56 protein-coding genes and 3 pseudogenes (2 of these 59 cut by a window edge) are annotated in these 57671 nt (G+C 36.9%); 35 read left to right on the top strand and 24 right to left on the bottom strand.

Going from position 1 to position 57671, the window contains the following annotated elements; genetic code table 11:
* Together F6K27_RS01610 and F6K27_RS01605 are read left to right on the top strand one after the other, a co-directional pair.
* Positions 1–1138 carry the end of a cation-translocating P-type ATPase gene (locus tag F6K27_RS01610; RefSeq protein ID WP_124146134.1) on the top strand. 1193 nt of this gene lie to the left of the window's left edge, so the window shows 1138 of its 2331 coding nt (coding positions 1194–2331); its start codon lies off the left edge, out of view; the stop codon is at positions 1136–1138.
* A gap of 328 nt (positions 1139–1466) precedes the next feature.
* Positions 1467–1589 carry a hypothetical protein gene (locus F6K27_RS01605; protein ID WP_287239355.1) on the top strand — a complete coding sequence of 41 codons (123 nt, stop codon included), beginning with the start codon at positions 1467–1469 and terminating at the stop codon, positions 1587–1589.
* A 132-nt stretch (positions 1590–1721) separates the two neighbouring features.
* Here the strand turns inward: F6K27_RS01605 and F6K27_RS01600 are convergent, their stop codons facing one another.
* Complete coding sequence (locus F6K27_RS01600; protein WP_124145465.1) at positions 1722–2060, bottom strand: hypothetical protein; 339 nt, start codon at positions 2058–2060, stop codon at positions 1722–1724.
* Between the two features lie 906 nt (positions 2061–2966).
* Between F6K27_RS01600 and tmk the strand changes: the two genes are divergently transcribed.
* The 5 genes from tmk to F6K27_RS01575 all read left to right on the top strand — a co-directional run bounded on the left by tmk (position 2967) and on the right by F6K27_RS01575 (position 7954).
* The gene (gene tmk, locus F6K27_RS01595) at positions 2967–3632 is read left to right on the top strand and encodes a dTMP kinase (RefSeq protein WP_124145466.1); all 666 of its coding nucleotides are present in this window, start codon (positions 2967–2969) and stop codon (positions 3630–3632) included.
* Positions 3633–3992: 360 nt separating this feature from the next.
* Complete coding sequence (locus F6K27_RS01590; RefSeq protein WP_287274653.1) at positions 3993–4595, top strand: glutathione S-transferase family protein; 603 nt, start codon at positions 3993–3995, stop codon at positions 4593–4595.
* 565 nt (positions 4596–5160) lie between these two features.
* Positions 5161–6636 carry a family 10 glycosylhydrolase gene (locus F6K27_RS01585; RefSeq protein WP_287274651.1) on the top strand — a complete coding sequence of 492 codons (1476 nt, stop codon included), beginning with the start codon at positions 5161–5163 and terminating at the stop codon, positions 6634–6636.
* A 239-nt stretch (positions 6637–6875) separates the two neighbouring features.
* Positions 6876–7835, top strand: coding sequence for a DNA polymerase III subunit delta' (locus F6K27_RS01580; protein WP_287274649.1), 960 nt, complete (start codon positions 6876–6878; stop codon positions 7833–7835).
* Complete coding sequence (locus F6K27_RS01575; protein ID WP_287274647.1) at positions 7832–7954, top strand: hypothetical protein; 123 nt, start codon at positions 7832–7834, stop codon at positions 7952–7954. Before F6K27_RS01580 ends, F6K27_RS01575 begins: the two co-directional genes overlap by 4 nt.
* A 221-nt stretch (positions 7955–8175) precedes the next feature.
* Here the strand turns inward: F6K27_RS01575 and F6K27_RS01570 are convergent, their stop codons facing one another.
* The 5 genes from F6K27_RS01570 to F6K27_RS01550 form a co-directional block, all read right to left on the bottom strand.
* Positions 8176–8415, bottom strand: coding sequence for a photosystem II protein, Psb35-related (locus F6K27_RS01570; protein ID WP_287274645.1), 240 nt, complete (start codon positions 8413–8415; stop codon positions 8176–8178).
* A 351-nt stretch (positions 8416–8766) separates the two neighbouring features.
* On the bottom strand, positions 8767–11637 hold the full coding sequence (locus tag F6K27_RS01565; protein WP_287274643.1) for a phospholipid carrier-dependent glycosyltransferase: 2871 nt from the start codon (positions 11635–11637) through the stop codon (positions 8767–8769).
* Positions 11638–11827: 190 nt separating this feature from the next.
* Positions 11828–12163: a XisI protein gene (locus F6K27_RS01560; RefSeq protein ID WP_202219599.1), complete on the bottom strand. Its 336-nt coding sequence runs from the start codon at positions 12161–12163 to the stop codon at positions 11828–11830.
* Positions 12133–12405 carry an element excision factor XisH family protein gene (locus F6K27_RS01555; protein ID WP_287274728.1) on the bottom strand — a complete coding sequence of 91 codons (273 nt, stop codon included), beginning with the start codon at positions 12403–12405 and terminating at the stop codon, positions 12133–12135. The genes F6K27_RS01560 and F6K27_RS01555 overlap by 31 nt, the downstream gene beginning before the upstream one ends.
* A 5-nt stretch (positions 12406–12410) precedes the next feature.
* Positions 12411–12626, bottom strand: coding sequence for an element excision factor XisH family protein (locus tag F6K27_RS01550; protein ID WP_124145472.1), 216 nt, complete (start codon positions 12624–12626; stop codon positions 12411–12413).
* 354 nt (positions 12627–12980) lie between these two features.
* Here F6K27_RS01550 and F6K27_RS01545 point away from each other — a divergent pair.
* From F6K27_RS01545 to F6K27_RS01520, 6 genes and pseudogenes are all read left to right on the top strand, one after another.
* Positions 12981–13154: pseudogene (locus F6K27_RS01545) on the top strand (UPF0175 family protein); the annotation flags it as partial.
* Positions 13155–13283: 129 nt separating this feature from the next.
* Entirely contained in the window at positions 13284–13811 is a 528-nt protein-coding gene (locus F6K27_RS01540; protein WP_287274638.1) for a DUF29 family protein, read from the top strand.
* Positions 13812–13847: 36 nt separating this feature from the next.
* Positions 13848–14375: a DUF29 family protein gene (locus F6K27_RS01535; protein WP_287274636.1), complete on the top strand. Its 528-nt coding sequence runs from the start codon at positions 13848–13850 to the stop codon at positions 14373–14375.
* 92 nt (positions 14376–14467) lie between these two features.
* Positions 14468–15943 (top strand): hypothetical protein, encoded by a 1476-nt coding sequence (locus tag F6K27_RS01530; RefSeq protein WP_287274634.1) that lies wholly within the window; start codon positions 14468–14470, stop codon positions 15941–15943.
* Positions 15944–16298: 355 nt separating this feature from the next.
* Entirely contained in the window at positions 16299–16952 is a 654-nt protein-coding gene (locus tag F6K27_RS01525; RefSeq protein ID WP_287274632.1) for a lectin-like protein, read from the top strand.
* 101 nt (positions 16953–17053) lie between these two features.
* Complete coding sequence (locus tag F6K27_RS01520; RefSeq protein WP_287274631.1) at positions 17054–17935, top strand: site-specific DNA-methyltransferase; 882 nt, start codon at positions 17054–17056, stop codon at positions 17933–17935.
* Here F6K27_RS01520 and F6K27_RS01515 read toward each other — a convergent pair.
* Together F6K27_RS01515 and F6K27_RS01510 are read right to left on the bottom strand one after the other, a co-directional pair.
* Positions 17932–18516, bottom strand: a complete 585-nt coding sequence (locus tag F6K27_RS01515; protein ID WP_287274630.1) for a restriction endonuclease — start codon at positions 18514–18516, stop codon at positions 17932–17934. The genes F6K27_RS01520 and F6K27_RS01515 overlap by 4 nt on opposite strands.
* Before the next feature lie 24 nt (positions 18517–18540).
* Positions 18541–18795: a helix-turn-helix domain-containing protein gene (locus F6K27_RS01510; protein ID WP_287274628.1), complete on the bottom strand. Its 255-nt coding sequence runs from the start codon at positions 18793–18795 to the stop codon at positions 18541–18543.
* 334 nt (positions 18796–19129) lie between these two features.
* Here F6K27_RS01510 and mnmG point away from each other — a divergent pair, with 334 nt between their 5' ends.
* The 3 genes from mnmG (at position 19130) to F6K27_RS01495 (ending at position 21676) form a co-directional block, all read left to right on the top strand.
* The gene (gene mnmG, locus F6K27_RS01505; RefSeq protein WP_287274627.1) at positions 19130–21034 is read left to right on the top strand and encodes a tRNA uridine-5-carboxymethylaminomethyl(34) synthesis enzyme MnmG; all 1905 of its coding nucleotides are present in this window, start codon (positions 19130–19132) and stop codon (positions 21032–21034) included.
* Between the two features lie 280 nt (positions 21035–21314).
* Positions 21315–21488, top strand: a complete 174-nt coding sequence (locus F6K27_RS01500; protein ID WP_287274625.1) for a DUF6888 family protein — start codon at positions 21315–21317, stop codon at positions 21486–21488.
* Positions 21485–21676: a DUF6887 family protein gene (locus F6K27_RS01495; RefSeq protein WP_287274623.1), complete on the top strand. Its 192-nt coding sequence runs from the start codon at positions 21485–21487 to the stop codon at positions 21674–21676. Before F6K27_RS01500 ends, F6K27_RS01495 begins: the two co-directional genes overlap by 4 nt.
* 91 nt (positions 21677–21767) lie before the next feature.
* On the opposite strand, the pseudogene F6K27_RS01490 reads toward F6K27_RS01495, so the two are convergent.
* Positions 21768–22214: pseudogene (locus F6K27_RS01490) on the bottom strand (DUF29 domain-containing protein).
* 206 nt (positions 22215–22420) lie between these two features.
* Between F6K27_RS01490 and F6K27_RS01485 the strand changes: the two are divergent.
* From F6K27_RS01485 to F6K27_RS01475, 3 genes are all read left to right on the top strand, one after another.
* Positions 22421–23203 carry a transposase gene (locus tag F6K27_RS01485; RefSeq protein ID WP_287274621.1) on the top strand — a complete coding sequence of 261 codons (783 nt, stop codon included), beginning with the start codon at positions 22421–22423 and terminating at the stop codon, positions 23201–23203.
* 686 nt (positions 23204–23889) lie between these two features.
* Entirely contained in the window at positions 23890–24165 is a 276-nt protein-coding gene (locus tag F6K27_RS01480; protein WP_287274619.1) for a type II toxin-antitoxin system ParD family antitoxin, read from the top strand.
* A complete protein-coding gene (locus tag F6K27_RS01475; RefSeq protein ID WP_287274617.1) occupies positions 24158–24463 on the top strand; it encodes a type II toxin-antitoxin system RelE/ParE family toxin in 306 nt (101 codons plus the stop codon). Before F6K27_RS01480 ends, F6K27_RS01475 begins: the two co-directional genes overlap by 8 nt.
* Before the next feature lie 127 nt (positions 24464–24590).
* On the opposite strand, the pseudogene F6K27_RS01470 reads toward F6K27_RS01475, so the two are convergent.
* Together F6K27_RS01470 and F6K27_RS01465 are read right to left on the bottom strand one after the other, a co-directional pair.
* Positions 24591–24926: pseudogene (locus tag F6K27_RS01470) on the bottom strand (DUF29 domain-containing protein); the annotation flags it as partial.
* Between the two features lie 178 nt (positions 24927–25104).
* Positions 25105–25326, bottom strand: a complete 222-nt coding sequence (locus tag F6K27_RS01465; RefSeq protein WP_287274615.1) for a hypothetical protein — start codon at positions 25324–25326, stop codon at positions 25105–25107.
* 222 nt (positions 25327–25548) lie between these two features.
* On the opposite strand from F6K27_RS01465, the gene F6K27_RS01460 reads away from it, so the two are divergent.
* The 3 genes from F6K27_RS01460 to F6K27_RS01450 all read left to right on the top strand — a co-directional run bounded on the left by F6K27_RS01460 (position 25549) and on the right by F6K27_RS01450 (position 28589).
* Positions 25549–25710: a hypothetical protein gene (locus F6K27_RS01460; protein ID WP_287274614.1), complete on the top strand. Its 162-nt coding sequence runs from the start codon at positions 25549–25551 to the stop codon at positions 25708–25710.
* 601 nt (positions 25711–26311) lie between these two features.
* A complete protein-coding gene (locus F6K27_RS01455; RefSeq protein ID WP_124145492.1) occupies positions 26312–27679 on the top strand; it encodes a hypothetical protein in 1368 nt (455 codons plus the stop codon).
* Positions 27680–28010: 331 nt separating this feature from the next.
* On the top strand, positions 28011–28589 hold the full coding sequence (locus F6K27_RS01450) for a TIGR04376 family protein (RefSeq protein ID WP_287274612.1): 579 nt from the start codon (positions 28011–28013) through the stop codon (positions 28587–28589).
* Positions 28590–28627: 38 nt separating this feature from the next.
* On the opposite strand, the gene F6K27_RS01445 is transcribed toward F6K27_RS01450, so the two are convergent.
* Both F6K27_RS01445 and F6K27_RS01440 read right to left on the bottom strand, forming a co-directional pair.
* Positions 28628–28963 carry a hypothetical protein gene (locus F6K27_RS01445; protein ID WP_124145494.1) on the bottom strand — a complete coding sequence of 112 codons (336 nt, stop codon included), beginning with the start codon at positions 28961–28963 and terminating at the stop codon, positions 28628–28630.
* 60 nt (positions 28964–29023) lie between these two features.
* Complete coding sequence (locus F6K27_RS01440) at positions 29024–30598, bottom strand: peptide ligase PGM1-related protein (RefSeq protein WP_287274727.1); 1575 nt, start codon at positions 30596–30598, stop codon at positions 29024–29026.
* A gap of 736 nt (positions 30599–31334) precedes the next feature.
* Here F6K27_RS01440 and F6K27_RS01435 point away from each other — a divergent pair.
* The 5 genes from F6K27_RS01435 to F6K27_RS01415 all read left to right on the top strand — a co-directional run bounded on the left by F6K27_RS01435 (position 31335) and on the right by F6K27_RS01415 (position 35269).
* Positions 31335–31520, top strand: coding sequence for a PCP reductase family protein (locus F6K27_RS01435; RefSeq protein WP_124154833.1), 186 nt, complete (start codon positions 31335–31337; stop codon positions 31518–31520).
* Between the two features lie 130 nt (positions 31521–31650).
* The gene (tpiA, locus tag F6K27_RS01430) at positions 31651–32376 is read left to right on the top strand and encodes a triose-phosphate isomerase (RefSeq protein WP_287274610.1); all 726 of its coding nucleotides are present in this window, start codon (positions 31651–31653) and stop codon (positions 32374–32376) included.
* A gap of 695 nt (positions 32377–33071) precedes the next feature.
* Positions 33072–33932 (top strand): dihydropteroate synthase, encoded by an 861-nt coding sequence (gene folP, locus F6K27_RS01425; protein WP_287274608.1) that lies wholly within the window; start codon positions 33072–33074, stop codon positions 33930–33932.
* Positions 33933–34107: 175 nt separating this feature from the next.
* Complete coding sequence (locus F6K27_RS01420; RefSeq protein WP_287274607.1) at positions 34108–35133, top strand: ABC transporter permease; 1026 nt, start codon at positions 34108–34110, stop codon at positions 35131–35133.
* Complete coding sequence (locus F6K27_RS01415) at positions 35102–35269, top strand: hypothetical protein (protein WP_161564580.1); 168 nt, start codon at positions 35102–35104, stop codon at positions 35267–35269. Before F6K27_RS01420 ends, F6K27_RS01415 begins: the two co-directional genes overlap by 32 nt.
* 360 nt (positions 35270–35629) lie before the next feature.
* On the opposite strand, the gene F6K27_RS01410 is transcribed toward F6K27_RS01415, so the two are convergent.
* The 3 genes from F6K27_RS01410 to F6K27_RS01400 form a co-directional block, all read right to left on the bottom strand.
* Entirely contained in the window at positions 35630–35773 is a 144-nt protein-coding gene (locus F6K27_RS01410) for a zinc ribbon domain-containing protein (protein ID WP_287284024.1), read from the bottom strand.
* A gap of 398 nt (positions 35774–36171) precedes the next feature.
* Entirely contained in the window at positions 36172–37593 is a 1422-nt protein-coding gene (gene gnd / locus F6K27_RS01405) for a decarboxylating NADP(+)-dependent phosphogluconate dehydrogenase (protein WP_287274605.1), read from the bottom strand.
* 1418 nt (positions 37594–39011) lie between these two features.
* Positions 39012–39137, bottom strand: a complete 126-nt coding sequence (locus F6K27_RS01400; RefSeq protein ID WP_287274603.1) for a hypothetical protein — start codon at positions 39135–39137, stop codon at positions 39012–39014.
* A gap of 17 nt (positions 39138–39154) precedes the next feature.
* On the opposite strand from F6K27_RS01400, the gene F6K27_RS01395 reads away from it, so the two are divergent.
* Entirely contained in the window at positions 39155–39589 is a 435-nt protein-coding gene (locus F6K27_RS01395; protein ID WP_287274601.1) for a hypothetical protein, read from the top strand.
* A 671-nt stretch (positions 39590–40260) separates the two neighbouring features.
* Entirely contained in the window at positions 40261–43947 is a 3687-nt protein-coding gene (locus tag F6K27_RS01390; RefSeq protein ID WP_287274600.1) for a peptidase, read from the top strand.
* A 379-nt stretch (positions 43948–44326) separates the two neighbouring features.
* On the opposite strand, the gene F6K27_RS01385 is transcribed toward F6K27_RS01390, so the two are convergent.
* From F6K27_RS01385 to F6K27_RS01375, 3 genes are all read right to left on the bottom strand, one after another.
* A complete protein-coding gene (locus F6K27_RS01385) occupies positions 44327–44611 on the bottom strand; it encodes a hypothetical protein (RefSeq protein WP_287274598.1) in 285 nt (94 codons plus the stop codon).
* A gap of 33 nt (positions 44612–44644) precedes the next feature.
* Positions 44645–45070, bottom strand: a complete 426-nt coding sequence (locus F6K27_RS01380) for a methyltransferase (protein WP_287274596.1) — start codon at positions 45068–45070, stop codon at positions 44645–44647.
* A gap of 115 nt (positions 45071–45185) precedes the next feature.
* Entirely contained in the window at positions 45186–45455 is a 270-nt protein-coding gene (locus tag F6K27_RS01375) for a hypothetical protein (protein WP_287274594.1), read from the bottom strand.
* 224 nt (positions 45456–45679) lie between these two features.
* On the opposite strand from F6K27_RS01375, the gene F6K27_RS01370 reads away from it, so the two are divergent.
* The 3 genes from F6K27_RS01370 (at position 45680) to F6K27_RS01360 (ending at position 50693) form a co-directional block, all read left to right on the top strand.
* Positions 45680–45832 (top strand): hypothetical protein, encoded by a 153-nt coding sequence (locus F6K27_RS01370; RefSeq protein WP_287274593.1) that lies wholly within the window; start codon positions 45680–45682, stop codon positions 45830–45832.
* An 81-nt stretch (positions 45833–45913) separates the two neighbouring features.
* On the top strand, positions 45914–46975 hold the full coding sequence (locus tag F6K27_RS01365) for an AAA-like domain-containing protein (protein WP_287274591.1): 1062 nt from the start codon (positions 45914–45916) through the stop codon (positions 46973–46975).
* A 94-nt stretch (positions 46976–47069) separates the two neighbouring features.
* Positions 47070–50693 carry an AAA-like domain-containing protein gene (locus F6K27_RS01360; protein ID WP_287284016.1) on the top strand — a complete coding sequence of 1208 codons (3624 nt, stop codon included), beginning with the start codon at positions 47070–47072 and terminating at the stop codon, positions 50691–50693.
* Between the two features lie 453 nt (positions 50694–51146).
* Here F6K27_RS01360 and F6K27_RS01355 read toward each other — a convergent pair whose 3' ends face one another.
* The 4 genes from F6K27_RS01355 to F6K27_RS01340 all read right to left on the bottom strand — a co-directional run bounded on the left by F6K27_RS01355 (position 51147) and on the right by F6K27_RS01340 (position 53168).
* Positions 51147–52028 carry a DUF4351 domain-containing protein gene (locus F6K27_RS01355; RefSeq protein WP_287274585.1) on the bottom strand — a complete coding sequence of 294 codons (882 nt, stop codon included), beginning with the start codon at positions 52026–52028 and terminating at the stop codon, positions 51147–51149.
* A gap of 152 nt (positions 52029–52180) precedes the next feature.
* The gene (locus F6K27_RS01350) at positions 52181–52417 is read right to left on the bottom strand and encodes a hypothetical protein (protein WP_287274584.1); all 237 of its coding nucleotides are present in this window, start codon (positions 52415–52417) and stop codon (positions 52181–52183) included.
* Between the two features lie 3 nt (positions 52418–52420).
* A complete protein-coding gene (locus F6K27_RS01345) occupies positions 52421–52867 on the bottom strand; it encodes an NUDIX hydrolase (RefSeq protein ID WP_287274582.1) in 447 nt (148 codons plus the stop codon).
* Positions 52854–53168: a hypothetical protein gene (locus tag F6K27_RS01340; RefSeq protein ID WP_287284013.1), complete on the bottom strand. Its 315-nt coding sequence runs from the start codon at positions 53166–53168 to the stop codon at positions 52854–52856. The genes F6K27_RS01345 and F6K27_RS01340 overlap by 14 nt, the downstream gene beginning before the upstream one ends.
* Positions 53169–54358: 1190 nt before the next feature.
* Here F6K27_RS01340 and folD point away from each other — a divergent pair.
* The 3 genes from folD to F6K27_RS01325 all read left to right on the top strand — a co-directional run bounded on the left by folD (position 54359) and on the right by F6K27_RS01325 (position 57404).
* Complete coding sequence (gene folD, locus F6K27_RS01335) at positions 54359–55222, top strand: bifunctional methylenetetrahydrofolate dehydrogenase/methenyltetrahydrofolate cyclohydrolase FolD (RefSeq protein ID WP_124143843.1); 864 nt, start codon at positions 54359–54361, stop codon at positions 55220–55222.
* A 775-nt stretch (positions 55223–55997) separates the two neighbouring features.
* Complete coding sequence (gene crtE, locus F6K27_RS01330) at positions 55998–56939, top strand: geranylgeranyl diphosphate synthase CrtE (protein ID WP_240038834.1); 942 nt, start codon at positions 55998–56000, stop codon at positions 56937–56939.
* A gap of 9 nt (positions 56940–56948) precedes the next feature.
* Positions 56949–57404 carry a divergent PAP2 family protein gene (locus F6K27_RS01325; RefSeq protein ID WP_124143844.1) on the top strand — a complete coding sequence of 152 codons (456 nt, stop codon included), beginning with the start codon at positions 56949–56951 and terminating at the stop codon, positions 57402–57404.
* Here the strand turns inward: F6K27_RS01325 and F6K27_RS01320 are convergent.
* Positions 57394–57671, bottom strand: the 3' end of a protein-coding gene (locus F6K27_RS01320; RefSeq protein WP_287276911.1) for a hypothetical protein. Its footprint extends 346 nt past the window's final position; only the last 278 of its 624 coding nucleotides appear in the window; its start codon lies beyond the right edge, outside the window — the gene reads right to left on this strand; it ends in the stop codon at positions 57394–57396. The two genes, F6K27_RS01325 and F6K27_RS01320, sit on opposite strands and share 11 nt — an antisense overlap.

Below are 57671 nucleotides of genomic sequence, written 5' to 3'. Positions count from 1 at the left end.
AGGGATGATGATGGCACATTCCACTTCTACTTCCCCACTATTATTAAGTTTAAAATTAACTATCGCCGTCTTAGTTATTGCTTGTCCTTGTGCATTAGGTTTAGCCACACCCACCGCAATATTAGTAGGTTCGGGTGTCGGTGCAGAAAGAGGTTTATTAATTAAAGGTGGGGATGTGCTGGAAAAAGTACATGAGTTAGATACTATTGTCTTTGACAAAACTGGAACATTAACCACAGGTCATCCCACCGTTACCGATATTATCGGAGATAACCCGCAATGGTTATTACAAGTTGCAGCGACTGTGGAAAGTGGTGCGAGTCATCCCTTGGCAAAAGCAATTTTACAAAAAGCTCAACAAGAGGGTGTCTCATTACTCACAGCAACAGACTTTCACACCGAAGCTGGTTTAGGAATCTCTGCTGTTGTAGATGGTAAACCTGCTTTAGTGGGAAATTTGGAATGGTTGAAAAGCCATGAAATTATTGTCAATGCTGAAAATATCCCCTCTTTAAATGGCAAAACCGCAGTTTATATTGCTGTGGATGGAATATTAGCTGGAGTTATCGGAGTTAGCGATGTGCTTCGGGATGACGCTAAAGCAACAGTGCAACGTTTACAAAGTATGGGTTTAAGAGTGATGTTATTAACAGGCGATCGCTCTTCTGTTGCCGAAACTATTGGCCAACAGTTAAATATAAATTCAAAAGATATTTTGGCAGAAGTGGCACCATCTGGAAAAGCAGAAGCGATCGCTTCTTTGCAGTCAAATGCGGGAAAAGTGGCAATGGTAGGAGATGGTATTAATGATGCTCCTGCTCTAGCTCAAGCAAATGTGGGTATTGGGATGCAAGCTGGTACAGATGTGGCAGTGGAAGCTGCTGATATTGTATTGATGCAGGATAAATTGATGGATGTGGTGCAGTCAATTAAACTCAGTCGTACTACTTTCAACAAAATTCGTCAAAATTTATTTTGGGCTTTTGCCTATAATATTGTGGGTATTCCTGTAGCTGCGGGGGTGTTGTTGCCGAGTTTTGGTATTATTCTCAACCCTGCTGCAGCGGGTGCTTTTATGGCATTTAGTTCCGTGAGTGTTGTGACAAACTCTTTATTACTGCGTAGCACATTTCGTTGAACAATAGTTAATTAGGAGTCAGATGGGGACCCACCCCTAACCCCTCCCAGGAGGGGAATTTGGGGAGATGGGGGGATGAAGAGTGTGGGAGAAATTAAAAAATATATATCCTCACCATTACCAAAAAATGAGGTCCAAAGTCTCCCCTTTTAAGGGGATGAAAAAAATATTCAATTCAGTATTTCAAGCCTCTGACTTTAGTCGGAGGTACTGATAACTGATAACTGATAACTGAAATGACCATGTAGGACTACCCAGAAGTGAAGAGAATTTAGGAAGGTTTGCGCTCTGGCACTCAGATCAAACATTTTTTGGTAGTGTTGCATTAATGGTAAGTGGAGATAAGGAACACTTAGAACGGGAGCAAGATGCTCCCACTGGTTATATCATCAGGACTTACGCACGGACACTAAATCGAGTGAGGGCGAATGCCATTCGCCCCTACATATGACGTTTTCAAGGTGAATTTGCGTAAGTCCCGATCGTGTCCGGATAATTAGTGATAAAAAATTTTCTCCTTTTCTTCCTGTTTCTTCTTCTTTCTTCCCTCCTGACTCCTGACTCCTGACTCCTGACTCCTCCATTAAATGCTGTCTATAAATTCCCAATTAGGATTTTCTATTATCGACTTACTTAACAAATCAAATTTTTGACGGCAATGATTATCTGATTTTAAAGGAATTTCTTCATTTCTAACAACTATATTTATGCGTGTTTTTTCAGTATTAGTTGCTATGGCAACATTGATTTCTATAGTAATAAGTTGAGAGAAAATTACTTGACCATGAACTTCACTAGCCATTAAATAATTGCCTCGAATATAGACAACTTCAAAACCACAATAACTCAGAATATCTGTCAAAATTAACTGTATATTTTCTACATCGACAGCTACAGTAAATAAACCAGTATAGCGAGCCATAAAAAACTCCAATAATAGAAAAATTATTTGAATTGAAGAAGGAAGAAGGAAGAAGGAAGAAGGAAGAAGGAAAAAGTGGATGAGGACTCAAACCCCAACAAGCTTGTAAACACCGCTTATGAAGTTCGAGGTATTATAGCGCTACGCGCAAATCAGAAGTCAGAAGTCAGAAGTCGGAACTCAGAAGTAATCCCTGACTGAGTTTGAGAATTTATCAATGTCCGCGCCCTATTTGCGTAGTGCTATAAAGCCAAAAGAAAAAGATAAAATATAAATTAATATTCTATATACTCCCTATAGGTAATAATATAATATTTTGTCTGTAAAAAAAACAGATCCTCTCGCTTCAACGGCAAATATCTCTATTTTTCCTGTTCTAGTTTTCATTTATTTATAAGTATTCAACAATACATTATAGAATAATTTAATTAATAGGAATCCTAAATAATTAGTAAGAATTTTGTAAGCATTCAGCCATCAGCTATTGCTTTTAGTTTGAGATAAAAGCTTTACTAATTGAGCCAGAATTTATACTTATATCATGTCCGGTTGAACAGTTATAAATAAACTACGGAGGAGTCAGGAGTCAGGAGTGAGGAGTTAGGAGGAAATAAAGAAGAAGAAAGAAGAGGAGAAGGAGAAAGTTTTTTGATCACTAATTATCCGGACATGATATTACTATAAAAGCTGGCTGAAACAGTCTATATTCATTTAAACCCCCTTATAAGAGCTGAGAGCTGACAGCTAATAGCTGAATGCTTAAAGAATTTTATTACTTCGATGTCTGCCATTTCTTATTCCCTAAAAGTCTAGGAACACAGCTAAAATAAAATTATTGCTATCAAGAAATTAGTAATTATTAGCAACTTCTAAAAAAGCAGTTAAAAATAGATAAATAAATGCAAAATGATAGGTAAATTCATTGTCTTTGAAGGTGTTGAAGGAGGGGGTAAAACCACTCAAATTCAACTGTTACAAAATTGGCTATTATATAAAAAACAATCAAACAAACTTTTATCAAAATTTATAGATTTAGAAGTAATTGTCACGCGAGAACCAGGAGGAACAAAATTAGGTCAAGCTTTACGAGTATTACTATTAAATACAGATATATCTGGAGAACAAATTCAAGAAAGAGCAGAATTGTTACTATATGCAGCAGATAGGTCTCAACATATTGAAAACTTGATTAAACCCTATTTAGAAAAAGGGGCTATAGTATTGTGCGATCGCTTTACTGATTCGACTATTGCTTATCAAGGATATGGTCGTGGTTTAGATTTAGATTTAATTCAAAAACTCAATCATATTGCTACAGGTGGCTTAAAAAGCGACTTAACTTTTTGGTTAGATATTGATGTTAAAATTGGTTTAACTAGAGCTAAAAATAGAGGGAAAATTGATAGGATGGAACAAGCAGATATTCAATTTCATAAAAGGGTACAAAAAGGCTATCAAGAATTAGCTAAAAGTAATCCTTCGATAGTACGAATAGATGCTAATCTAACCATAGATAAAGTTCAAGAACAAATTCAAGAAGTTATGAGGAAAAAATTAATAGAATGGACTTGAAGAAGGAAGAAGGAAGAAGGAAGAAGGAAGAAAAAATGGATGAGGACTCAAACCCCAACCAATTGTCAACACCGTGTAGACGGTGAGGTATTAAACTCATAAAGGGAAAGAGATTTTTTTAAGTATTGATCTTAAAATAGCGTTTCTCAAGTTACTGAGGCATGGTTGTTTTTCTTATTTTTTATCAAAATAATATAGGTCGCGCAACCCCGCCTTTTAAGGCTAAATATTTTTGGAAAGTTGCTCAAAATCCCCATTACAAAAATAACTTCTGACTTCTGACTTCTGACTTCTGACTTCCTTAATCCCTACTCCCTAAAAAAAAGGAATTTTTTACTTCACAATCATTGGAATTGCTATATGTTGAAATTATACGAATTTTCTACCTCTGGTAACTGCTATAAAATCCGTCTACTGTTAACTCAGTTAGAAATCCCTTTTGAAAGAATTGAAATTGATATTACAAAAGGAGAAAGTCGTACCCCAGAATTTTTACAAAAAAATCCTAATGGTAAAATACCTGTCTTAGAAATAGAACCAGGAAAATATTTATCTGAATCTAATGCAGTTCTTTTTTATCTCAGTGAAGGAACAAAATTTTTACCAACCGATAAATGGGAAAAAGCTCAAGTTATGCAGTGGTTATTTTTTGAACAATATAGCCATGAACCTTATATTGCCACCTCTCGTTATTGGATAAGTATTTTAGGAAAAGCAGAAGAATATCAAGCAGAAATTCAGCAAAAACAAGCAGGAGGTTATGCGGCTTTAAATGTCATGGAAAAACATTTAGAAAATTATCAATTTTTTGTAGGGGAGCAGTACAGTATTGCAGATATTTGTTTATTTGCTTATACTCATGTTGCTCATGAAGGAGGATTTGATTTAAACCAATTTCCAGCAATTCAAAATTGGATAGAAATAGTAAAAAATCAGCCCCTTTATCGTTCTATATTAAGGTAAGCATTTCCTACGGAATGCTGCGCAAACAGCAGTCAGCTATCAGCTATCAGCTTTAAGTCATATCTAATATATTTCCTACTACAAAATTGCTTATATTAATAACTCATACTTCTAGTTATAGTGCTTCAATTTATGAGTTAAAAATGTAGTAGAAGTTCAAAGAGAAATTCCTTAATTAAAAAGCTGAACTTGAGTGCATTTTACAGGAAAAGCTGAACACTGAATGCTATAGCTGAATGCTTACATATTAAGTTAAATATAAATTTCCGAAATTTTTCCATCAGAAGTTGTATGTATTTAGTAATAACGTAATTATTCTGGGAGATTAAATTAGATTGAGATTAACTAAATCAAAAAATCTAATCTAAATTGATTAAAATTTTATAGAATAATTAAGGTTTAAAGCCTCTCTTTTCAAGGAAAAACAAGCGGTCAAGGGATGGCAAGGTCTCCTCGCCATATCCAATCGACCAAGAGAGAAAAAATTTTCCTTTTATTCAATCCTCTCCGTAAAAGGAAGAGGTAATTATCAATTATCCATTATCAATTATCAATTATTGAACCTATGTCTAAAAAAAAGGATAATTCTTCTCGTCTTTTTGATTCAGGTTGTTTGGTAGAAATTCTAATTTTTTTGATGATTTTAGGTGGAAGTTACTGGTGGTTTATTCAGAGAAATCAGATCGATTTGTCTAAATTCGTATCTAATAATTCAGTGGTTTCTTGGCTCCAAGATAAATTTCCAAATCTACCTATTCCCACTGTAAAATCAGAAGAGAGATCAACCGAAAAAGAAACTTTTTTAAAATCAAAAGAAACTGACTCAACTCCAACCGAATCATCTCAATCATCTTCATCAGAAACCGTCAAAAATACACCAGATTTACTTAAAAGAGAATCACCATCACCTATTACTACCGAAGAAAAGATTGTTAATCCAGTTAAGCCTAATAATAATTCCCTTGAAAAAAAAACTTTTTTAAAATCAAAAGAAACTGACTCAACTCCAACCGAATCATCTCAATCATCTTCATCAGAAATCGTCAAAAATTCACCAAATTTACCTAAAATAGAATCACCATCACCTACTCCTGCCGAAAAAAAGATTGTTAATCCAGTTAAACCTAATAATAATTCCCTCAACGATAAAGTTTTAACTCCTTGGGAGAAAAAAGAAATTAGAGGAATTTACTTAAGTCGTTATTATATAACTAATAATGCGGATGAAAAAACAATTAGTGAAAGGGTTCGTTATTATAAAAAACAAGGATTTAATGCCATAATTCACGGAGTTTGGGGAAATGGTTGTACAATGTACAAAAGTAAAGTAATGCAACAAATACTAGGAGCAAATAGTTGTCCTAATAAATTTAACGAACAATGGTTAGTTTGGTTAATTGATGAAGCACATAAACAAGGAATAGAAGTTCATGCTTACTTTGAGAAAGGCATTAAAATTGATAAAAATAGTCCGATTTTTGACTTAGCAATTGCTAAAAAATGGATAGTTCCTGGAGTAGATAAAACCTACGATGGAATTGAGCATTATGTCTTAGATGTAGAAGTAGAAGAAGTAGCTAACTTTTTTACTAATATTTTAGTTGAATTTGTCAAAAAATATCCAAAAATCGATGCCGTTCAATGGGATGATTATCTCGGATATCATGCAGAATTGCCAGGAAAAGTAGACCGGACAGCGAAATTAACAAGTTTTACCAAACAGATGGTAACAGAAATGAAAAAAGCCAACAATTCAGTTAGTTTTGATCTTAGTCATCATAACCCTTATTGGGCGAAAAAATATTTTGCTGCAGACTGGGAAAAATGGTTAGTAGATCGAGTCTTTATTCAAGCTTATAATGAAGATAACTTTCAGGAAGAATTGAATTATGCCAAACAATATGACGGTATTGGTATTACCGATAAACAATTACACCGCCTTGACGAATTAGTTAATAATTCCAATATTAAGAGTGTGTTAGTTTTCCCACTTTCTGGAGAATCAGAAGAAACAGCAAACAGAGTTAAATCATCTTTTTAGATTTAATTTTAAAAATGGTATTCAACATATTCATTCTGACTCCTGTACGGACAATTTCCTAAAGTCATGCTCCGCAAACGCGTTTACGTTTACGAAGTATTCCGTAGAAAAGTATTCCGTAGGAAATTGCCCCTACGACTCCTGGATCCTTTTCATAGCATTCAGGAAAAACTTTCTTCTCCTCTTCCTCCTTGTTCCCTCCTGACTCCTGAGTTCTGACTCCTGACTCCTTCTTCATTGTGACTTCATTTACCTCAATTATCGGACAAAACCAAGCCATAGAATTATTAACTCAAGCAGTTGCTCGCCAACGTATTGCCCCTGCCTATTTATTTGTAGGCACTCCAGGAATAGGACGAGGTTTAACTGCCCAATGTTTTATTGAACTCCTATTCTCCAATAACCACTCCCCTGCTAACCCATCCCTAAAAAATCGCATTCACAAAAGAAACCATCCAGACCTATTATGGGTAGAACCCACCTATCTACACCAAGGAAAACTGCTCTCAGCAAAAGAAGCAACAGAAGCAGGAGTCAAACGCAAGTCACCACCTCAAATTCGTCTCGAACAGGTACGGGAAATTAGTGAATTTCTCGGTCGTCCCCCCCTAGAAACTGCAAGGTCAGTAGTAGTCTTGCAACAAGCTGAAACAATGAGAGAAAGTGCTGCAAATGGTTTGTTGAAAACTTTGGAAGAACCTGGCAAACGGGCAACTTTAATCTTAATTGCTCCGGGAGTTGATTCATTATTGCCCACCTTGGTGTCCCGATGTCAGCGCATTCCTTTTTATCGCTTGGCCAACGAGAATATGAAGCTCGTATTGGAAAAAGCTGGCCATGAAGAAATTTTGAGGCATAAAGAAGTGATGATGATGGCTCAAGGTAGTCCAGGAGAAGCGATCGCTGCTTGGCAACAACTACAAGAAATTCCTGCGGATATTTTGGAAACAGTCACTCAGGGTATTAAGACTATTCGTCAAGCACTAGAAGTAGGGCGAGATATTAGTAAAAATTTGGATATGGAGGCGCAGTTATGGTTGATAGATTATCTACAGCATAGTTATTGGGCCAAGCAACAGCAGCAGCTTGACAAAGTGGAATGTCTCAAACATCTGGAGGCAGCTAGAAAATATTTACTATCCTATGTCCAACCTAGATTAGTTTGGGAATGTACTTTCATGGCGATGTGTTCTTTTTGAAGAAGGAAGAAGGAAGAAGGAAGAAGGAAGAAGGAAGAAGGAAGAAGGAAGAGGGAAGAGGGAAGAGGGAAGAAGCAAAATTTGTAGGGTGCGTTAGACGGCTAAAATCTAGGCTGTGAAAGACATTTAACAATCCGTCGTAACGCACCGCACCATTTTAGATGTGTCAGTCCACTACCAATAGCGTTCATGCGTAAGTCCTAACTATGCAGGACTAACCTTTTGCTTATAAACAGCCTCTGAATCAAAAAAAATCACCCCAATATCTACTTGGGATGAAAATAGTTCAGTTAAGTTTCAAAGAGAGGAGTTAGCGAAAAATCAAATCATTAATCTTTACCTAAGCATTTGAACCATCAGCAAGGCGCTGGCTAGCATAGGCGTCCATACTATAGGCCGGAATTCGCTGATTGTAGTCCAATCTATTGCCTGTTAAAGATTCAGATAAATTTTCAAAAGACTTAGAACTCCAGTTGCGCTCGTGTATAGGCTTAGTTTGTTCGCCCAATAAATAAGCTTGGCTTCCAATTACTGCTGCAGCTACCCAACCGATAACGAATAGTGAGATTAAAATAACCATAATTTTTTTCCTTTTTTTCTTTACATTTATTTACCTTTATGTAAACAAATGTAACAATTTATTGCGGTAAGTGTCAAGCTGGGATAAATTACGGTATTGTGGGTAAAAAAATATAGAAATCCACACTTCTTGAGTCTTGACTTATGGCAAAAAATGAGGTACTCAGTACTTAGTACTGACGCTAAAGCTTAGATAGAGAAACGTTTTTCCCACTTTTCCCAACTCTCTACCTGGATATTTGAGATAACATCAAGTCCGTTTAATTCGGTATAAAAAAATGTTCTATCTCAGCGCCATTGCCAAATATTTCTCAATCTCCCACACTCCCCTACTCCCCCACTCCCCCACTCCCTATTTCAGATAACGCCACGCCTTGATTACATTCCCTTGCATCAAAGCAGTAACTCCATTTAAAGCTCTAATTTCTGGCTGAGTGGGGTCAAGCTCCAAAGCAGACTTCAAAGCTATTTCTGCGGGCCCGGGATTTAAGTTATATAGATAAACAAAAGCTAAATAAGCATAGGCAAAGGGGTTTTGAGAATCTAACTCAGTTACTCTAGTCAAAGCAGCGATCGCTCCATCCGCATCCTGTTGTAAAACTCTGGCCAAACTCAACCCATAAAGCAACTCTAAATTATTGGGGTCTTGCTGCAAACGATATGCTAAAGTTTTTTCTGCTTGTTTGGTATAGTCTTGGACTGGATCGTATTGGTTAACTCGCCCCACTTCCTCAAATACAGTTTCTAAACCTTTTATTCCCAGAGGCAACTTTTGTCCCCACATCCGTAACTGTGTCACTAAATCTAATTCTGGTGCTGGTAATATTTCGGCCTGGGAGTCCACTTCTACACGCACGGGAGGTTGTATAGGAATAGGATAAGTTTCCCCAGTTTTTCGGTTAAGGTAAGTCGCTTCTAATATGTAATTTCCCGATGAAATATTGGCAGGGGGTAACATTCCTATCCTTTCAATAATTTCAAACCCGACCTCAGACTTATTTGCTGGAGAAACACCAGGGTATAAACTCCCCATTCCAATAGCGCGATCGTGAATGAAACGAGACACATTATTGTCAGAAACTAATGGTTGAAGTAATGCTCGATCGATGTTTTCGTGGCGATAAGTTAACAACACTAAACCGGACTGTAATTCTTGCCAAGAACCAGACCATTTATAGGTAATAGGTATTGGCACTCCAGGTCGAATTTTTGGCGATAAAATTACATAGTCTAGTTTGATTTTTTCCTGTGGTTTAGTTAGAGGATGAACTTCTACAGGCAAAAACTGATTATGATAAAGATTTAAGTTGCTATTATCTGGCAACAACCAACTTTTTTGTAGTTGAAAATTAGGGTTTTTTTCGATGATATTAACAATAGCAGCTTGAGCTTTTTTAATTCTTTTTACCGAACCTTGGTCATTAGTTTTCGTGACAAACCAAGAGAGCGATCGCACATCTTGAGGTACTTGTTTTAAATTAGTTCCTACTTGCCTACCGTAAACCTGTAAATTTTGCAAAGCACCGTAATAATTTAAGTTATGTTGATTAATTTCTGGAGTGGAAGGTAAAACTCCTAAAGTTGACCGTAAATAGGGGTCAGTTTTGATAATTTCAGCAATTACTTTTTGATGAGGCCATTCTTTACCTAAATGTGCATAATAAACACCGCCAGGACTCAACCAGGCAGAAATTTTTCTGAAGAAAATTCCACCTACAGGCCAGAGATTTAACACCATTAAAATAATAGCTAAACCAATAGTAAACCACCGAATTTGTTTTCCTACTTTTCTCGGAAACTGCATTAAACCAAAGGCTAATAAAATTGATAAAACTGGCAATAATGGCAAAGTGTAGCGGAAATCTTTATTGATATTGAGGGAGCAAATTAGATATCCGCCAATTAAAAATATAGCTAACCATCGGCAAGAGTGAAGGTAATTTGATGAGAATTTATCCTGTTTTTTGAACGACCGAATAAAGTAAAAAAATAATCCGCCAATGGGAATAATTAACAGAGGCAAAGAAATATGATAAGGCAGCAGTTTCCAATAATAAAGCCAAGCATCCAAACTCAATAAATTTGGGTCACCTTCAGCTATAGCAGAATCTACAGTTGCCCGCTTACCAGCAGTTAACATTAATAGCCAATTTGTTCTCGCCCAAGGGTAAAAAACTGCCACAGATAAACACAGAGAAAAAATTAGTTGAATTAACTTTTGCCACTGCCGTTTTCTGAGAATATTTACCCCTATCGAAAGTAACGGAATGAAGAGAAAAAATATCGTAGTTTGTTTGACTAAAATTGCAGCACCAAAAGCCAAACCAAAAGCAGTCGCCCAAAGCCATTTTTTTAGAGTTGTAGTGCGGGCATCTTGCCCGCGACTGGTGTACCTCACTAATATGAAATACGCTGTATTTGCTATGGCAGATATTTTTGACAGTAATTTATCAAAAATAGACGTTTTTTCAGAATTAAAATTAAATTTTTCTTGGTCAATTTTTCCCGTTTTATTTTCCCTGTTGCCTGTTGCCTGTTCCCTGTTCCCTATAGCAGATATTTTTGACAGTAATTTATCAAAAATAGACGTTTTTTCAGAATTAAAATTAAAATTTTCTTGGTCAATTTTTCCCGTTTTATTTTCACTGTTGCCTGTTGCCTGTTGCCTGTTGCCTATTCCCCATTCCCTATTCCCTATTCCCTGTTCCCTATCCCAATACCAAAACGTTAAACAACAGAAACTTAAAGTCACCATTGCCGTGAGAGGATAGTCGAGTAAATACTGTAAACGATATCTATATAATCCTGGAAATAATATACATAAAACTGCTGCCCAAAAACCAACTTTTTGATTAAATAATTTTTTACCCAAACTATAAACTGAAGCTAGTAAAATAACACTAAAAAATAGATTTACTAATGTTGCTTGGTCAGCACCCCTACCAAAAATCACTTGAAATGGAACAGTAAGAATATAAGTCAACGGCGGAACTTTCGGCGAAAGCGCCCAAAAATGCTGCCACCATTCTCCAGAAAACAGATGCACATTTTGAAAAGCACGCCAGTAAGTCAGGGAACCCGTGAGATAGTCAGCTTGATCCCAAGCAGGTACAGATTTGTCAAAAGCAAACCAGAGGCGATCGCTCACCGCTCCCAATAACCATAGAATAGTTAGGGTAAGGATGTGATTAATTTTAGGTTCTTTTTTTTCTTGGGAAATCATAATTTCAGGTATCAGTTATCAGCAAAAATTGTAATGGACTGACACATCTAAAACGGTGTAATAGTAGGGGGCGGGTTTTAGCTAGAATTTTAATGCTTACTCTAAGGTTTATATAAACCACCCCTAATGTACACCCATTAGTTGTATCAGTCTACTACCGGAATTTGCACCAGCGAAAACGCTCTTCAAATTAACAAACTGCAAAATCGGTTATCTTACGTTTTTCGGGAGTATAAAATCCTAAAACAATTTTGTCTTTAGGAACCCCTTCTGCTAACAATTCTCCTGCTATACCATCTTCAATTCCGTCGCGATGAATCCAAATTTTATCATCTATAATTTCCAGATGAAGTATGCAACCATGAACCATTTTATGACCTTCTACTCCCACAATCATTAATAAATAATGGTTTTGTTCTCGGTCAAAAACCGTTTTTCTTTCTACTTCGCTATCAGAATAGCGCAATTTAGCGTATTCGCCGATTATTTTCTCGATTATTTGTTGATATTTACTGATGGTATCCATTCAATAATTACCCCCTCTAATTTGTGGAAAGCTACTAAATTTAAGCGTTGGTTTTCTAGCATTAGTTTGCCGATGGGTTCGCTAAATATACCCTCATAAGCTTCTTCATCTACTGCTAAGTAGAGGATTCTTTCTGGGTTTGTTTTTTTGAGTACATCATGGTAAACGATATACTGACCAACCGCATTTTCTAGATCGTTCATTGGGGAAGGACTTGCAAAACTTTTCAATTCTACTGCTATTTTTCCTAAAAAACAAGGTCTAAAGTTTCTCCTTTCAAGGGAATGAAAAAAATCAGCTTTAGTCTTTCAATCCCGATGCTGAGTGCCAGAGATACTGATAACTGATAACTGATAACTGAAATGGGACCCCACTTGATAACGTAAGGGTCATCAGTTATGCTCCAATTATCTTTGACTAAAGCATTAATTAAGTTGTTATGGTAAGCATCTCTAGCTGGCATAAATAAAGAAATACTGAGGGTAGTTTTTATATATAAACCGGGTTTATTGATGAGTTTCTGTTAGTTTTTTTTGGACTTTTTCCAAGTCTGCAACTGTCAGAGACATAGATAATTTCCTGTTACTATTTGAGACTGTTGCTGGTATTATACCAGAAAATTTCTTGAGAATAACACCATTTCAGTTATCAGTTACCAGTCATCATTTATGATATGATAAGTTAATAACTAGAGGAAATACTCATGCAGCAAATTCAGATTTTCTTACCAGACGAACTTGCCTCTTTCCTAAAGGAAAAATGGGGAAATTTAGAACGTAAGCTAATCGAAATAATTGTGGTATAAGCTTATCGCGAAGGTTCTATTAGTAGCGGTAAATTGCGAGAATTATTGGAATTTTCAACCCCTTTAGAAGCAGATAAATTTCTTAACTATAAAGGAGTTGATTTAGACTACAACGAAGAAGATTTCATCGCTGATCGCCAAACCCACAAACAACTAGAAAAAGAGGGAAAATCAAAGAGGTTATGATAGTTTTTTTCGGATACTTCGCCGATTTGTTATTTACTTCTGTTAGAGCTGTGTCTTTAATTTTTCCCATGCTACAAAATACTCCCATACTCCCCTTTTAACCACCAATAACTTACAGGAAAATAACTGATGACAACTCAAGAATTAATTGATTTAAGAACTTGCATTATGGAAGGTAGAAATCACGATGCTTTAGCAATTATTGACGAACTGGATGCCATGAGTAAAAAAGACATCATTAGAAAAATCAAATCCTATTTAATTGTGATGTTAATTCACTTAATAAAAAATCAGGTGGAAGGACGTTTAACTAATTCCTGGGCAGCGTCCGTCCGCAATGCAATTATTGAAATTCAAGACTTAAATTTGAAGCCAAATCAAACTTCTTATTTTATCAAAGAAAATGAATGGGAGGAGATGTTAGAAAATGCTATAGAACGTGCTATTCGTGATGCAAGCACGGAGGTAGAAAATGGCGCTTACAGTCCATTTAAACTGGAGGAAATGGTAGATAAAAATTCTGTAATCGCAACTGCTAAGAGTTTTTTAGCCTTAACTTACAGTTGTTCTGCTAAAGATTTGTTAGCTGTTATTGACGATAATTTAGCATTATTACCAGGTGGGGAAGATTGGAAGTTTGGCAGAAGAAATAAGTAGCATCTTTAATTGTTAATTTTAGGAGAAAAATAACTAATGACAACTCAAGAGTTAATTGATTTAAGGACTTGCATTATGGAAGGTAGAAATCACGATGCCTTAGCAATTATTGACGAACTGGATGCCATGAGTAAAAAAGACACACTTTTCAAGATAGATTCTTATTTAACTGTGGTATTAATTCACTTAATAAAAAATCAGGTAGAAGGGCGATTCACTAATTCCTGGGCTGCATCAATTCGGGCTTCAATTAGAAAAATTAAAAGCTTAAATTTAAAGGAAAATAAAACTTCTTATTACATTAAAGAAGAAGAATGGGATGAGATATTAGAAGAGGCGATTGAGTTTGGTATTGACGATGCAAGTGCGGAGGTTGAAAATGGCGTTTACACTCCCTTTCAACGGAAGGAAATGGTGGATAGGAATTCTATAATCACAACTGCTAAGAGTTTTTTAGCCTTAACTTACACTTATTCTACTAAAGATTTGCTGGCAGTTATTAGCGATAATTTGACTTTATTACCAGGTGGAGAAGATTGGAAATTTGGTAGAAAGAATAAGTAGGGTATCTATTACTCATACTTTTAATTCTATAAAGCTGATAGCTGATAGCTGACCGCTGAATTGCTTACATTAGAGGAGTGAAAAATATCAAAGTGCTAAAAAAACTAAAATCATACCATAGCCTTTTTATCTACAGTATTTTAATCTTAATATCTGCCTGTAGCAACACATCAAATATTTCCGACAACCCTACACTCACTAACAATAAAACTGCTAAATTAGAGACATTAAAATTTGAAAAAAAGCCCATTAACGACAAAGGTGGATACTTCTATACTAACGGTGAATACGCTCTTGGACCATTCACTCCAACAATGATTAAAAAATGTCGAGAATGGGGAGGTGGAGGCAGTTGCAATAGTAACCAATGGTCAGAAAAATTATTTCTCCAAGCTTATGGAAACAGAAGATGTCCGGAGGGAGCTACCCTCAACAAAATTATCGGTTATTGCGTCGAAAATAACCAAGTCATGGGTCCTTTTCCTCAAGAATTAATCACTGCTTGTGTCAAAGCTAACGGTGGAAATAGCTGTCAGTTGAACCTTTGGAATGCACGTTTTCTCTACAAACTGATGCAAGATGAAGGTATCGTGAGCAAAATAGATAAACCGCCCCAGTTTGTGATGTTAGCATTTGATGGTTCCAGTTCCCTAGACGCTTGGAAAAGATCGCGCAACTTTGCTCAAGAAATGGAGAAAAAAGGCATTAACCTGCGGTTCACTTATTTTGTCAGTGCAGTATATTTTGTCAGCAAAGACAAACGAAAACTTTACGATGCTCCCGGTGGTAAAGGAAAAGGTCGGTCGGATATTGGTTGGGGTGATACAGCGGAAGATATTGCTCTCAGACTTGAACAGGTTAACCTCGCGTATCAAGAAGGTCACGAGATCGGGTCTCATGCAGTAGGTCATTTTGATGGTAGCAAATGGAGTGAGAAAGACTGGAGCGAAGAGTTTAAATATTTCGAGCAATTTTTCTTTGGAGCGCATAAAATTAATGAATTGCCAGGTTCTCTAGTATTTGATCGCACTGCCATCGAAGGTTTTCGCGCACCACTATTAGCTCGAAGTCCGGGTTTGTATAAAGTTTTAGCCAAAAATGGTTTCCGCTATGACACCAGCAAAGTAGCATTATCTAACTATTGGCCGCGAAAGGAAAATGGTATTTGGAACTTTCCGTTAGCTAGTCTGACTAATTCTCGTGGAAAAAATGTTCTGTCAATGGATTATAACTTTTATTATTTGCATTCTAAGGCAAAACCAAACCCTCGTAATGCGAAACGTTATGAGGAGGATACTCTGAAAACTTACATGAAATATTTCCAGAAAAACTATAATGGCAACCGTGCTCCTATAGATATTGGGCATCATTTTTCAGCTTGGAATAACGGTGCTTACTGGAACGCAATGTTTCGGTTTGCTGAGTCTGTCTGTGGTTTACCAGAAGTTCGATGTATTACTTATAGTGAGTTAGCAGATTTTATGGACTTGTTGAGTGACGAGCAAATTACTGCTTATCAGGAGGGAAATTTTCCGAAAAGTTCAGAGGATGAGGTTGCTCAGGAATAGTTGAATAAAGAAGGTAGAGGGAACCCTAGAAAAATCATTTTATATCTTTTTAATTTGTCGATCGTATCTATTAGACATCATTATCCGTATTTACTTATCTTTCTTTATATAGTTTGGTTTATTTATGCCAACTTACTTACAAGTTTAAAATTTTGATAAACATTCGTAAAGTTACTTACGATCATTAAATAAAAATGTAATGATTAAGTAGGTAGGTTTAATTATCCGTATAGCGATGAAGATTCAGAACAGTGAAAACCTCATAAGGAGTGCTTTATGACTTCATTTTCTGATTTTTCGTTTTAACGTTTATTTATGGCCACCTACTTATTTTCGTAGATTAGTTGTAAATACCATGATCAAAAAATTATCTTTTGCTACTATTGGTGCAATTTTAATCAGCTTAGGAATTAGCAAAACAGCTTCAGCAGCTCTTTTTTTTTCAGATACAGGACATTATTATGAATATGTATCTGTCCCAGAAAGGTTGACTTGGCAAGAAGCAAAAATTGCAGCAGAAAATAAATACTTTAATGGTTTACAAGGTTATCTAGTAACCATCACTTCAGCAGCAGAAAGTGATTTTGTTAATTCTATTGCTACTAATGATTTAGATCAAGTTAGCGAAGGATGGATCGGTGCAAGTGATGCTAGCGAAGAGGGTGTATGGAAATGGGTTACAGGCCCAGAAGCAGGAATGCAGTTTTGGCAAGGTAGTGCTGCACCTCAAGGTTCAGTTGTTAATAACAGTTATGCAAATTGGTCTATATTAGAGCCTAACAATACTCCTAACACTGATGATGGTGAAGATTTTGCCCAAATTAGCTTAACTGGTTTTTGGAATGATTTAGCTAGCAATAATGATTGGCAGGTATCAGGTTATTATATTGAGTATGGAGGACTGGCAACTGTTCCAGTTTCTGAACCAACGGGAGTACTGAGTTTATTTGTTTTTAGTGGTTTAGGTTTATATCGGTCATGGCAGTGTAAGTTAGAGAAAAAGAAATAAATATCATTTCTTTAGTATGGTTGAAATACTGTGCGCCTGTCAAAGCATTAAATTTGTCTAGGGGGGAGGTTATCAACCTGCCCCTACTTTTGTATTGTAAAATGGCAAAACAACTTTCTTTAAACTTTAATAATCTCAGTAAATTTTCCTGGGAAAAATACTTTGAGGATGCCCAAAAAATTGAACCATGTTTTAGTTCAAATCAAGGTGTTTTATTTGAGGCAGACTGCCTAAAAATTTTACCTAATATCAAAGATGAAATTGCTGATGTAATTTTTGCCGACCCTCCTTTTAATTTAGGGAAAAATTATGGCAATAAATCTAATGACTCTCTGGCAGATAGTGAATATTTGAATTGGTGTTTTGCCTGGATAGATGAATGTTGTCGAATCCTCAAACCTGGTGGTAGTTTGTTTATTTATAATTTACCTAAATGGAATATATTATTAGGCTCTCATCTGATAAATTGTGGTTTAAGTTTTCGTCATTGGATAACAATTAATTTCAAAGTTGGAATGCCAATAACTGGTAGACTTTATCCCAGTCACTACAGCCTTTTATATTATTCTAAAGGTAAACCAAAAGTATTTAGAAAAATTAGAACTCCTATAGAAACTTGTCGTCATTGTGGCAAGGAAATCAAAGACTATGGTGGTCATCGTCAGGCAATGAATCCCTTGGGTGTTAATTTAACAGATGTTTGGAATGATATTCCTCCTGTACGTCATTGGAAATTTAAAAGTAAAAAACGAAAGACTAATCAACTTTCAACTAAGTTGTTAGATCGAGTTGTTCAAATGTCTAGTTTACCAGGAGATTTAATTATCGATCCATTTGGTGGGAGTGGTACAACTTATGCAGTTTGTGAAGCAAATAGTCGGAATTGGATAGGTGTAGAAATACAAAATTGTGATGTAATTATTGAGAGGTTAACTGAGGGGAATTTACATTATCATCAAAATAATGATTATGTTGAAGGTTAATTTTTTGCTCTTCCAGATGTACCTTTAGGAATTCTCGGTACATCATAACTTGTATCATCATATTCTATGCCAATAATGCTTAAAATACCTGGATAGCAAACCGTACAGTTTCGCCAAAAATCAAAGTAGGGTTCCAGTTCTTCAAAATTACCAATTCTATCAGTAAGATATTTTGCTAAAGTCCGACAAGGAACTATTAAAAATCCAGCTAAAATATCTTGTCTTTGAATAGCAAATGCCATTTTATTAATAGAGCGATGACTTGAGGAAATATTTCCTGTTTCCCACTCTACAGCTATTATTTTACCTGCTCTATTAAACACAGCATCTACATTTCCTAAGTTATCGCTTATAGAAGCTTCTTTTCTCCAACCTTTAGCTTGTAAATACTCGATAAGTTTTACTTTTATTGGTTTAACACCGTTTCCTTCTCCTCTTTTTTTACCACTTTCTGGATAGATAGTAAATTTTCCACTTCCTTCAGGCCATTCAACTTGTTTTATTGCTTCTTCAACATCGTGACGAGCTTGTAAATAGATACTATTAGTCTCAACTTCTGGGGAAGTTAATAAACTCTCCATTTTCTAGATTTTCATTATTTTTTACTAGCTTGAAGTAGTTTTAATAAGTTTTTCAACTTCTGCAATAAACTGAGAAGGAAGAATATTTAAAGCACTAGATAATCGAAAAATTACATCTAAAGTTGGTGACTTTAAACCACGCTCCAAAAGACTAATATAAGTTCGGTGTAAACCAGCTTCAAACCCAAGCTCTTCTTGACTTAACTTTAAAGCTTCCCGTTTTTGCTTCAAAACCCTTCCAAATGCTTCTGCTAAACCCACTTTGAGCTGAAAATACATTTGGATATTATCTTAAGATTCTCTGGTAATTTAGTCTTCAGACTATAGTCTGCAAAAAACAAAATATTCAATATTAATCGCTACAATCATTTATATGTCTTTCTATAGCAGGGAACAGGGGGACAGTTGGAAAAACATTTCCGCTGCCTAAGATTTATCATCAGTCTATGTCCTAACCAATTCTTTCTTAGCTATAACTCAGACATTTACCATGACCCAAAAATTAGGTCTCAAGTCTCCCTTTTCAAGGGGATGAAAAAGAAAATTCCGGTTTTCAGACTTCCGACTTTAGGGATCGGTACTGATAACTGATAACTGATAACTGATAACTGAAATGACCAAAACTTTCGATTTCCAAGACGAATACGACATCATTGTAGTAGGTGCAGGCCACTCCGGGTGTGAAGCAGCTCTCGCAACTGCGCGCCTCGGTTGCCACACCCTCCTACTCACTCTCAACCTCGACAAAATAGCTTGGCAACCATGTAACCCTGCTGTTGGAGGTCCCGCAAAATCTCAACTTACCCACGAGGTCGATGCTTTAGGTGGAGAAATTGGTAAAATGAGCGATCGCACTTATCTCCAAAAACGTATCCTCAATTCATCTCGTGGGCCTGCTGTCTGGGCGTTACGCGCTCAAACTGACAAACGGGAATACGCCGCCGTTATGCGTAATTTTGTGGAAAACCAAGAAAATCTCCGAGTCCGGGAAAGCATGGTGACAGATTTAATTCTGGGAGACAACGACGAAATTATCGGAGTAGAAACCTACTTCGGTGTTGCCTTCAAATGTAAAGCTGTTATCCTCACCACCGGAACATTCCTCGGCGGAGTTATTTGGGTAGGCAACAAATCAATGCCAGCAGGTCGTGCGGGTGAATTTCCTGCTATTGGTCTCACCGAAACCCTCAATAAACTTGGCTTTGAAACCGGACGACTGAAAACAGGTACTCCCGCCAGAGTTGATAAACGTTCTGTTGACTACACTGACCTGGAACCTCAACCAGGGGATGAAAAAGTGCGTTGGTTTAGTTTCGACCCGGAAGTGTGGGTAGAACGGGAACAAATGTGTTGTTATCTGACGCGCACTACTGAAGAAACTCACAAACTGATTCGCAATAATTTGCACTTGTCTCCTGTTTACGGTGGGTGGGTGGATGCGAAAGGTCCGCGCTATTGTCCGAGTATTGAGGATAAAATTGTCCGGTTCGCTGATAAAAGTAGTCATCAAATATTTATTGAACCGGAAGGTCGTGATATTCCTGAACTTTATATTCAGGGGTTTTCTACTGGTTTGCCAGAGAAATTGCAATTACAAATGTTGCGGACTTTGCCTGGTTTGGAAAATTGTGTGATGTTGCGACCTGCTTATGCTGTGGAATATGATTATTTGCCTGCAACTCAATGTTATCCGACGTTGATGACTAAGAAAATTGAGGGGTTATTTTGTGCTGGTCAAATTAATGGTACCACTGGATATGAGGAGGCGGCAGCTCAGGGTCTTGTGGCGGGAATAAATGCGGTTAAATTTGTTAAGAATGAAGAGATGATTATTTTCCCCAGGGAACAAAGTTATATTGGTACTTTGATTGACGATCTATGTACAAAAGATTTGCGAGAACCCTATCGAATGTTGACGAGTCGTTCCGAATATCGTTTGATTTTACGGTCCGATAATGCTGACCAAAGACTAACACCTTTTGGTCGAGAAATTGGTTTAATTGATGACCGTCGTTGGGAGTTGTTTGAGAGGAAGCAAACTAATATTAATGCTGAAAAAGCTCGGTTAAGTTCGACTCGAATTAAAGAATTAGAAGAGGTTGCTATTAATATTGTTGCGGATACTCAGACAAAAATTAAAGGTTCGATTACTTTAGCCGATTTGTTGCGCCGACCTGGTTTCCATTATGTAGATTTAGAAAAGTATAATTTGGGGAATTTAGATTTGAAATTAGTTGAAAAAGAAGGAGCAGAAATTGATATTAAATATTCCGGTTATTTGCAAAGACAACAAAAACAAATCGACCAAATTAGTCGGCAAGAAAATCGAAAATTGCCTGCTAATTTAGATTATTTTGCTATTTCTACATTGTCGATGGAGGCGCGGGAAAAATTGTCAAAAGTTCAGCCTTTAACTATTGGGCAAGCATCTAGAATTGGAGGAGTAAATCCAGCAGATATTAATGCTTTATTGGTTTATTTGGAAGTGCAATATCGACTTGTGGGAGTTAAAAGTTAAAGGTTTTTATAGGGTGCGTTAATGAAATGTAACGCACCATCTAAAATGTTAATTTTCGGTGTGTTATACTAAGGAACTAGACAGTTCTACAGTTAATTTTCGGTGTGTTACTGTTTTGGGTTAGGTAGACCGTAGTAGGGGCGAATGGCCATTATACCCTACTTGCAATGACAGAAAAAGGTTTTTTTGCCCATGTTTTTGCCTTTTTTTTAATTACTCCTTCTGCCTTACTTCATACTATTATGGGTAAGTTTATTAGAACGGTATGAGGTGTGAACTAATGCCCACAGAAATACAGGCGGTTAAATGTTTTATTTGGTGCCAAAGAATTACACAAATGTATTTACCAATTTCTCTAGTTAGACTAGATGAAAGAAGCAATAATATTTTCATTCTCGCAGGTGAAGATATCGAAGTTTTAATTGACAGAAATGGAGAGGTAAAAATTCTATGAATCATCCTAATTTTCAAACCATGAATGAATCAGAATTACGAGCTTATGTATTAGCTCATCGAGACGATACCGAGGCGTTTTATGCCTTAGCCGATCGCCTGACATCTAAACCAGGGCGTAAGTTATCTGACGCAGATTTAGAAAGATTACCTGAAATTTTGGCAGAAATTAAACAACAAAAACAATAAGTAGTGCGAACGATATTCCTGTAGGGACGTTCCATGGAACTTCCCTACATTGTGGTGTAATCGTATTGATAGAGGAAGAGATGTTAAATAATTACTCTGGAAGCCAATCTTCATCCAATATCTGTTCCAGAGAATAAGGGTTAATTTCTGGTAACTGAAGTTCTGATTTAACTTGAGCAATTTTTCTAGCTTTGCCATAAAGATAATCAAGTCTTTCAGCTAAATAATTCCGTAAATTTGTTGTGATTTTTAATTCTAATTGAGTCCGAAAAGTTAAAATTTATCCACGCCAATGCCTAGAGTTATTAGCTCTTTCTTCCTCCCAATATTGATAAAATAGTAAATGTTGAATAATTAAAAGAACGAAACTTTGAGCAGCACTTTTTTCACTTCTACCCAATGCTTCTAACTCTTCAATTAAGTTTTCATAATCTAGGTCTTCTAATTGACGATTATTTAGTAGTTTGATTGTTTCTTCTAACCACAGGAAATAATCTTCTTCATACAGTAATTTTAGATCGGTAATTTGATTAACCATATTTTTTGTCTATTTGTGAAAAAGTTAGCGATCGCGCCACAAAAATCTCAATAATTTTTCCATAGTCCAGTAGCAATTCGTCGCAGGGCACCGAACATTATGGAAAAGGCAGTGCGTTACGCTATGCTTTTTCCTGACGGAATGCTCCGCAAACATCTTGCGCAGCAAAACACACTCTACTGGACTACTGATAACTGATAACTGAGATGCCTCGTCAACCTAGAAATTTACCCTCAAATTGCACCTTCCACATTACGGTGCGCTGCAATAATAAAGAATTTAACTTGGCCAAACGTGCGACCCGAGAACTTTTATTAGAAGTCATTGCCAAGGTGAAGAAGAAATTTCAGTTTCAGCTTTATGGCCTCTGCATTATGCTAAACCATGTCCATTACTTATTATCGCCAGAAAATCCAGAGGAGTTACCCAAGCTGATGCACTGGCTAAACTGGTATAGCGCTATGGTATTGAACCAATTTTTGCATCGTACTGGACATTTTTGGGAGCAACGGTATTTTAGTGAAGCCATTCCGAACGGCGATCGCGACCGAATTCTCAAGACTCTGCGCTATATCCATGCCAACCCCAAAGCTGCAGGGTTACGTCTGGGGTTTACCTATGCTTTTAGTAATTATGGTAGCTATGCACAATTGACTGATGATGGTTTGACGGAATGGCATCCCGCTTTTCTGGAATTGGCCACAACCTTAGAGGATTGTGCCAAACGGTATCGGGACTTTTGTAAGCGGTATACTCCTAAAAAGAAAAAGACAACTCCCCGCCGTAATTGGGGGAGTTGCTTTTTGGACAAAATGACTAAGGGTTTTCAGGCCAAACCAAAGGGTAGGGAAGGGACTCCTGGACAACTGAACTTAGACCTAGAGGGGTATCAGGAGGTGTACCAGGTAGACCCGTTGGGAAGTTGGTTTGGCTCAAAGGCTTTTTATCATCTATCTATCTTTCCCGTTCCCTTCCTTAACACTATTTAATATTTATCACAGGACTTACGCACGGACACTATATAAATATTTTTTAAGCGATCGCCTCAAGACAGGTCTCATTGTTAAAACAAGGGCAATAAACACCTATAAAATCAAAACAGCCCTGAATTTTATTGTAGGCTTCTTCAGTTCTTGGAGCAGATAATCTGAGAGCAATTCATGTTTGATTTTGTAAATAGTTTTTCCTATTTTTACTGCTAATCTTTTTAAAAAATTCCAGACTAACATCCCACAAGCAATATGATTTATTTGAAGGTGAAATTTATTAACATGGAGTAACACCTACTCAAGTTAAGTCTGTACACTACATATAGTGTCTTTGCGTAAGTCCTGAAGTAGAAGTTGAGGCAGAGTATCAGGAAGTTTTGAAGATGGCAGAAGAAATTCGAGCATATTGGGAAGAACAGAATCGCGATCGCTTGGCAAAAATTGCGAATTGCGGCCAGTCCTCCCTGTCCAGGATATGAAGCAGTTCGAGTTAAACTGATAGAAAGGAAAACCAAGCGTCAAGCAAGGAAAAAATGATTATTTTGGTTGACTACAATTGTTGATTTTTGGTGTGTTACTCTGACTTCTGAATCCTTACGTTCTATTTCAGCTCTTTTTAGCTCTTTTTTTGTAAGATAAATCCTGAATAAAGGATAGAATTAAATATAGTTTATTTTTTAAATTGGATGATGAATATTATCTTAACTCCCGAACAAGAAAAATTTCTTCAATCCCAAATTACTAAGGGAAGGTATACCAATATTCAACAGGCCATTGATGTCGCTTTAAAACTATTAGAAAAACAAGAACAAGATTATCAAGAATGGCTTGATGAAACTCGCGCTCAAGTCAAAGTAGGTTTAGAACAATTAGAAAGGGGTGAAAAAGTTGATGGAGAAATTGTTATTGCACAATTAAAGCAAAAATTTCAGCGGTTGCGAGAGGAAAATTTAGGTGAATAAATATAGTTTATCTCAAGCAGCTATTCGCGATCTAGATGAGATTTCTGATTATTTTAGTAACTTTAGTGTAGAAGCAGGTGAACGTTTTATTAAACGCTTTGATGATAAGTGTAAAAACTTAATTAACTTTCCTAAGATGGGGCGAAGTTATGCTCAAATAATACCTAATTTAAGAGGTGTGCCCTTAGATGGTTATATTATTTTTTATCAAGTAACTGAGGTAGAAATAGAAATCGTGAGAATAGTTAGTGGATATCGTAATTTAGAGTCTTTATTTGGAAGTGATATTAACAATTAAATGTTGCCAGTGCGGGCATCTTGCCCGCGTGGGTTTACCTTTTAGTTGATTAGTTGATTATATGAACCGTGAAACAATTATGTATGTAACTGATGCTCATGTTGATAAAGGAAGAGATGTTGAATAACTACTCTGGTAACCAATCTTCATCCAATATCTGTTCCAGAGAATAAGGGTTAATTTCTGGTAACTGAAGTCTCGATTTAGCTTGAGCAATTTTTCTAGCTTTGCCATAAAGATAGTCAAGTCGTTCAGCTAAATAATTTCGTAAATTTGTTGTGATTTTTAATTCTAATTGAGCCCGAAAAGTTAAAATTTATCCACACCAATGGCTAGAGTTATTAGCTCTTTCTTCTGACCAATATTGATAAAGGAGAAGATGTTGAAGAATTAAAATAACGAAACTTTGAGCAGCACTTTTTTCACTTCTACCCAATGCTTCTAACTCCTCAATTAAGTTCTCATAATCTAGGTTTTATAATTGACGATTATTTAGTAGTTTGATTGTTTCTTCTAACCACAGAAAATAATCTTCTTCATACAGTAATTTTAGATCGGTAATTTTATTAACCATGTTTTATGTTTATTCACAAATTTACGAAATGACCGTTTAAATTTTGGGATCAAAACAATTTTTCTTATTAATCTTCTGTTAAAGTTGCTTGTAACTCAGCGATAATATTTTCTATAGACTGAGATTGTAATTCTCCTCTATGAAAAGAGGCGATCGCTTCTTTTACTTCTTGAGCTATTTCCTCTCGACTATCTTCAATCATTTGATTTTTAACAATTTCTAATAACATTTCTCTTTGTTCGATGGAAAGTTGGTTGACTATTATAAGAGCCTCTTCTAGTGTTTCCATAACCTATACTATCCAGACAACGGACAAGAGCCAAATATAATCGTTCGTGCCGTAGATAGCAGCGCTTACGATGTAGAAAGTAGCGATGAAACTATATTAACAAAATTACGACAACGCTTCCAACAAGTCGAAGACCTACCAGAAACAGAAACTCAGACAGACCTAGCTCTCAATTTACAGTTTACCGAACTTTGGATTGACCGCACTGCTTTTCCCCTTCAAGTGTTAATTTTAATTACCAATATTTCAGGTCAAAGCTATGTTTATAATCCCGCTGAAAATTATCAACTATCTTTTTCTAGTGATACCTACGAAGACAGTCAAACCTGGCTCTTAACCAAGCAATATCAGAGAGTTGAAGGTCGCTTGCCTGTAGCAACTTAAAAGTAATATCATGTCTGGTTCAATAGACCTCTATTTTTTATCTATTATTTTCTCAATATCTATCTTAGTTTTTTTACAAAAAAAAATCAATAATATCTCTCTATAAATATTCACTAGATGAGCATAATTTACAGAATAATTAAGATTTTAATCCTGTTTTTTAAAGAAGTAAAAAAAATATGTTCGCTAATCCTATAATTTTCAGGATAGGTAATGATTAATTGTTAATTATTGAGCGCTGACAAAGATTGCTGTACCAAATTTCTAAACAACCAACACTGCTACAAATAAATCTGAAATTTGGCCCAATAGTCAAGTAATTGTTGACAAAAACTCAAAATAATGATAGTAGAGTTATGTAGTAAACTAATTTAGATTATATATTCCTCCTTGCCAGCTCCGGTATTCCCTGTTCCCTTTTCCAAAATTAAGATATATAGCTTAAATGCTGAACAACTTATAAACTATAGTTAAAATGTCTATAATTAATATCATTATGAGACACAGTTACTAGATAATATTGATAAACTAAAATATCCGAATCAAAATTAAACAAACTCTTAAATCAAAAATTATTGAGGATAGGGAGTAAAAAAAGAATATGACCACGAACTACCAAAAAACTGAAGAAAATTCAGAAAAAACAAGATTTAAAGAGCCTATTTCGGTAGATAATCTTGCTGAGAATTTGATGGACGATATGTTCCGTGATATTGACCGAGTATTGGATGGTGGTAGTCGCTTACCGACTCAAGTAGCTAGACCAGAAGTTGTCTCTTTAACGCAAATTAAGGTTCCTCAAATTGTTCTGCCTCAAAATAATACTCAACCTCAAGAAATTGACAAAGAAGAAAAGGCAAAATTAGCTAAATTAGAAGCAGAAAAAAAACAAAGCAAATCGTTAGATAAACTACTTTTAGGGGCAGCTTTTGCCTCTATATTAGTCACCCTTTCTTTGTGGTTAGTAACTAGGGGAGGACTCGATAAAATTTTGGGTTATTTAGGTTATGTAGAAAAGCTAAATGAATCATCAGAAACATTAAGTCCTAGAGCAGTAGCAGATCAAGAATTTGCTGAATATATAGAGCGATCGCTCCAAATGATTGAACAAAAAGAAGCAACTCGCAAACAACAACAACAAATTCCTGGTATACCACCCGCCCCACCAAGCAACAATTTACCAACAATACCAGTACCTGCAAACCAACCAACAAACACTAGCTTACTATTACCGCTCAACCGACTGGTTGATCTCATGGAGGCACAAGTAGCAAAAGCACCTATAACTATTCCAGAAACTAAAGTGGTGGTAATTCCTCCAGTGCCAAGTGTTGTACCTTCAGCAGTAGCAGTAGCACCAAAGTCTACCGAATCTTCCCCAAAGCCATCAGCAGCATCTGCATCTAATGCTTCTGCCTCCGCAGATGCTGCTGAAAACGTTACAGAAAGGTCGGAAGCAACAAAAACGGCAAAAGCAGAAACGGCAAAAGTAGAGGAGAAAGCTAAACCAGAAACGGCAAAAGCAGAAACGGCAAAAGTAGAAGAGAAAGCTAAACCAACACAAGAAGTAGCAACAAAACCGGAAGCAACAAGCCAACCGGAAGCATCATCCCAGTCCCAACCTGAAACTAAACCAGAAGCAGAAACTCAATCTGAAACAGAAGCAAAATCAGAAGAGTCACAAGCGCCAACACAACCATTACAATTACCTCCACCGCCAGCAGAAATACCTGCGACGAAAGCAGTGGCAGAAAGTCAAGTTCAGATTCCTATTAATACCTTAGTGGGTATTTTGGAGTTAGGGGAACGTTCGGCTGCTTTATTTGAAATTGAGGGTGTAGCGCGTCGGATATATGTAGGCGAGAATATTGGTGGTAGTGGTTGGACTCTTGTTAATGTGGCAAACCAAGAAGCTGTAATTCGCCGTAATGGTGAAGTTCGTTCTGTTTTTGTAGGGCAACAGTTTTAGTGATAGCTGTTAGTATAGCAATAGCCATAGTGGTTATGGCTTATGCTAGACAATGTTTTTCCCACTGTTCCCTGCTATAATTTCAAGTTCTATAAGTTAAAAAGCGTTTCGTTTCGGTCCGGAATGCTCAGTAAACAGCTTATCGGCGTTTAGCAATAAGCTTTTGAGAAGGGGATACGCTACCCCTCTTAGAAATTAAACGACAAGCTAGAAGTCGGGGATTTAAACTCAAGCTGTTAGCGTGCTGAAAGCTGAAAGCTGAAATGCTGATAGCTAATTAAAAGTTAAATTTTCCACTGCCTAATACTCTTAATTTTATGTAATCTTAACTATGGGTTTATTTGACGATTTCAGCGAATTTCTAGAAAATCGGCTTGAAGAGTTTCTGCGGAATAATCCTCATTTAGAACTTCAGGCACTCGAAGAGCAACTACGCAAACAAGAAGAAGATACTTTGCGTCTAATAGCGCAACTCCAGCGCCAAGAAAAAAAATTAGAGCAAGATATTCTTTCAACAGCGCAAGAAGTGAAGCGTTGGCATAACCGAGTGGAAAAAGCACGAACAGCTAATCGACCAGACCTAGCTCACGCGGCTCAAGAAAGGGAAGCATTTTTTTTACGCCAAGGTAATCAACATTGGGGACAGATGCAAGGATGTAAGCAGCGCATCCAACAAGCGAAAGAACTCTATCGTCAAATTAAACAACGTCGGGAGGAAGTACGAGCAAAAGCTGTTCAAGCTGAAGCTAACCGTTATACTGCTAAGAATGAAAGACGCTGGGAAACCGATGGCTGGAATCAAACCAATTTCTATAATTTTGCTAATTCATTAGACCCATTGGAAGAACAGTTTAAAAGTCTAGAAACAGATGAAGAATTAGAAAAAATGAAGCGGAATATGGGAAAGTAGTATTCATTAATTAATAATTAATAATTAATAATTAATAATTAATAATTAATAATTAGGGCTTGCTGATTAAATTTCAAACCATTGATTGATATTGGTATTGGCCTTTTTTGGTCGAAAAAAGTGCAAGCTTTTTGGTGTAAAAAGCTCATGCATGCTAGTATTTTGGGACGATTATGACAGAACAATCTTGGGATAACTTTTCTTCCTACCTCCTCTATAATTCCCCGTTCCACCTGAGTTCTGACTCCTGTCTCCTGTATTCCCCTCCTGGGAGGGGGAGGGGCGAGGGGTGGGTTGTCTCCTACCCCTACTAAAAGACTTTTGAGCGCAAGCCAATTAATTATTACCTCATTGTTTGGGGTTAGAATCCCCATGCAATTTTCCCTCCTGACTCCTGAGTTCTGACTCCTGACTCCTTCTTCAATAATTTTTCTCTAGAAAGAACTAAAACCGAAATGTTGAACACCAAACTTACTGGAAGTTTGACAAGAAATATCTAGGTCATTAACAACTTTTTGATAAATTTCTTCCGCTTGTTCAGGAGAATTACCAATACTGGTTAAACCTAATTTGCCAAATTGTGATAAACAACCCATCATGTGAAATACAGTTCCGGTCTCAGTACAGCTATCAAAATGTAATTGATTAAAGGCAATAATATCCATCAAATCATTAGGTAATAAACCCCGATAAGGACTTTTTTGTAAATTATCAGTAGCTTTGTAAAATTTTGCCCGTCCCTGCTGACTATAAAATAAAGCAGTAGTACGATCGTAATATCCATTTGTTAATAATTTTAATGTCATAAATGGATGAGTTGTACCACCACGACGCAAGTTAATTTCAATTGCAGATAAATCCCATTTTGGGGTAGCATTTTCACCTTGATATACAGCAATAAAATCCACACCAAATCTATCTAAAGCACCTTTTTCCGCTAAATTTTTTCCCACTTTCATACCTAATTCTTGTAACTGTAATCGGTAAGCTTCATCAGCAGGAAAACGACAACCAAGAAAAATTTGCCCATCAGGTCCACCTAAAATTTGGTCATGGGTAGAAATAATTTCAACTTTTCCTTTGGGATTAATCAGACCTTGTACGCTTGGCGAACGTTTCACATCTCCTTCTATAAAAGCTTCTGCGATCGCTCCTAACTCAAAAATACGCTGACTAAAATTTTCCCAAGTTTCATCACCAGACTGAAAGCGCAGTGTGCTAAAACTATCGCGTATTGCTGTCACCATATCACTATTCACTTCTTTGTGCAATGGTTGTAAGTCTAACAACGCATTACCTTCCCCTGAAAATCCCTCATTCAACTTAATCACAATTCGTTGTAGGTGAGGTTGACGCTCCCATAACTGCGCTGTTACTAATGCCAAATCATCAACATTCCAAACTAACTCACTCCCATCAGGATGAGGTATATTACACTCAGTAAATATCTGCCTGCTGCCACTTTTAGTCCCCCAAAAATTCAAATCTGGGTCTGATGCTAATAGAGGAATACCTAACTGTAGGGATAGCTCTCGCTCAAGTGAAGTGGAGTTATAACAAACCATGTAGGACTTATCCCGGCGCAATGCTAAACGAATACGCTCAATGAGGCGTGGACGTTCTAAAATTTTTTCTGTTAGAGGTCTTGCAGAAGTATCATAGGTGGCAAATAGGAGTAGTCGCTCGCGAGCATGGGAAAATGGGATTCCTGGTAATAGTTGTAAGTAATAGTCAATGATGCTCGGGTGCAGAGGTTCGGAAGTAATGTAAATTAGTCTAGTTCTGGGGTTACGTAGACGAATCAAAGAAAATAGATATCGTTCTTCATAATTATGACTGCCCTCTATCTTTTGCAATTCCCGTTGGTCTAGTGTCACAGAAGGAATAATCAAAATATCGGAGTCACCATGGTCACATAAATCTATACTTTCCCAGCGATCGCGTAAAGAATTTTGTAGTTCTCGAAATCTTGAGGCTTGTTTTGCTTCATAAATATGTAGTTTTGTCATCACATTTATATATTATTCTTAAGTTTTACAAGAGATTCGGTGGTATATGATCTACAAATATTAACAATAAAATGCGGGCATCTTGCCCGCCAGATGTACCTCACTGATATGAAACATACTATATATAACTATAGCAGGGAACAGACAAGCTTTTGGGGAAGACATTGAGGGTAATGGTGTCCCATGGTATGTGATCGCATTCTCATGCTCAAATTCCTCTGTACTTAGATCGCAATTTTTCTAGAGAAAGTCTGAGTAATACCAATTTCATCAATGTTTGCTACAAATAGCTAGGGTATTTCTTAGGAGTCAGGTAGGGGAGCTGTCGGATTGGCGACGTACAGAATGAATGACTTCAATACCAGTTTTGAGCTAGTAAATTCTCTTTTTTCTCAAAGGGACATTTTCTTTAAAGTATTTAGATCGCACTTATTATTAGTAACATTCTTTTTTTAAATTGGTATAATAAGGCAGGAGAAAGGTACCAAATTGGAAGTCGGGAATAGAGATTAATATGGAACTGTACCTCACCATCTTAAAAAGTGCTGTAAATTTTATATTTCCAGTTCCCTAAAATTTTCCTAATAGTTAGTTTGGAATTTCTGAGAATACAAAGTTAAGTTAAAATGGACTAATAAAAATAATAAAGTAATATGAGTTCTAATCTAAGAGAACTTTCCTTAATTAGCTAGAGATTTTCATCCCTGGCAGATAAACCTATGCTGGAAGATTTAATATGACTGATTCTAATTTTAATCACGAATTACAATGGACGCCAGAAGCTCAAATTAAATTAAAAAACATTCCCTATTTTGTTCGAGCTCAGGCAAGAAAGCGAATTGAAGATTTGGCCAGAGAAGCAGAGCAAGAAGTCGTCACAGCAGAAATAGTTGAGCAAGCTCGATTAGAATTTGGCCAGTAGGATAACACCATCCCAATCAACACAATTGTGATGAGGAAAACAATTATTCTTTGAAGTCTAGAAAAAGGACTCATAAAGCCTTAGACTGGAGTGTTGCAGATAGTCAAGTTTGAGGTCTACAAAATCAACAGTGAGAAAAATTATAATTGCTGGGAACTGGAAAATGTACAAAACCCAAGCAGAAGCTAAAGAGTTTCTCCAGGGTTTGATGTCTCAACTCACAGAAATCCCTGAAAAACCTGAAGTAGTTCTCTGCACTCCCTTTACTGCACTAGATTTTATGTCAAAAAATTTGCATGGGAGTCGGATAAAGTTGGGTGCCCAAAATGTTCATTGGGAAGAGGAGGGAGCGTATACAGGAGAAATTTCTGGCCCAATGCTGAAGGAAATTGGAGTTAGTTATGTAATTGTTGGCCACAGTGAGCGTCGTCAACATTTTGGTGAAACTGACGAAACAGTTAATTTGCGCTTAAAAGCTGCTCAGAGGAATGGTTTAACCCCTATTCTCTGTGTGGGAGAATCTAAGGAGCAAAGAGCTGCTCATGAAACAGAATCACATATCTTTTCTCAGTTGGCCACAGATTTAATTGATGTGGATCAGGAAAATCTAGTAATTGCTTATGAACCTATCTGGGCAATTGGTACTGGCGATACTTGTGAAGCTACAGAAGCTAACCGTGTTATTGGTTTAATTCGTAGTAAGTTAACTAATTCTAATGTCACTATTCAATATGGTGGATCTGTTAAACCTAATAATGTTGATGAAATTATGGCTCAACCAGAAATTGATGGTGCTTTAGTTGGGGGAGCAAGTTTAATGCCAGATAGTTTTTCTCGTCTAATTAATTATAAATAATTTCAGGATTATTGATGATTAATTAGACTTCTTTGAGAAATTAAAAAAGGGAGGAAAAAAGAGTATGTTACAGCAAAATAGAAATATAAATTTACTAATTTCCTAAACAATTTGCACTATAACATAACTATAAATTGGTGTTCAATAATTTAGAATTAAGAATTAATAATTTAGAATTACCTCTTCTTTTCAAGGAGAGGATTGGGTTAAAAGGAATTTTTTTCTTTTTCTCCATGAATGGAGAGGCTTTATACCTTGATTTTTCTGTAATAATTATGGAGAATAAAGCCTCACTATCATGTATAGATTTGGTTTAATTCTTCGACCTAGTTTTTGTTCTACTAACAGTTATAGTTGACAATTTTTTTCTTCCCTTTTGCTTAAATTATCCTAAAATAAATTCTCATAAATCATCTAAACTGTTAGTGGGTTAATTAGGGCTTGCTGATTAAATATCAAAGCATTGAATGATATTGGTTTCAGCCTTTTTTTGCCTTTAAAAAGTGCAAGCTTTTCGGTATAAAGAGCTGCAACAAAGCTAGTATTTTGGGATGATTATGGCAGAAAAATCACTCTTACAATTTTTACGACTACCTCCTCTATGATTTCCATTTATCCTGTCTCCTGTCTCCTGTCTCCTACCCCTACCACTCATACTTTATTCAGCAAACCTTAATTATTAAACATCATCAAATATGCACAATTACTATCAAAATTTTGTTTGGGGAAAACGTACCTATATTATGGGCATTTTGAATGTAACGCCAGATAGTTTTAGTGATGGTGGTGATTTTAATACATTAGAAACATCTTTAAAACAAGCAAAAAAAATGGTAGAATCTGGTGCTGATATGATTGATATTGGCGGTCAATCTACTCGACCAGGGGCTGAAGTTGTTTCTCTGGAGGAGGAAATTAATCGGGTTCTACCAATAATTAAGTTATTAAGAAATCAGCAAAATATTTGTGCTGAAATTCCTATTTCTGTTGATACAACTAGAGCAGTAGTTGCACAAAAAGCTGTGGAAGTTGGTGCTAATTTAATTAATGATATTTCTGGGGGAACTTATGACTCAGATATGTTTTCAGTGGTGGCTGGTCTCAAAGTGCCGATTGTATTAATGCACATTAAGGGTACGCCAAAAACAATGCAAAAATTGACAGATTATCAAGATTTAATTGGGGAAATATATCAATTTTTAGAGAGTCGAATAGAGGCTGCTATAACAGCGGGAATTGAAAGGGATAAAATTATTATTGACCCTGGTATTGGTTTTGCTAAAAATTACGAACAAAATTTAGAAATTATCCGCAATTTATCAAGGTTTAAAAGTTTAAATTGTCCGATTTTAGTAGGATTATCTCGTAAAAGTTTTATTGGTAAAATTTTAAATCAACCTGATGCTAAACAAAGAGTTTGGGGAACTGCTGCAGGTTGTGTGGCGGCGATCGCTGAGTCTGTAGATATTTTACGAGTTCACGATGTTAAAGAAATGTCTGAAGTTTGTCGAGTTGCAGATGTTATTTTTAGGAAGGAAGAAGAAGGGTTAAAATAATTCAGGAGTCAGGAAGAATAAGAGTAGAAATTATTTTTTTATCTTGGGTTTATACCCCACCCTCTACACGGTGTTGAATTGGTTGGGGTTTGAGTTCCCATCCATTTTTTTCTTCCTTCTTCCTTCTTACTTCTTCCTTCTTCCTTCTTCCTTCTTCCTTCTTTAACTTGAAATAATGTCTCGCTCTAAAGCCCTATATTCTTATATATTAATACGTTTGCTATTAGCCCCACTTATGTTATGGACTATTAGTACATTAGTTTTCTTGTTATTAAGAGCAACACCGGGAGACCCTGTAGATGCTATTCTTGGACCAAAAGTATCAAAAGCAACAAAAGAAGCTCTAAGAGTAGAACTTGGTTTAGATGGCTCACTACTGGAACAGTATCTTAATTATCTAGGAAAATTACTCAGTTTTGACCTTGGTACATCAATGACCACTCGCGGGGAGTCAGTCTGGCAAATTATTCAAAATTATTTTCCTGCCACTGTAGAATTAGCAGTATTTAGTATGGCGATCGCTCTAATTGTTGGTATTACTGTGGGTTCTATTGCAGCTTCTCACCCTGATACCAAGTTAGATATTGGTGGGCGTTTATTTGGAATTATTACTTATGCAGTTCCACCTTTCTGGGCTGGCATGATTTTACAATTAATTTTTGCAGTACAGTTAAAATGGTTTCCTTTAGGTACTCGTTTTCCTATTACTGAAAATCCACCTCCAAGTATTACAGGTTTATACACAGTTGATAGTATTTTTAGTGGTAATATAAGTCATTTTTTCACCTCTATATATTATTTAGCTTTGCCGAGTTTAACGTTAGGAATTTTGCTCAGTGGTATTTTTGAAAGAATAGTCAGAATTAATCTCAAACGAACATTAAAATCTGATTATGTAGAAGCTGCTAGAGCAAGAGGCGTTCCTGAATTAAGAATACTATTTGCTCATGCTTTCAAAAATGCCATGATTCCAGTAATTACAATTTTAGGATTGACTTTTGCTGCTTTATTAGGAGGAGCAATATTAACCGAAGTAACTTTTTCTTGGCCTGGTTTAGCGAATAGATTATATGAAGCAATTAGTTCGCGAGATTATCCTACAGTACAGGGAATTGTTGTATTTTTTGCCGGAATTGTTGTGGTAGTTAGTATTTTTATTGATATTTTAAATGCTTATATCGATCCGAGAATTAGGTACTAATACCAAGCGCGATAAATGTTTGCTACAAATAACTAAGCTATTTATTAGGAGTCAGGAGTCAGGAGTCAGGAGTCAGGAGGGAAGAAAGAAGAAGGAAGAGGAAGAACTAGAGTTGAAGGAGAAAGTTTTTTTATAACTAATTATCCGGACATGATATAACTCCCTTTGAACTTTTCTTTCCCTTCTACCTTCTGCTTTCTGCCTTCTGCTTTCCCTCCTCCAAAGTGCAGAAAAATCCCAAATTGACAATTTTTACTCCTACCTCCTCGCTGATTCCCATTTCTCCTGTCTCCTGTCTCCTGTCTCCTACCCTCACCCATAAGACTTTCCATAAGCAAACCCAAAACGCTGTCTAAAATTGGCTATTGATTTTGCTGGAAGTATAGCAATGAGCGCTGGCATCTTTACATATTACATAAATATTGATAATGTAACATAAAAGTAACTGTATGAGCTGTATTTTTCATAAATTAGGCGATCGCTAAAGGTTAAAGTTTTAAGGATGCGTNTCATACGTTCTCAGGCTTAACGGCATATCTTGGACGTGACCACACCTGCAACAAGTCTTTGATGATGGAAAAAATCTATCTACTACTACTAACTCTGAACAGTACCATTGGCATTTATATTCTAGCTCCATCGACACTGCCACGATACTAAGACTTTCATTGATAGAAGTTATGGCACAAAATCTGACTGTACATAGTGTCAAGCCCAAACCACTGTTTGATATTCCAAAGAATTATCGTTGGATAGAAGATATGTTGGTGGTGAGGTAGACTTGGCAAGTCCCGTTTCATTGAGGAGCGGAGTGAAGAGAAATTTTCACGCTCCGTTTTGGAGAGCAACGCCTCTGGTGAGGGAGTCGTTGACTTTAATCTATAACTCAGCACTTCTGATACAGAAAATAGGATTATTATCAACACAGGGGGAGAACATCACCTCACACGAAACTGCGATTCGTTTACTTGCGAGTTGAAGAATCCCGCGTTGTCCCGTAAGGGCAACGTCGGGAGTATGTCAAACAGACAGAAAGAATTACTTACTAGGCCACTCAGTGTGGAAGAATTCACCACGAGGTTTATCAGTACGCTCATAAGTGTGAGCACCGAAATAATCCCGTTGAGCCTGAGTCAAGTTTTGAGGTAAAGTTGCTCGACGATAACTATCAAAATAATCCAGAGAAGCACTAAAGGCAGGAACAGGTAATCCTAAATTAGCAGCAGTGGCAACAACTTCCCTCCAAGCATCTTGGCGATCTAGAATAGTCTGCTTAAACTCTGGTGCTAACAATAAATTAGGTAGACCAGGATTTTCATCAAAAGCTTTCTTAATTTTATTCAAAAATCCAGCCCGAATAATACAACCACCTTTCCAAATTCGCGCCGACTCACCCAAATTCAGATTGTAATTAAATTCCTTGGATGCGGCAGCCAACAATGCCATACCTTGAGCATAAGAACAAATCTTAGAACAATACAAAGCATCCCGAACCTTGTCGATCATAACTTTGGCATCGCCTTCATACTTACCAGTCGGACCTGTTAATTCTTTAGAAGCTGCTACACGCTCATCCTTAATACCAGACATAATCCGAGCATTAACAGCAGCGGTAATAGTTGGAACAGCAACACCCAACTCTAAAGCATTAATTACCGTCCATCTACCTGTACCTTTTTGTCCGGCAGAGTCAATAATCATATCAACTAGATGATTGCTAGTTTCAGTATCTTTCTTGGTAAAGATGTCGGCGGTAATTTCAATTAAGAAAGATTCCAACTCAGGAGTTTTATTCCACTCAGCAAAAATTTCATGGAGTTGTTCGTTACTAATACCAACAGCATTTTTGAGTAAGTCATAAGCTTCAGCAATTAACTGCATATCGCCGTACTCAATGCCGTTGTGTACCATTTTTACATAATGACCAGCACCACCAGGACCGATGTAAGTGACACAAGGACCATCATCAACTTGAGCTGCTATTTTAGTTAAAATTGCTTCTAACTCTTTGTAGGAAGCCTCTGTACCGCCTGGCATTAAACTAGGTCCCCATAAAGCTCCTTCTTCACCACCACTAACTCCCATCCCCATGAAACCTAGTCCGGTGGATTCTAAATCTTTAGTGCGACGTTCTGTGTCTTCGTAGAGGGAGTTACCACCGTCGATAATCATATCATCTTTGTCTAGGAGAGGTTTTAGTTGTTCGATGACTTTATCAACTGGTCCTCCTGCTTTTACCATAACTAGGATTCTGCGGGGTCTTTCTAGAGATTGGACAAAATCTTCTAGAGTGTAAGCAGCATGGACGTTTTTACCTTGTGCCCGCTCTGCCATAAATTTCTCGGTTTTATCGCTACTGCGATTGTATACGGAGATGGGAAATCCATTGCGTTCTACGTTGAGAGCTAGGTTTTCTCCCATTACAGCTAGACCGATAACACCAAATTTTTGCTGTCCCATAATCTTTTGACTTCCCTGAGTTTCTCTACTAAATTTTAAGTACAGTTTTTAGATTACAGGTGTTTTTTTTTGACTTTTTCTAGTAAAGGTTTTTTTTAAGATTTCAAGTATAGCTTGATACAAAAAAACGTATTTAATACAAATTAATAATTCTGTATCAATCAATTCAGTGTTATAGATAATTTGCTTCAATAGTTTAAAGTTTAACTAAACGTAAAATTATAATCTATATTATTATCAGGGAATTATTTTTTTTTATTTTGTCTTAATTATAAAGTGAAGTTCATAATTACTATATTTAGAAGGCTCCCAATATTATCTTTGATTTACTGTAGAATAAACTGTGCATAATATATAACTCTATAACCTCCCGTAATTATATAAGAAATTAATATTTTTTCTAGCACACTAAAGGAGAGAAACTTAGTAACGCTAGCAGTATATTTGGGAAATAAATCAATAAAATATTGTTCATAATTGATGACCAATTAAAAGTAAATCAAAATCATAATTTGTACAAAGTGTTAAATGAAATGAAGCTAAATAATCAATTAATTATAAACATTTATCTAAACTATTAGATAGATGGAGAATAAAAGTATCAAGTGTAATAAATTAAAAAAGCTTTGTGTTTTACTAGAAAAAAGATGTTAATTTTCTTTGGGCAAAAAAGATAAACTATTAAGGAAGGCAAGCTACCTTTTGGGAAAGGTTCACCGATGGCTGATAGATTACACTAATCAATACAAGAATTGTAGACTGAATCCACTAGGCAAAAAACCAGTAGACCCCGCGACGACTAAAGTATTAAAGGAACCCGCACCAAGAGAGATTATTAAAAACTCAATAAATTCACTGAATAATTAATATTTTTAGGTTTTAAGACTCTCCTTTTGAGAAAAAAAATCATTCTTATATTTTTTTAGTCAATCCTCTTTTTTGAAGAAAAGGTAATTATTTAAAAGTTTAGTAGGGTATAAAATTATTAGTAAGGTATAAAATTAAAGGCTATTAACTTTTCCCAGAAAGTATGAAACTACGATTCCTGTTCCCTATGCGAAGCTCCAGTGCTTCCTTTTTGCCAGATAATTTTACACAACTGCCCCGAGTGCTATATTTATTTGTATTCAGGGCAGCCAAAAATTAGTATAGTTAGAGTTGTCAGATATGCTGATGGTTATTATTGTTAGTTTTGAGTAAATTGTATAGAAAAAAATCTAATAATTTTGAAATTTAGGAAATTAAACTCTCCTTTCTCATAGCAAATATAGCGATCGCCATTACTGTATTTGACATATCAAAAGTTTAAAACTCAGACAACGTCAGATTTTTCCTTCTTCCTTCTGCTATATTAAAAATTTTGCTACATTTAGCTAGCGGTCAAAGTAGGCAAACAGCCCTTTGCCCCTACAGTCGGACTAAGGAAATACAGAAGAACTTAATTCCGAAGTAATAATACGTTCTCCATCACTTTGGAGTAAAACGTGAAAGATGTTTGTTTTGAGAGTCGAATTAAACATAGTATTAGTATTGATAATTGGCATAATTCAAGAGGTAATTTATGGATGAATTAAAGTATCTTGCTAATTGGGTAAAAGAGCAACACGCTCAGGAATATATTTTGACTTGGTTATTGAATCAGCCCGGACTTTGGTGGTCTGATGGAGAAGCGTATCAGGCTGCTTTACAAAAATCTGGAAAATTATTGAGGGAGTATGTTCAAAAAAATCAAAGTGGAGATTTATTTCAAGGAATTGCTGAAAAAATTGTAGATGATGAAAGTTGGAATGAAGTGGCAGAGTCTCTGGCAAAAATTATTTCTGTTTATCAACAGGAGTTAGTAAGATTACAAGATTTTACTCGGCACCAACACAACCAAAATTTTTTAAAAAAAAATCTAAATAGTGATGATTTATCTGTTGAAGACAATGAAGACATGGAAGTACAAGAAGCTTTGCCCGATCCGTTTGCAGATGCTTTAACTGGTCAGGGTTAACAAAGTCAGAAGTCAAAAGTTAACCCACCCCTAACCCCTCCTGGGAGGGGAAGTAGGGAATTTGAGCCTTCCTCCAAACACATTTCGCCTTATACCAATTTCATGAAATATTGCTACAGTGCTTTTGTCTACTGGTCGGAATTTAGAGATTAATACTGTAATGACCTTTTTTGAATTTGGTATTAAAGGGGGGGAGGGTTAACAAAGTCAGAAGTCAAAAGTTAACCCACCCCTAACCCCTCCCAGGAGGGGAAGTAGGGAATTTGAGCCTCCCTCCAACTAATTTCATAAAATATTGCTACAGTGGTTTTCTCTGCTGGTCGGAATTTAGAGATTAATACTGTAACGGCCTTTTTTGAATTTGGTATTAAAAGGCGGGGTTTTATATCATGTCTCTTTAAATAACCACTTCGGACCATATCCGGATAAGAGCGCGATATAACTCTGTTCCGCGCTCCGCGTTAACGCGCGTTGTGCGCCAGCAAACGAAAAAATTTTCTCTTTTTCCTCCTCTTATTTCTTGCTGCCCTCCTGACTCCTGAGGACTGACTCCTCACAACAGTTATGTATAAGTATTCAAACCGAACATGATATAACATAGTTTCTATCCCATAAAACATTCCCTTATAGGAGAACCCCGGAGTTCTACCTATTTTTGTGAAATTAAAACCATGACAGGAAAAGCTTTCGACCAATTCTGGCACCTCATATCAGGTGCATCAACCCTAAACCCAGAAGTTTATAACCAAATTAATAGTTTGCCCCAAGGCATTCAGGTAGCATTAACTGTAGTCTTAATTGCTGGTTTAGCACAAGCGATCGCTCAATGTGTTGTACTATTCATTAACAAGGTTAAACGATTACGCTTTGTTCTCAGTCTGGGAATTTCAGCGATTATATTTGTCTTTAGTTTTGGGTTTTGGGCAATCAGTCTTTGGTTAGTCAGTCACCTCATCTTTAATATCAACTTAGAATTACTGACAGTTATCCGTACTCTGGGGTTGAGTTATGCACCCCAGATGTTAAGCTTTCTCATTGGATTACCATATTTTGGCATTCCTATCAGTGTTCTACTGACTCTGTGGAGTTTACTGGCAGAAATAAGAGCAATACAAGAAATCACACAACTGAATATTTGGGCAGCATTTGCTTGTAATATTTTAGGATGGATTGTACATCAGGTATCACAACGCACCATTGGTCCTCCTATTACTGCTTTTGGTAGATGGCTATTAAATCTTGCTGCTGGAACTGAGTTAGTAACAGATAAACAAGAACTAAAAGAAATTGTCATGGCAGGAAACCAATCTAGTTCCTTCCAGATTAGCACCGACCTATTACCCCAAAAAACAGATAAACAGCAAAAGCAAAAAATTAAACCTATCATCAAATATATAGTTGTAGGAATTATTGCTTTTTCCATCGTTATCCTTTTATCACCCCTATCTCAAAACTTTTTCACCATTTGGTACACTGCCCTGAATGACACCTTTAAACTAACCATTAACTTAATATATATAAGTCTAATTGCACTTTTCTGTTCAATAATTTTCACTCCCCTAGAATCGTTAACCTGGTGGGCAGGATGGTATGAACCACCAACTCTCAGATATTCAGGTAGTTTAGTCGAAGAAGTACCAGACCGCCAAAATGCTTCTATTTATGTCTTATACTTGGATGGCATCAACCAAGGTTCCTACCAATACCTACCCATAGTTGAAAATTTTCTCGATCGCCTAGCTAATGCTACACCACCAGATGTAGTAATTATCAAAGGTATTATGCCCTACTCTGCCACAAACCGTTCTCTAACAACAGACCGACCTTTAGCATTTTTGTGGAACATCCTTGATTCTATTGCTCAGAGAAATCCTAATAACCCTATCGCTGGTATTATTAATCTTCGTAATGTTGCAGCGGTTGCTGTTGCAGCAGACCCTCGTTACAGTCTGATTCAAAATCAAGGATTAGCACAAGTGTTATTTGATAGTCTCCTCTATTTTGGTTATCCTCTCGGTAGTCAAAAACCGATCGCTCTGATTGGTTACAGTGGAGGCGGTCAAATGTCTATGGGGGCGGTGCCTTTTCTCAAGCAAGCTACAGGGGCACCCATTGAGGCGATTTCTTTGGCGGGGGTAATCAGTGGCAATACTGGAGCAATGGTAGTAGAACGTCTGTATCACCTAGTGGGAGAAAAGGATAGTGTAGAACGATTAGGTCCGATAATGTTTCCTGGAAGATGGCCGATTATGTTCTTATCTAATTGGAATCATGCTAAACGTCGGGGGAAAATTAGTTTTATTTCTCTGGGTCCGGTTGCTCATAACGATGAAATTGGTCCGATGGGAACAGCTATGCTTCCAGATGGTCGTACTCACTTACAGCAAACACTGGATATTATTTCTGGAATTTTAACCAAAAATTGGGTAGCAACAGGGTTAAATCCTGAAGATTTTAGAACTGTTAGTAATTATGAACTCTACAAGCAGTCTTTATGTAATCATCCTAGTTATTATCCTTTAATTCAATCTGTTGATTCGCAACTCTATCAACCTATTAGTAAATGGGTAGGACGTTTAATTTTACCGACTGCTGAGGAAAGGGAGGAGGTTAAAGGTGTATTGTTGGAACTGCTGATGACAGATTCAGAAAATAAACACCGCGTCGGACAGGTTGTGAATTTACGTTGGGGTGATGACTCTCATTTACAAACTTATGTTCAACTTGTTACTACAGATGTTAATTTTGTCGATCGCGTAAGGGTGAGTAAGACAGAGGGAAATATTCATCCAGAGCGGATTGATAATTGGCAAAATGTCGATCCTCTAGAATCTTTAGCAGGTGCTAGACCGGAAGACGATCTGATTGTGGCTTTACCGGAACCTGTAGTAGTTGAAAATACTGGTATAGGTCGCCTCAGTTTATATATTAGTCGCGAACCAATTCAAATTTCTGGTTGTTTTTATGGGTTGGTGAAAATTATCCAGTTTGTAGGAGAAGACTTATTTCGAGTGCGTCACTATAATTCCAACTCTCAGGAATTTGATGGTGTTGAAGAAATTATTTATATTCCTTCTGTCATTGTTGACCGCAATGGTATTTCACCTTCTCAGAACCAAGGTTTAGAAAATTCTCCTGTAAATGGAAAGGGTTGGTATATTTATGGAGCGAAGAATGCTCAGGGTAAATTTGTCGTACAAGCGATCGCTCCTCGTGCTTTATTTTCTGTTAAACCCCAGAAAATAATCTCTGGAAAAAAAGCCACATTAGACTACATCAATTATAAATATTGGCAAAACCAGGTTGCTCCGAAAGGAGACATTGCAAATATTTTGCTCAACCCTACAGAAAAACAACAGAGTGAAATTTCCCAAACCGGAGTCTGGGAAGAAGGCGAACAAGCTCTATTCATGCACGTCTATGGAGGTATTGGTGGCAAAAAACCAGAATTTTCCCCCTTGGGAATATTTTTCGGTCATTTTGCTTTTGGAATAACAAAGGTAGTACGGGAACCTTTAGCAAATGAACTCCAGTTAAATCTAGAATATCGGCAAATCTATACTCATAACTGTGATGGTATTGTTGCTGGTACTATATCTTGGATGAAATATATGGGCGATCGGCAATGGGGATGGTTAGGAACGCGTCCTACTTCAGAAATTATCATTAAGTTTAAACCCATGACCGAAGATTATGATTTTAACGGTATCAAATTTTCTCCACTCAGTTCTATAGTGCAAGAACTTGATGTCATGGCAGCTCGTTATCGGACTGGGGATGGTACTGGTGCAACTGCTGTTAGTCCCATAAACTCCTGCGTGCAAGATTCAAGTCAAGCACTGTATACAGCTTTAAACCGGATGGTAGCTCAGTTAAAATTAAATCCTTTAATTATGAAATGGCTCAGAGAACATCCTGATGATGAGCAAACTCAGCGTTTTACACAATTAGTCAATCTAGTGAAAGCTTTGGAAAATCACTTAACACCCTTGGGAAAAGCACGAGCAGACTGGCGTTCGGAAGCAACAACTTTAGGGGGGTTTCCTGTAGAGACTCCTCTAAAAACTTTATGGCAAGTTGTAGGGAGTTGGCGATCGCTCCTACCTCGGTTTACTAACGACCAACTAGCGATGATTTTTCTCCAGTTTGGTGCTTCCTTGTGGGTGTTGCGTACTAATCAAGTAGGTGGTTATGACCCAAATATTGAAGCGATCGTGCCTACTGATTTTGTGTTTTTTGCGCCAAGGGTAGATTTCAGTTATCAGTTATCAGTTATCAGTTATCAGTTATCAGCGAATCCGCCAAGCCAAGAAATAAATTTCTTGGCTCAAAGCAGAAGTCATCTAAAAGATGACTAAAGATAGCTAATATCATATTCCGATAATCAGTTATAGCGCTGTGCGCAGGCAACAGGCAATAGGCAACAGGAGAATAAAAAGCTTATAGTCTAAGACTTTTAGCTATTGGACACATTCTGTAATTTGTAAATATGCCAGCGCACATTGCTATATATCAAATCCGGTTAAACAGTCGTCATTGCGACGCTAGGAAGCAATCTCCGCGCACCCTTGAGATTGCTTTCCTTACGGAATGCTACACAAACCTTCCACGGAGTGACCGTCGCAATGACTTGGATATAGTAATTATCCGGATTTTATATTATAAAAAAACTTCTGGCCTTGAACCTTTCTTTCCCTCCTGCCTTCTTCCTTCTTCCTTCTTCCCTCTTCCTTCCATTTAAGCTTCTGGTTTAATTCCGCCAAATAAGGCTATTTCAAACAATTTCAGAAAACAATCAACATGAATAAAACCTATCTTTCTTAACCAATCACATTGAGTTTCTACAGGAGCAAGAATATTTGCTTCTTTATCTGGGCGACTATAATACTGTTGATTAATTTCTTCCCTAGATTGATTTTTATTGCCTTGATTTTGATGAAAAGCATAGAGAGAATCAACAAATAGTTCATCAAATAATTGCTCAATTAATTTAGATGGGGAGGCAACGTGTTCCAAATTCAAAAATAATCCTCCTGGCTTTAATAATTGGTAAATTTATTGATATATTTCTTGTTTTCTGATGTCTGGTTGATGATGAATAGAAAATCCTGAGACGACTACATCAAATGGTGCTTTTTCCTGAAGTTTATTTACCCATTCTGGCAAACCATAATCTTCATTGATAAATTCTAAATTAGCTTGATAATCATCGGCAACTTTACTTTTTGCAGCTTCAATCATTGATTCTGAAAAGTCTAAAAATACTCCTTGAGAATTAGGGTATTGACTGAGAATTGCTTGACCTAAAATACCATCACCACAACCTAAATCTAAAAAGTTATTTACTTGAGGTCTAGTCGTCTGAATAATTCTCAGAATAATTTCAATTTGTTCAGTAGCTAAAGGAATAGCACTCCTGACGCCAGAAAGATATTTTTGTGCAAGGTCTGCTTTTGTCCAGACTTGATAGTTTTGATTCATTTTTCAGAATTGTGAGTATTTTGTCATAAATGTCTTATGTAATTTTAGTAGGGTGGATAAAGATTTGCCCACCCTACCTGTAGTTTATTCTAATCTTCTTCTTTAAATTAGGTTACTATTTATCACGTCTTTCATTAGTATATTTTGTCATTTTTAGACCTACAATGACAAGTTTTGATGCAATTTCACTTGCTGTTACTGCTGTTGTTTCAGAGATTTTTCCTGACATAAAAAATCCTAAAATTGTTATTATAATAATTGCACTAATTCTAGTTAAGTTTAGAGCAAGATTAAAGCTTAATTTTTCTTGGCGTAGGTGTTCTTGAATTACGGGTTTTTCCGTTGTGGTAGAGGTGGAGTTTTGATTATTATTAAATGTAGTCATCGTTGAAATTTATTAATTTCTTTGTTGTCTTCTATATTTACATTTTATAATTAGGCTAACAATGGGAAAATGTAAGGAAATAATTGACATATAAAATACGGAAAATTTATGCAGTTTCACAAAAATGTATGGAAAAGTATGGAAAAGTATGGATTTATATGTTTTGGATAGTAAATCAATTTATATGATAGGATTGGTAAAAAGTCTAGATTTCTAAACTATCCATGAACTTAGAAGTTGAATTTACTTATGAAATAGCAGAAAAACTTGCAGATAAAGCTGTATTTGAAAAGACAGGAAAATACCTCAGTGATGTTGAAAAAATAATTATTAAAGGTGCTTGGAATGGCGATAAATATCATGAAATTGCAAAATAATATAATTATAGCACAGATACTCTGAGAGGGGATTATGGCAAAAAGTTATGGGATAAACTTTCAGAAGCATTAGGAGAGGAGGTGCGTAAGAAAAATTTTCGAGAGGCTTTGAAGCGGAAATGGCAGAAACAAGAATTATCAGAAATCAGCAGTTATTCTGAAGGAAAAAAAGAAATTTATATTGAGCGACAACCCATTGAATCTATTTGTTATGAAAAAATCTTAGAACCGGGGGCTTTAATACCAATTAAAGCACCTTGCAAAATGGGCAAAACTTTGCTTTTAAACCAAATTGTTAACTATACTAAGCAAAAAAATTATTATACTGTTAGATTAGATTTCCTAAAATTGCCAAAAGAAAAGTTTAAAGACCTGGATATATTTATGCGGTGTTTCTGTGCTTATATCCAAAAGCACCTGCCAGATAATTTACCGAGAATAACCGAAAATTGGAATGATGTCACAGGTAACACTATCAGCGCTACAAATTATTTAGAAGCAGTTATGGAAAATTTGGAAAATCCTCTACTTTTAGCATTAGATAATGTTGATAAATTGTTTGATTACCCAGATATTTATCAAGATTTTTTACCTCTATTACGAAGTTGGCATGAAGAGGCAAATACTATTGATGTTTGGGAAAAATTACGTTTAATTGTAGTTCATTCCACAGAAGATTATGGACGCTTAGACTTGAATAAATCTCCGTTTAATGTCGAAGCTTTAATAGAGTTAAGAGATTTTAATCAAGAGGAAATTAAAAATTGGGCACAACAAATTCGACTTAATTTAACTAACGATGAAATTAAGTCTTTAATGGAAAATGTCGGGGGTCATCCTTATTTAATCAAACTGGCATTTGATAAATTGGTACGTCAAGAAGTTACCTTAAAAAAATTGTTAGAGGATGCTACTACTGATGCTGGAATTTATGAAAGACATTTGCGCCGACATTTGAATACACTAAATGAAAATCCAGAGCTAAAAGCTGCTTTTAAACAAGTAGTTAATTCTAAGGTATCAGTGCAAATTGATTCTATTCAATCCCATAAATTATATAGTATGGGATTAATTACTAGAGAAGGAAACAAAGTAATGCCTCGGTATCGTTTGTATCATATATACTTCCAGGAACGTCTATAAAATCTAAGCATTCAGCAGTCATCTATCAGCTATTTATTTATAAGAAGAGGTAATTCTAAATTCTAAATTCTAAATTCTAAATTCTTGAAATTATATGTTGTCACCTACTAACTATTATAAAGTCGGTGGAAGTTTAAAATATACACACCCCACCTACGTCAAACGAGAAGGCGATCGCTTGCTAATTGATGCTTTAAGAAATAGGGATTTTTGTTATGTGCTGAACTCACGACAAATGGGTAAATCTAGTTTACGGGTTCGGGCAATGAAACAGCTTGAAAAGGAAGGGCTAAAATGTGCGTCTATAGATGTTACAAAAATTGGTAGTCATGTCACTCAAGATGCTTGGTATGAAGGATTTGCTTCTGAGTTATTACGAGGATTTCGTTTGAGAGAAAAGGTAAAATTAAATCATTGGTGGCAGGAACATAGTGCTGCAACTCCGGTACAACGTTTGAGAGAGTTCATTGAGGATGTATTGTTGGTAGAATTCTCGCAAACTCTAGTAATATTTGTTGATGAAATTGACAGTATGATTAAGCTAAAGTTTAAGGATGATTTTTTTGCTTTTATCCGTGCTTGTTATAATCAGCGTGTTGATAATCGAGATTACGAACGTCTGACATTTTGTCTGTTGGGAGTAGCTACAGTATCAGATTTAATTCAAGATAGAGAACGTACTCCTTTTAATATTGGTAAATCTATTGATTTAACGGGATTTAGTTTAGATGAAGCAAAAGAGGTTTTAATTCCTGGTCTAAAAAATAGGGTAGAAAATCCAGAACAGGTATTAGCTGAAGTTTTAAAATGGACTGGTGGACAACCTTTTTTAACTCAAAAGTTGTGCCAAATAATTGTTAAAAATAATCATAGCTGTACTCCCGATGTGGGAGAGTTGGTTAGGACTTATATTATTAATAATTGGGAATCTCACGATAACCCAGAACATTTACGGACAATTCGCGATCGCCTTTTAGTTAATGAAAAACGGGCAAGTCGGTTGTTGGGGTTGTATCAGCAGGTTTTAAATTCGATCCCCCTTCCGTCCCCCTTGAAAAGGGGGAGACCAGAAGATATCCCCCTTCCGTCCCCTTTAGAAAGAGGGAAACCAGAAGAACAAGAAAAACCCCCCCTTAACAAGGGGGGGTTGGGGGGGATCTTAGCAAATGACAATCCTGAACAAATGGAACTCCGCCTCACAGGTTTGGTTGTCAAACGTCAAGGCCAGTTGCAGGTTACTAATCATATATATCAACAAGTGTTTAATCCCCAGTGGGTAGAGCAAGAGTTGGCAAAGTTACGCCCCTACTCTGACGCATTTACCGCTTGGAAGGAGTCGGGATATCAAGATGAGTCACGACTGCTGCGGGGTCAAGCCTTGGATGATGCTTTGGTGTGGTCGAAGGGTAAAAGTTTGAGCGATCGCGACTATAAGTTTTTATCTGCTTCTCAGTCGGCAGAAAAAAAGGCAATGATAGAGGCAAACAAAATATTAGATGAGGCGAAACGGAAAGTAGAAAGGCGACTGAAGTTTAGTTTTGCTGTCTTGGCACTATCGTTTATAACAGCGGCTATAGCTGGAGTGAGGACTATTCAGGCAAATCTTAGGGTTGCCGAAACTGAAGCAATGCGTAAAAATTTTACGTCTAAACTATTGTTTGAATCTGGTCAAGATTTTGAGGCGCTGCTCCAAGCTTTAAGAGCAGTGAAACAACTACCACGCCCTAACCTAATATTCCAACTTCAGGATGACAGCAAAATGCAAATAACAGATTTTCTCAGGCAACTTATATATGAATATCGAATCTACCTAGAGCGTAACCGTTTGACTGAGCATGAGGATGATGTCTCAGTAGTAGTATTCAGCCCCGATGGGGAGACTATTGCAACTGCTAGTTCTGATAATTCTACTCCTTTAAGGGATAAAACGGTGGTGAAATTGTGGGGGCGCGATGGTAAGTTGCTGCAAACTTTGACTGGGCATCAGGGTTATGTCTCAATAGCATTCAGCCCCGATGGGGAGACTATTGCAACTGCTAGTTCTGATAATTCTACTCCTTTAAGGGATAAAACGGTGGTGAAATTGTGGGGGCGCGATGGTAAGTTGCTGCAAACTTTGACTGGGCATCAGGGTGGTGCCTCGGCAATAGCATTCAGCCCCGATGGGGAGACTATTGCAACTGCTAGTTCGGCGGATAAAACGGTGAAATTGTGGGGGCGCGATGGTAAGTTGCTGCAAACTTTGACTGGGCATCAGGGTGGTGTCTCGGCAATAGCATTCAGCCCCGATGGGGAGACTATTGCAACTGCTAGTTCGGCGGATAAAACGGTGAAATTGTGGGGGCATGATGGTAAGTTGCTGCAAACTTTGACTGGGCATCAGGGTGGTGTCTCGGCAGTAGCATTCAGCCCCGATGGAGAGATTATTGCAACTGCTAGTTTGGATAAAACGGTGAAATTGTGGGGGCATGATGGTAAGTTGCTGCAAACTTTGACTGGGCATCAGGGTGGTGTCTCGGCAATAGAATTCAGCCCCGATGGGGAGACTATTGCAACTGCTAGTTCGGCGGATAAAACGGTGAAATTGTGGGGGCATGATGGTAAGTTGCTGCAAACTTTGACTGGGCATCAGGGTGGTGTCTCGGCAGTAGCATTCAGCCCCGATGGGGAGATTATTGCAACTGCTAGTTTAGATAAAACGGTGAAATTGTGGGGGCATGATGGTAAGTTGCTGCAAACTTTGACTGGGCATCAGGGTGGTGTCTTAGCAGTAGTATTCAGTTCCGATGGGGAGACTATTGCAACTGCTAGTTTGGATAAAACGGTGAAACTGTGGGGGCGCTATAGTCAGTTGCTGCAAACTTTGACTGGGCATCAGGGTGGTGTCTTAGCAGTAGTATTCAGTTCCGATGGGGAGACTATTGCAACTGCTAGTTTGGATAAAACGGTGAAACTGTGGGGGCGCTATAGTCAGTTGCTGCAAACTTTGACTGGGCACCATGGTGGTGTCTTAGCAGTAGTATTCAGTTCCGATGGGGAGACTATTGCAACTGCTAGTTTGGATAAAACGGTGAAACTGTGGGGGCGCGATGGTAAGTTGCTGCAAACTTTGACTGGGCATCATGGTTATGTCTGGGCAATAGCATTCAGCCCCGATGGGGAGACTATTGCAACTGCTAGTTCGGATAAAACGGTGAAATTGTGGGGGCATGATGGTAAGTTGCTGCAAACTTTGACTGGGCATCAGGGTGGTGTCTCGGCAGTAGCATTCAGCCCCAATGGGGAAAATATTGTAATTACAAGTTGGGATAAAACTGTGAAATTGTGGGGGCGCGATGGTAAGTTGCTGCAAACTTTGACTGGGCATCAGGGTAGTGTCTCGGCAGTAGCATTCAGCCCCAATGGGGAAACTATTGTAACTGCAAGTTCGGATAAAACGGTGAAATTGTGGGGGCGCGATGGTAAGTTGCTGCAAACTTTGACTGGGCATCAGGGTTATGTCTGGGAAGTAGCATTCAGCCCCGATGGGGAGACTATTGCAACTGCAAGTTCGGATAAAACTGTGAAATTGTGGAATAGCTGGAAGTTCGATCGCCTCCATGAGTGGGCTTGCAACTGGATGCGCGACTACCTAGAAAATAACCCTGATGTTAGTGAAAGCGATAAGCATTTGTGTGATGGTGTTGGTGACGGGAAGTCAGAAGTCAAAAGTAAGTAGAGACAAGTTTAACCAAAACTCTTGAGAAATTAGCCATTTATTCTTCAAAACCACCCCTACCAGCTTTTGAATTCTGAGATTTACTTAACCAATTCATCAAATCATCTATAGAAGTAAAATTGAACTGAGCATCTACAAGTTCATCCTACTCAGAAATAGATAAACTCCAAATTTTAGCTTCCATTTCTTCAGAAATAATTCCCAAACTATGAGTCAGAAAACGGATAATTATTTTAGCTATTCCCTGTTTTAAACCCCATTCAAAACCTCTTTAAAAACCCCGCTCAAAACCTCTTTGGAAACCTCGTTCAAAACTTGTCTGGAAAATATCCTGATAAATTACAGATTCTTTCATTTGTTACCATTCTATTCAAGTAAAAAAGGAATTTGAATCAGAATATTAAATTCTCCAGTCATCAAATTCCTCAAAATTCAGATTGACAAAACTACTAATTAATTCTCAGATTCATTTAACCAATTAACCAAATCATCCATAGAAGTAAAATTCAATTGGGCGATCGCTAACTCATTCAACTGAGAAATAGATAAACTCCGAATTTTAGCTTCTATTTCCTCAGAAATATCTCCGAATCTGTGAGTTATTAATGTGATAATAATTTCAGCTTCTCCCTGTTGTTTACCTCTGTTTAAACCTGTTTGTAAACCACGTTGTTCGCCACGTTGTTCACCAATTTTTTCTCCTTTCTGAAGAATATCCTGATAAATTACAGACTCTTTCATTATTTCCTCCCTCAAAAGTTGACGAATTAAATTTTTATCAAACCTTAAACCCCCTAGTATTTCCGCAGCAGCAGAAATATTTCTTTGTCGATCTGGCTCTTCTATTTTACCAATTCTATCTGCTACTTGTGACAATAAAGCTGTCGGACTTTCGCTACGAGTTAAAGTTGCTAATGGTAATAAAGCATTATCAGCAAGAAAAGGTGCCGACTCCTCCTCCCAAAGTCTAATGACTCGATAAGAATGCCGAGTATTTTGCCTTTCAAATTTATTTTCAAAAGCCAATTCTGAATCAATCTCTTTTAACAAAATAACCACTTGCTCAATATCACACCAATATTTCCCATAAAGCAACGTCCAATATTTGAGCATTCTATAGGGAATAGGTGGATTAGAGTAAGGGAAAGTTTGAAATTCTAGATGCAAGATTTTATTGTCAATTTGTAGCAAAATCAAAGCATCAGAACGAATAGGTTCAGGAATAATTTCTGTTTTTATTACCTGTACATTAGTAGGGTTAATTCCCAGTAACCAACGGACAAAATTTGGGGCATAAGTTTCTGCTAAATATTTACAAGTATTATCGTAAGCCAAAATAATTTCAGTTATCAGTTATTAGTTATCAGTTATCAGTTCTTTGACTTGAAATCTTACAGCAGATTTCGGACAAATGAGGTACAAATTTGGATAGTAAAATTATTGTAGTGCGGGCATCTTGCCCGCGATAGGTGTACCTCTTAAAGAAGTCAGAAGTCAGAAGTCAACCCACCCCTAACCCCTCCCAACCCACCCCTCGCCCCTCCCCCTCCCAGGAGGGGAGGGGAAGTAGGAGATTTGAGCAAGGTTCCAAAAATATTTCGCCTTAAAAGGCGGGATTTTAGACCCATATTATTTTGATAAATAATTTCTGTTTTAATTACTCCCAGATTAGTAGGGTTAATTCCCAGTAACCAGCAGACAAAATTATCTAGAATAATTTCCAAGTTTCAATCAATTAAAGTATCATATTTATCGATAAAATCTAAGAGAATTTTTTGATGAAATTCACCAAGCGATCGCTCCATTCCAGCATTCTCAGAATAAGCTTTACCTGCCTTAATTTCTGCTGGAGTTAATAACCCCATATCCCAACCTTCTCCCAAAACCAAATCTTTTAATTCCACAGTTAAAGGAGCATGAAATACATGACGAACAACTTTAACATCATAGTAAACACCAAATTCGGAAACTGTCTCAGGAATATAACTTATTTCTTCTGCTAATTCTCGTTTCAGAGCCACTTCTGCTGTTTCTCCAGGTTCGATATGACCTCCAAAAAAAGCCCAAACACCAGGATAAAAAATAGTCGGAATATTATCCCGGAGTTGCATCAGAAATTTTCCTTCTCGGTAAAGAATAGCGATCGCTACATGAGGTAAATTATTGTTGTTCATTTTCTTCTTGATTTTGATTTTCAACTTCTACTCGTTCTATTTCTTCTACATAGAAATCTCCCACATCCTGGTTACCTAATTCAGGAACCACAATACTTTGATAACTTATTCTCCCTTTAATTGTTATTTCCGTTCCCACCTCTGGTAATTCTGCTTTAGTAAATATCCAAATACTGCCAGTATCATCTGTTAATTCATAAGCACCAGTTTCTAAGAAAGGAGCTTTACTTTCTACAGTTCCTTTCAAATATACTTGGCGATCGATTTTACCCTTTGTTTGAATTTTGCTAATTCGACTCACATTTAGATTTAATTTAATCGCTGTTTCTGTAATTTTTCCGCAACTAATTAAACTTGTTACTAACAGCAGAATTAGAATAGTTTTGAATTTATTAAAAAATGGATTTAAGCAGAAATAACTAATAAACAGAAAGCTAAATGGAAACTTCTGCAATATCCTTAATAAATTCATTCTCAATATATTTTTATCAAAATAATTGGGTCTAAAACCCCGCCTTTTAAGGCGAAATATTTTTGGAAGGGGGCTCAAATTCCCGTTACAAAAATAACTTATGACTCCTGACTTCTGACTTCTGACTTCCTTAATGGCTTCCCTGGTTCTCATCAAAACTTTTTTTCCTTATTTAAACTATTGTTTTATAATTATTACTAAAAAAAATAAAATTTATTTCCATCACTTTCATCATACTTAAAATTTAGAGTTATAGCAGAAGAAAGAAAGAAGAAGTAAGAATAAGAAATCTGGCGTTGTCTGAGTTTTCAGCTTTAGTTCTATCCTAACCTTTGCTTTGACTGCTATAATTTTTTTTAATATCGCCGAAAAATTAAGCTTTAAAGCCTCTACCCATCAAAGATAAAAAAGAAAAAAACATCTTTTTTGAAGGAGAAGTAATTTCAGTTATCAGTGATCAGTTATCAGTTATCAGTTAGCCTCCTCCGGAGGAACTGCACCCTTCAGCAATAAAGAGGCTTGATATAAGGAATAGTCTCTTTTTTTTATCCCTTTAAAAAGAGAGGCGCATACCCACAATTTTTCGGTAATTGTTAATTATTAATTGTTGAATTCTTTCATCCTGACTAAAGAAATAAGGTATCAAACCTGTCCTTTCAAGAAGATAAAAAAAGAAAATTCAGTATTTCAAGCCTCAAGCTTAAACCTGAGATACTGATAACTGTTAAATTTTAACTGAAATTACCCTAGATTCCACTAAAATATTAGTCTTCAAATAAAAATACTTTATAGTTCCATAATACCAATAAAATATTTAACTCTATATTGAATTTTTTAGCGCCCAAAATTCAACAATATTTTTATTTACTTAAAACATCACAAAATCTACTTTTAGATACTAATAACCATACTATTATTTTTATGTTGACAAGAAAATATACTTTAAAAATCAAAAATAAAAATAAAGAAATCTATTCCGATACAGAAATTTAAAAGCAAAGCTCAAACAAGAAATAAAAATGGTAAAAAAATTAGACGGTAAAGCACTGGCCAAAAAAATCAAAGCAGAACTCCAACAAAAAGTTCAGACCTTGCAAAGCAAAATTGGTCGTCCTCCAGGGTTAGCAGTATTAATGGTAGGAGACAACCCCGCCAGTGCAGTATATGTCCGCAACAAAGAAAAAGCCTGTAGTCAAGTAGGGATATCCTCCTTTGGCAAACATTTTCCGGCCCAAACATCTCAAGCTGAATTAACACAAGTTATTCAACAATTAAACCAAAATCCAGAAGTAGACGGTATTCTCGTCCAACTACCTCTACCAGAACACTTAGACTCTACCTCTTTACTCTACCAAACAGACCCCAGTAAAGACGTAGATGGACTTCATCCCATGAATTTAGGTCAACTGCTTCGAGGTGAAAAAGGTTTACGCAGTTGTACTCCTGCGGGAGTGATGCGCTTGTTGCAAGAATACAAAATAGAATTACAGGGAAAACAAGCAGTGATATTAGGACGTAGTATTTTAGTCGGCAAACCAATGGCATTAATGTTATTAGAAGCTAATAGTACAGTAACTATTGCCCATTCTCGGTCTCAGAATTTGGAGGCCATAACCAGAAATGCAGATATTCTGATAGCAGCAGTTGGTAGGCCAGAAATGATTACGGCGGAGATGGTCAAACCAGGAGCAACAGTAATAGATGTAGGAATTAATCGAGTCACAGATGAGGCAGGTAATAGTCGGTTAGTAGGAGATGTTCAATTTGACTCCGTAGCGGAGGTAGCAGAATTTATTACTCCCGTGCCTGGTGGAGTAGGCCCGATGACTGTAGCAATATTATTACAAAATACAGTAGAACGCTGGAGTAGTTTACTCGAGTAGGGGAGTAAGGGAGTGGGGGAGTAGAGGAGTGGGGAGTAGAGGAGTAGAGGAGTAGAGGAGCAGGGGAGTAGTAAACATAAGAATAATATACATTCACTGGCGAATAATCGCTCTTAACGCTATTGAATCCTGCTATTTATAGCATTCACCACTATAGTTAGGACATCGGGTAATTAGGGTTTGCTGAAAAAGTCTTATGGGTGAGGGGAGGAGACAACCCACCCCTCGCCCCTCCCCCGACCGTGGAGGGGAAGACAGGAGACAACCCACCCCTCGCCCCTCCCCCGACCGTGGAGGGGAGAAATGGGAATGAGCGAGGAGGTAGGAGCTAAGTTTTGTCCCTTAATTTTTCTGCCCAACTCTTGCACAAAATGCTAGTTTTTTGAGCTTTCTTGAGCGAAAACAGGCGCACTTTTTTCAAGCAAAAACAGCTAAAACCTTTATATATCAATGCTTTTATCTTTGAACGGTAAGCCCTAATTATCAAACACCAACCAGGCAGTTACTATAGAATTTGTCATATAGTTGGGAGAGTAGGGGAGTGTGGATAGAACTATCAACATATACTGTATAACCGGATTCTGTATAACACCCACCTACTGGAGTGGTACACCTAAAACTTTGCAATAGATTTTTGTTTCTAGGTATCTTTATCCCCCCATCTTCCCATCTCCCCATCTCCCCATCTTAGCTGTGTCAGTCTACTACTACCTAAAACCTTCTTCAAATAAATTTTCAGGATTTCCACCAATAAAGTGTATAATCTATGGTGCTAATGCCAAATAGTGGCCATAATATTAATCCCATGCTCCCTCAATTTCAAATAGATACAACTTTTGACTTATCTACCTATCTAGCAAAGCGAAAAGCTCTGGTTGAAAAAGCTCTGGACAATTCTATTACCGTAGTCTATCCAGACAAAATTTATGAGGCAATGCGCTATTCCCTATTAGCAGGTGGTAAGCGGTTACGTCCAATTCTTTGTTTGGCTAGTTGTGAGTTATCAGGCGGAAATATAGAGATGGCAATGCCCACTGCCTGTGCATTAGAAATGATCCATACTATGTCATTGATCCACGATGACTTACCCGCAATGGATAACGACGACTATCGCCGAGGTAAATTAACAAATCATAAAGTTTATGGTGAGGATATTGCTATTCTGGCAGGGGATGGTCTGTTAAGTTACGCTTTTGAGTTTGTAGCTACTCAAACTAAGAACGTCCTACCCCAGCAAGTGCTACAAGTAATAGCTCGTCTCGGAAAAGCTGTGGGAGCAGCAGGGTTAGTCGGAGGCCAAGTAGTAGATTTGGCTTCAGAGGGACTTTCAGAGGTATCTGAAGAAACACTACATTTTATCCACACTCACAAAACAGGTGCTCTTTTAGAAGCTTGCGTAGTCTGTGGAGCAATACTTGCCAATGCTTCCCAAGCTAATCTACAAAGACTTTCCCGTTATGCTCAAAATATTGGTCTAGCTTTTCAAATAGTTGATGATATTCTCGATATTACTGCCACGACAGAAGAGCTAGGGAAAACCGCCAGGAAGGATATTGAGGCTCAAAAAGCTACCTATCCTGCTATTTGGGGATTAGAAGAATCTAGGTGTCAAGCTCAAAGACTAATTGAGAATGCCAAGGCAGAGTTAGAAGTTTTTGGAGAAAAGGCCATGCCATTAATAGCCTTAGCAGATTTTATTGTCAGTCGCAGTAACTAGGAGTACAATATGCAAAATATTGGCGAAATCATGGATAACCATGTTCTATGGGTTGCTCTCCTAGCTTGTGGAATAGCCCAAGTCGTCAAGGTAGTGGTGGAGTTAGTTCAAAATGGTAAGATTAATTTACAGGCTTTAGTCACAGCAGGAGGAATGCCCAGCTCTCATTCTGCATTTGTAGCTGCACTGGCAGTAGGAGTGGGTCAAGCCAAAGGTTGGGGGAGTCCAGAGTTTGCACTGGCTTTAGTTTTTGCCATCATAGTCATGTATGATGCAGCAGGAGTTCGTCAAGCCGCCGGACTACAAGCACGAATTCTCAATCAAATTATCGATGAATTTTTCCAAGAAGACCACCATCTCAGTCAAGACCGTCTCAAAGAGTTATTAGGCCATACTCCCGTACAGGTAATAGCAGGTTTTGTTCTAGGAGTAGCTGTATCTTGGATTGCTAGTTTTAGTTATTGATTGATTTAATTCTAGGGCTAATTAATGTTACCCGACTACTATCCACAACAAAAGCTAAAAATCCGCGATCGCTTAAGTTGAACAAACTGTTTGTAGCAGCTCTCCTATTCTTAGTATATGTAACCAATAAGAAAGGTTTTTGTCCATAGGCAACTAAACCTACATTACGCCCTAAACTTCTTTCTAACTGTAGAGCAATTTCTGGTTGATTATTATAATCGACTAAAACTGCAAAACCCGTACCCAGGGGTTGAGGATTAAATCCTA

Source organism: Okeania sp. SIO2F5 (assembly GCF_010692685.1).
GTDB lineage: Bacteria > Cyanobacteriota > Cyanobacteriia > Cyanobacteriales > Microcoleaceae > Okeania > Okeania hirsuta.
The sequence above is the reverse complement of the archived record's forward strand: the minus strand, read 5'-3'. Positions and strand labels throughout refer to the sequence as shown.

Coding starts and splice junctions, on each gene's coding strand:
- mnmG (WP_287274627.1), top strand. CDS start 19,130: ATGACCAAAACTTTCGATTTCCAAGACGAATACGACATCATTGTAGTA.
- F6K27_RS01495 (WP_287274623.1), top strand. CDS start 21,485: ATGAATCATCCTAATTTTCAAACCATGAATGAATCAGAATTACGAGCT.
- F6K27_RS01590 (WP_287274653.1), top strand. CDS start 3,993: ATGTTGAAATTATACGAATTTTCTACCTCTGGTAACTGCTATAAAATC.
- F6K27_RS01390 (WP_287274600.1), top strand. CDS start 40,261: ATGACAGGAAAAGCTTTCGACCAATTCTGGCACCTCATATCAGGTGCA.
- F6K27_RS01455 (WP_124145492.1), top strand. CDS start 26,312: ATGACCACGAACTACCAAAAAACTGAAGAAAATTCAGAAAAAACAAGA.
- F6K27_RS01380 (WP_287274596.1), bottom strand. CDS start 45,070: ATGAATCAAAACTATCAAGTCTGGACAAAAGCAGACCTTGCACAAAAA.
- F6K27_RS01415 (WP_161564580.1), top strand. CDS start 35,102: ATGCTTATATCGATCCGAGAATTAGGTACTAATACCAAGCGCGATAAA.
- folP (WP_287274608.1), top strand. CDS start 33,072: ATGCACAATTACTATCAAAATTTTGTTTGGGGAAAACGTACCTATATT.
- F6K27_RS01370 (WP_287274593.1), top strand. CDS start 45,680: ATGAACTTAGAAGTTGAATTTACTTATGAAATAGCAGAAAAACTTGCA.
- tmk (WP_124145466.1), top strand. CDS start 2,967: ATGATAGGTAAATTCATTGTCTTTGAAGGTGTTGAAGGAGGGGGTAAA.
- F6K27_RS01515 (WP_287274630.1), bottom strand. CDS start 18,516: ATGGAGAGTTTATTAACTTCCCCAGAAGTTGAGACTAATAGTATCTAT.
- crtE (WP_240038834.1), top strand. CDS start 55,998: ATGCCAAATAGTGGCCATAATATTAATCCCATGCTCCCTCAATTTCAA.
- F6K27_RS01400 (WP_287274603.1), bottom strand. CDS start 39,137: ATGCCAATTATCAATACTAATACTATGTTTAATTCGACTCTCAAAACA.
- gnd (WP_287274605.1), bottom strand. CDS start 37,593: ATGGGACAGCAAAAATTTGGTGTTATCGGTCTAGCTGTAATGGGAGAA.
- F6K27_RS01600 (WP_124145465.1), bottom strand. CDS start 2,060: ATGGCTCGCTATACTGGTTTATTTACTGTAGCTGTCGATGTAGAAAAT.
- F6K27_RS01440 (WP_287274727.1), bottom strand. CDS start 30,598: ATGACAAAACTACATATTTATGAAGCAAAACAAGCCTCAAGATTTCGA.
- F6K27_RS01565 (WP_287274643.1), bottom strand. CDS start 11,637: ATGATTTCCCAAGAAAAAAAAGAACCTAAAATTAATCACATCCTTACC.
- F6K27_RS01345 (WP_287274582.1), bottom strand. CDS start 52,867: ATGAACAACAATAATTTACCTCATGTAGCGATCGCTATTCTTTACCGA.
- F6K27_RS01480 (WP_287274619.1), top strand. CDS start 23,890: ATGATGAATATTATCTTAACTCCCGAACAAGAAAAATTTCTTCAATCC.
- F6K27_RS01570 (WP_287274645.1), bottom strand. CDS start 8,415: ATGGTTATTTTAATCTCACTATTCGTTATCGGTTGGGTAGCTGCAGCA.
- F6K27_RS01360 (WP_287284016.1), top strand. CDS start 47,070: ATGTTGTCACCTACTAACTATTATAAAGTCGGTGGAAGTTTAAAATAT.
- F6K27_RS01435 (WP_124154833.1), top strand. CDS start 31,335: ATGACTGATTCTAATTTTAATCACGAATTACAATGGACGCCAGAAGCT.
- F6K27_RS01445 (WP_124145494.1), bottom strand. CDS start 28,963: ATGGGGATTCTAACCCCAAACAATGAGGTAATAATTAATTGGCTTGCG.
- folD (WP_124143843.1), top strand. CDS start 54,359: ATGGTAAAAAAATTAGACGGTAAAGCACTGGCCAAAAAAATCAAAGCA.
- F6K27_RS01395 (WP_287274601.1), top strand. CDS start 39,155: ATGGATGAATTAAAGTATCTTGCTAATTGGGTAAAAGAGCAACACGCT.
- F6K27_RS01325 (WP_124143844.1), top strand. CDS start 56,949: ATGCAAAATATTGGCGAAATCATGGATAACCATGTTCTATGGGTTGCT.
- F6K27_RS01535 (WP_287274636.1), top strand. CDS start 13,848: ATGACAACTCAAGAGTTAATTGATTTAAGGACTTGCATTATGGAAGGT.
- F6K27_RS01420 (WP_287274607.1), top strand. CDS start 34,108: ATGTCTCGCTCTAAAGCCCTATATTCTTATATATTAATACGTTTGCTA.
- F6K27_RS01465 (WP_287274615.1), bottom strand. CDS start 25,326: ATGGAAACACTAGAAGAGGCTCTTATAATAGTCAACCAACTTTCCATC.
- F6K27_RS01520 (WP_287274631.1), top strand. CDS start 17,054: ATGGCAAAACAACTTTCTTTAAACTTTAATAATCTCAGTAAATTTTCC.
- F6K27_RS01500 (WP_287274625.1), top strand. CDS start 21,315: ATGCCCACAGAAATACAGGCGGTTAAATGTTTTATTTGGTGCCAAAGA.
- F6K27_RS01525 (WP_287274632.1), top strand. CDS start 16,299: ATGATCAAAAAATTATCTTTTGCTACTATTGGTGCAATTTTAATCAGC.
- F6K27_RS01540 (WP_287274638.1), top strand. CDS start 13,284: ATGACAACTCAAGAATTAATTGATTTAAGAACTTGCATTATGGAAGGT.
- F6K27_RS01605 (WP_287239355.1), top strand. CDS start 1,467: ATGGTAAGTGGAGATAAGGAACACTTAGAACGGGAGCAAGATGCTCCC.
- F6K27_RS01485 (WP_287274621.1), top strand. CDS start 22,421: ATGCCTCGTCAACCTAGAAATTTACCCTCAAATTGCACCTTCCACATT.
- F6K27_RS01450 (WP_287274612.1), top strand. CDS start 28,011: ATGGGTTTATTTGACGATTTCAGCGAATTTCTAGAAAATCGGCTTGAA.
- F6K27_RS01510 (WP_287274628.1), bottom strand. CDS start 18,795: ATGTATTTTCAGCTCAAAGTGGGTTTAGCAGAAGCATTTGGAAGGGTT.
- F6K27_RS01550 (WP_124145472.1), bottom strand. CDS start 12,626: ATGCCAGCTAGAGATGCTTACCATAACAACTTAATTAATGCTTTAGTC.
- F6K27_RS01375 (WP_287274594.1), bottom strand. CDS start 45,455: ATGACTACATTTAATAATAATCAAAACTCCACCTCTACCACAACGGAA.
- F6K27_RS01585 (WP_287274651.1), top strand. CDS start 5,161: ATGTCTAAAAAAAAGGATAATTCTTCTCGTCTTTTTGATTCAGGTTGT.
- F6K27_RS01560 (WP_202219599.1), bottom strand. CDS start 12,163: ATGGATACCATCAGTAAATATCAACAAATAATCGAGAAAATAATCGGC.